The organism is Bacillus sp. V3-13 (assembly GCF_002860165.1).
Lineage (GTDB): Bacteria > Bacillota > Bacilli > Bacillales > Cytobacillaceae > Bacillus_BJ.
Genome location: NZ_PGUZ01000039.1, coordinates 1 through 57,671, shown reverse-complemented (window position 1 = coordinate 57,671; position 57,671 = coordinate 1). Strand labels below are relative to the sequence as shown.

The 57,671-nt window shown below is 40.1% G+C and carries 63 protein-coding genes, 1 pseudogene and 1 riboswitch (1 of these 65 running past the window's edge); of the genes and pseudogenes, 15 read left to right on the top strand and 49 right to left on the bottom strand.

Annotation, left to right across the window (positions count from 1 at the left end; all coding sequences use genetic code 11):
* Positions 1-203 carry the 3' portion of a formate dehydrogenase accessory sulfurtransferase FdhD gene (fdhD, locus tag CU633_RS14765; protein WP_101661361.1) on the top strand. It extends 613 nt beyond the left edge of the window, so only the last 203 of its 816 coding nucleotides appear in the window; the start codon falls outside the window, past its left edge; its stop codon occupies positions 201-203.
* A gap of 3 nt (positions 204-206) precedes the next feature.
* The gene (moaA, locus tag CU633_RS14760; RefSeq protein WP_101661360.1) at positions 207-1,232 is read left to right on the top strand and encodes a GTP 3',8-cyclase MoaA; all 1,026 of its coding nucleotides are present in this window, start codon (positions 207-209) and stop codon (positions 1,230-1,232) included.
* Between the two features lie 42 nt (positions 1,233-1,274).
* On the opposite strand, the gene CU633_RS14755 is transcribed toward moaA, so the two are convergent.
* The 6 genes from CU633_RS14755 to chrA form a co-directional block, all read right to left on the bottom strand.
* Positions 1,275-1,949: a hypothetical protein gene (locus CU633_RS14755; protein WP_101661359.1), complete on the bottom strand. Its 675-nt coding sequence runs from the start codon at positions 1,947-1,949 to the stop codon at positions 1,275-1,277.
* Between the two features lie 108 nt (positions 1,950-2,057).
* Complete coding sequence (locus CU633_RS14750; protein ID WP_101661358.1) at positions 2,058-2,330, bottom strand: hypothetical protein; 273 nt, start codon at positions 2,328-2,330, stop codon at positions 2,058-2,060.
* 148 nt (positions 2,331-2,478) lie between these two features.
* The gene (locus CU633_RS23370) at positions 2,479-2,613 is read right to left on the bottom strand and encodes a hypothetical protein (protein ID WP_257958813.1); all 135 of its coding nucleotides are present in this window, start codon (positions 2,611-2,613) and stop codon (positions 2,479-2,481) included.
* 116 nt (positions 2,614-2,729) lie between these two features.
* Positions 2,730-3,983, bottom strand: coding sequence for an ATP-binding protein (locus CU633_RS14745; RefSeq protein WP_101661357.1), 1,254 nt, complete (start codon positions 3,981-3,983; stop codon positions 2,730-2,732).
* A gap of 392 nt (positions 3,984-4,375) precedes the next feature.
* Positions 4,376-5,119, bottom strand: coding sequence for a class I SAM-dependent methyltransferase (locus CU633_RS14740; RefSeq protein WP_101661356.1), 744 nt, complete (start codon positions 5,117-5,119; stop codon positions 4,376-4,378).
* 187 nt (positions 5,120-5,306) lie between these two features.
* Positions 5,307-6,503, bottom strand: coding sequence for a chromate efflux transporter (gene chrA / locus CU633_RS14735; RefSeq protein WP_101661355.1), 1,197 nt, complete (start codon positions 6,501-6,503; stop codon positions 5,307-5,309).
* Positions 6,504-6,692: 189 nt separating this feature from the next.
* Here chrA and CU633_RS14730 point away from each other — a divergent pair, with 189 nt between their 5' ends.
* From CU633_RS14730 to cutA, 3 genes are all read left to right on the top strand, one after another.
* On the top strand, positions 6,693-7,118 hold the full coding sequence (locus CU633_RS14730; RefSeq protein WP_101661354.1) for a hypothetical protein: 426 nt from the start codon (positions 6,693-6,695) through the stop codon (positions 7,116-7,118).
* Between the two features lie 172 nt (positions 7,119-7,290).
* Positions 7,291-7,809, top strand: coding sequence for a MerR family transcriptional regulator (locus tag CU633_RS14725; RefSeq protein ID WP_101661353.1), 519 nt, complete (start codon positions 7,291-7,293; stop codon positions 7,807-7,809).
* A 184-nt stretch (positions 7,810-7,993) separates the two neighbouring features.
* A complete protein-coding gene (gene cutA / locus CU633_RS14720) occupies positions 7,994-8,311 on the top strand; it encodes a divalent cation tolerance protein CutA (protein ID WP_101661352.1) in 318 nt (105 codons plus the stop codon).
* Between the two features lie 173 nt (positions 8,312-8,484).
* Here cutA and CU633_RS14715 read toward each other — a convergent pair whose 3' ends face one another.
* Positions 8,485-8,853, bottom strand: coding sequence for a hypothetical protein (locus CU633_RS14715; protein ID WP_257958812.1), 369 nt, complete (start codon positions 8,851-8,853; stop codon positions 8,485-8,487).
* 321 nt (positions 8,854-9,174) lie between these two features.
* Here CU633_RS14715 and CU633_RS14710 point away from each other — a divergent pair, with 321 nt between their 5' ends.
* The gene (locus tag CU633_RS14710; RefSeq protein WP_101661351.1) at positions 9,175-9,507 is read left to right on the top strand and encodes a hypothetical protein; all 333 of its coding nucleotides are present in this window, start codon (positions 9,175-9,177) and stop codon (positions 9,505-9,507) included.
* Between the two features lie 443 nt (positions 9,508-9,950).
* Positions 9,951-10,754: a CgeB family protein gene (locus tag CU633_RS14705; protein WP_257958811.1), complete on the top strand. Its 804-nt coding sequence runs from the start codon at positions 9,951-9,953 to the stop codon at positions 10,752-10,754.
* A 117-nt stretch (positions 10,755-10,871) separates the two neighbouring features.
* Here CU633_RS14705 and CU633_RS14700 read toward each other — a convergent pair whose 3' ends face one another.
* The 15 genes from CU633_RS14700 to CU633_RS14630 form a co-directional block, all read right to left on the bottom strand.
* Positions 10,872-12,134: a glycosyltransferase family 2 protein gene (locus CU633_RS14700; protein WP_101661349.1), complete on the bottom strand. Its 1,263-nt coding sequence runs from the start codon at positions 12,132-12,134 to the stop codon at positions 10,872-10,874.
* 14 nt (positions 12,135-12,148) lie between these two features.
* Entirely contained in the window at positions 12,149-13,063 is a 915-nt protein-coding gene (locus CU633_RS14695) for a glycosyltransferase family 4 protein (RefSeq protein ID WP_374703376.1), read from the bottom strand.
* Positions 13,064-13,326: 263 nt separating this feature from the next.
* Positions 13,327-14,250, bottom strand: a complete 924-nt coding sequence (locus CU633_RS14690; RefSeq protein ID WP_101661347.1) for a GDP-mannose 4,6-dehydratase — start codon at positions 14,248-14,250, stop codon at positions 13,327-13,329.
* A complete protein-coding gene (gmd, locus tag CU633_RS14685) occupies positions 14,247-15,212 on the bottom strand; it encodes a GDP-mannose 4,6-dehydratase (protein WP_101661346.1) in 966 nt (321 codons plus the stop codon). Before gmd ends, CU633_RS14690 begins: the two co-directional genes overlap by 4 nt.
* A gap of 74 nt (positions 15,213-15,286) precedes the next feature.
* Positions 15,287-16,399 (bottom strand): glycosyltransferase family 4 protein, encoded by a 1,113-nt coding sequence (locus tag CU633_RS14680; protein ID WP_101661345.1) that lies wholly within the window; start codon positions 16,397-16,399, stop codon positions 15,287-15,289.
* A 79-nt stretch (positions 16,400-16,478) separates the two neighbouring features.
* Positions 16,479-17,615, bottom strand: coding sequence for a hypothetical protein (locus CU633_RS14675; protein WP_101661344.1), 1,137 nt, complete (start codon positions 17,613-17,615; stop codon positions 16,479-16,481).
* 100 nt (positions 17,616-17,715) lie between these two features.
* Positions 17,716-18,837: a glycosyltransferase family 4 protein gene (locus CU633_RS14670; RefSeq protein WP_101661343.1), complete on the bottom strand. Its 1,122-nt coding sequence runs from the start codon at positions 18,835-18,837 to the stop codon at positions 17,716-17,718.
* A 60-nt stretch (positions 18,838-18,897) separates the two neighbouring features.
* Complete coding sequence (locus tag CU633_RS14665; protein ID WP_142383419.1) at positions 18,898-20,055, bottom strand: glycosyltransferase family 4 protein; 1,158 nt, start codon at positions 20,053-20,055, stop codon at positions 18,898-18,900.
* Positions 20,056-20,853 (bottom strand): class I SAM-dependent methyltransferase, encoded by a 798-nt coding sequence (locus CU633_RS14660; protein WP_101661341.1) that lies wholly within the window; start codon positions 20,851-20,853, stop codon positions 20,056-20,058.
* Between the two features lie 327 nt (positions 20,854-21,180).
* Positions 21,181-21,780, bottom strand: coding sequence for a class I SAM-dependent methyltransferase (locus CU633_RS14655; protein WP_101661340.1), 600 nt, complete (start codon positions 21,778-21,780; stop codon positions 21,181-21,183).
* 176 nt (positions 21,781-21,956) lie between these two features.
* A complete protein-coding gene (locus CU633_RS14650) occupies positions 21,957-22,778 on the bottom strand; it encodes an FkbM family methyltransferase (protein WP_101661339.1) in 822 nt (273 codons plus the stop codon).
* A gap of 92 nt (positions 22,779-22,870) precedes the next feature.
* Positions 22,871-23,629, bottom strand: coding sequence for an FkbM family methyltransferase (locus CU633_RS14645; RefSeq protein ID WP_101661338.1), 759 nt, complete (start codon positions 23,627-23,629; stop codon positions 22,871-22,873).
* A gap of 148 nt (positions 23,630-23,777) precedes the next feature.
* On the bottom strand, positions 23,778-24,104 hold the full coding sequence (locus tag CU633_RS14640) for a hypothetical protein (RefSeq protein ID WP_101661337.1): 327 nt from the start codon (positions 24,102-24,104) through the stop codon (positions 23,778-23,780).
* Between the two features lie 11 nt (positions 24,105-24,115).
* Positions 24,116-24,664, bottom strand: coding sequence for a hypothetical protein (locus tag CU633_RS14635; RefSeq protein ID WP_101661336.1), 549 nt, complete (start codon positions 24,662-24,664; stop codon positions 24,116-24,118).
* A 68-nt stretch (positions 24,665-24,732) separates the two neighbouring features.
* Positions 24,733-25,422 (bottom strand): hypothetical protein, encoded by a 690-nt coding sequence (locus tag CU633_RS14630; RefSeq protein WP_101661335.1) that lies wholly within the window; start codon positions 25,420-25,422, stop codon positions 24,733-24,735.
* 295 nt (positions 25,423-25,717) lie between these two features.
* On the opposite strand from CU633_RS14630, the gene CU633_RS14625 reads away from it, so the two are divergent.
* On the top strand, positions 25,718-26,197 hold the full coding sequence (locus tag CU633_RS14625) for a hypothetical protein (protein ID WP_142383418.1): 480 nt from the start codon (positions 25,718-25,720) through the stop codon (positions 26,195-26,197).
* 726 nt (positions 26,198-26,923) lie between these two features.
* Here CU633_RS14625 and CU633_RS14615 read toward each other — a convergent pair.
* Positions 26,924-27,118 (bottom strand): hypothetical protein, encoded by a 195-nt coding sequence (locus tag CU633_RS14615; protein ID WP_101661332.1) that lies wholly within the window; start codon positions 27,116-27,118, stop codon positions 26,924-26,926.
* A 481-nt stretch (positions 27,119-27,599) separates the two neighbouring features.
* Here CU633_RS14615 and CU633_RS14610 point away from each other — a divergent pair, with 481 nt between their 5' ends.
* Positions 27,600-27,812, top strand: coding sequence for a hypothetical protein (locus tag CU633_RS14610; RefSeq protein WP_101661331.1), 213 nt, complete (start codon positions 27,600-27,602; stop codon positions 27,810-27,812).
* Between the two features lie 324 nt (positions 27,813-28,136).
* Here CU633_RS14610 and CU633_RS14605 read toward each other — a convergent pair whose 3' ends face one another.
* Positions 28,137-28,736: a hypothetical protein gene (locus CU633_RS14605; RefSeq protein ID WP_101661330.1), complete on the bottom strand. Its 600-nt coding sequence runs from the start codon at positions 28,734-28,736 to the stop codon at positions 28,137-28,139.
* A gap of 193 nt (positions 28,737-28,929) precedes the next feature.
* Between CU633_RS14605 and CU633_RS14600 the strand changes: the two genes are divergently transcribed.
* On the top strand, positions 28,930-29,607 hold the full coding sequence (locus CU633_RS14600) for a hypothetical protein (RefSeq protein ID WP_101661329.1): 678 nt from the start codon (positions 28,930-28,932) through the stop codon (positions 29,605-29,607).
* A gap of 447 nt (positions 29,608-30,054) precedes the next feature.
* Here CU633_RS14600 and CU633_RS22560 read toward each other — a convergent pair whose 3' ends face one another.
* Positions 30,055-30,432 carry a hypothetical protein gene (locus CU633_RS22560; RefSeq protein ID WP_142383417.1) on the bottom strand — a complete coding sequence of 126 codons (378 nt, stop codon included), beginning with the start codon at positions 30,430-30,432 and terminating at the stop codon, positions 30,055-30,057.
* Between the two features lie 534 nt (positions 30,433-30,966).
* Here CU633_RS22560 and CU633_RS14585 point away from each other — a divergent pair.
* Positions 30,967-32,346 (top strand): sugar phosphate nucleotidyltransferase, encoded by a 1,380-nt coding sequence (locus CU633_RS14585; RefSeq protein ID WP_101661326.1) that lies wholly within the window; start codon positions 30,967-30,969, stop codon positions 32,344-32,346.
* A gap of 94 nt (positions 32,347-32,440) precedes the next feature.
* Here CU633_RS14585 and CU633_RS14580 read toward each other — a convergent pair whose 3' ends face one another.
* From CU633_RS14580 to CU633_RS14495, 18 genes are all read right to left on the bottom strand, one after another.
* On the bottom strand, positions 32,441-33,430 hold the full coding sequence (locus CU633_RS14580; RefSeq protein ID WP_101661325.1) for a 2-hydroxyacid dehydrogenase: 990 nt from the start codon (positions 33,428-33,430) through the stop codon (positions 32,441-32,443).
* Positions 33,431-33,528: 98 nt separating this feature from the next.
* The gene (locus CU633_RS14575) at positions 33,529-33,723 is read right to left on the bottom strand and encodes a hypothetical protein (protein ID WP_101661324.1); all 195 of its coding nucleotides are present in this window, start codon (positions 33,721-33,723) and stop codon (positions 33,529-33,531) included.
* An 85-nt stretch (positions 33,724-33,808) separates the two neighbouring features.
* Positions 33,809-34,819 (bottom strand): ABC transporter ATP-binding protein, encoded by a 1,011-nt coding sequence (locus CU633_RS14570; RefSeq protein ID WP_101661323.1) that lies wholly within the window; start codon positions 34,817-34,819, stop codon positions 33,809-33,811.
* Positions 34,820-34,821: 2 nt separating this feature from the next.
* A complete protein-coding gene (locus CU633_RS14565; RefSeq protein WP_101661322.1) occupies positions 34,822-35,751 on the bottom strand; it encodes a C40 family peptidase in 930 nt (309 codons plus the stop codon).
* Positions 35,752-35,764: 13 nt separating this feature from the next.
* On the bottom strand, positions 35,765-36,847 hold the full coding sequence (locus CU633_RS14560; protein ID WP_101661321.1) for a mandelate racemase/muconate lactonizing enzyme family protein: 1,083 nt from the start codon (positions 36,845-36,847) through the stop codon (positions 35,765-35,767).
* A gap of 11 nt (positions 36,848-36,858) precedes the next feature.
* Entirely contained in the window at positions 36,859-37,779 is a 921-nt protein-coding gene (locus tag CU633_RS14555; RefSeq protein WP_101661320.1) for a S66 peptidase family protein, read from the bottom strand.
* A 67-nt stretch (positions 37,780-37,846) separates the two neighbouring features.
* Positions 37,847-39,481 carry a peptide ABC transporter substrate-binding protein gene (locus tag CU633_RS14550; RefSeq protein WP_101661319.1) on the bottom strand — a complete coding sequence of 545 codons (1,635 nt, stop codon included), beginning with the start codon at positions 39,479-39,481 and terminating at the stop codon, positions 37,847-37,849.
* 95 nt (positions 39,482-39,576) lie between these two features.
* Positions 39,577-40,575 carry an ABC transporter ATP-binding protein gene (locus CU633_RS14545; RefSeq protein ID WP_101661318.1) on the bottom strand — a complete coding sequence of 333 codons (999 nt, stop codon included), beginning with the start codon at positions 40,573-40,575 and terminating at the stop codon, positions 39,577-39,579.
* Positions 40,576-40,580: 5 nt separating this feature from the next.
* A complete protein-coding gene (locus tag CU633_RS14540; protein WP_101661317.1) occupies positions 40,581-41,531 on the bottom strand; it encodes an ABC transporter permease in 951 nt (316 codons plus the stop codon).
* Positions 41,532-42,464 (bottom strand): ABC transporter permease, encoded by a 933-nt coding sequence (locus CU633_RS14535; RefSeq protein WP_101661316.1) that lies wholly within the window; start codon positions 42,462-42,464, stop codon positions 41,532-41,534.
* A 13-nt stretch (positions 42,465-42,477) separates the two neighbouring features.
* Positions 42,478-43,302, bottom strand: coding sequence for a M55 family metallopeptidase (locus CU633_RS14530; protein WP_101661315.1), 825 nt, complete (start codon positions 43,300-43,302; stop codon positions 42,478-42,480).
* A 316-nt stretch (positions 43,303-43,618) separates the two neighbouring features.
* Entirely contained in the window at positions 43,619-44,968 is a 1,350-nt protein-coding gene (locus CU633_RS14525; RefSeq protein ID WP_101661314.1) for an aspartate kinase, read from the bottom strand.
* 261 nt (positions 44,969-45,229) lie between these two features.
* Entirely contained in the window at positions 45,230-45,457 is a 228-nt protein-coding gene (locus tag CU633_RS14520) for a hypothetical protein (RefSeq protein ID WP_101661313.1), read from the bottom strand.
* A gap of 129 nt (positions 45,458-45,586) precedes the next feature.
* Positions 45,587-46,315: a 7-carboxy-7-deazaguanine synthase QueE gene (gene queE / locus CU633_RS14515; RefSeq protein ID WP_101661312.1), complete on the bottom strand. Its 729-nt coding sequence runs from the start codon at positions 46,313-46,315 to the stop codon at positions 45,587-45,589.
* Entirely contained in the window at positions 46,308-46,790 is a 483-nt protein-coding gene (gene queD / locus CU633_RS14510; RefSeq protein WP_101661311.1) for a 6-carboxytetrahydropterin synthase QueD, read from the bottom strand. Before queD ends, queE begins: the two co-directional genes overlap by 8 nt.
* Before the next feature lie 3 nt (positions 46,791-46,793).
* Positions 46,794-47,453, bottom strand: coding sequence for a 7-cyano-7-deazaguanine synthase QueC (gene queC, locus CU633_RS14505; protein ID WP_101661310.1), 660 nt, complete (start codon positions 47,451-47,453; stop codon positions 46,794-46,796).
* A gap of 51 nt (positions 47,454-47,504) precedes the next feature.
* Positions 47,505-47,547: riboswitch (PreQ1 riboswitch) on the bottom strand.
* Positions 47,548-47,945: 398 nt separating this feature from the next.
* Positions 47,946-48,470 carry an NADPH-dependent FMN reductase gene (gene ssuE / locus CU633_RS14500; RefSeq protein ID WP_101661309.1) on the bottom strand — a complete coding sequence of 175 codons (525 nt, stop codon included), beginning with the start codon at positions 48,468-48,470 and terminating at the stop codon, positions 47,946-47,948.
* 358 nt (positions 48,471-48,828) lie between these two features.
* The gene (locus tag CU633_RS14495; protein WP_142383416.1) at positions 48,829-49,446 is read right to left on the bottom strand and encodes a nitroreductase family protein; all 618 of its coding nucleotides are present in this window, start codon (positions 49,444-49,446) and stop codon (positions 48,829-48,831) included.
* Positions 49,447-49,621: 175 nt separating this feature from the next.
* Here CU633_RS14495 and CU633_RS14490 point away from each other — a divergent pair, with 175 nt between their 5' ends.
* Complete coding sequence (locus CU633_RS14490) at positions 49,622-50,878, top strand: MBL fold metallo-hydrolase (protein WP_101661308.1); 1,257 nt, start codon at positions 49,622-49,624, stop codon at positions 50,876-50,878.
* 4 nt (positions 50,879-50,882) lie between these two features.
* Positions 50,883-51,143 (top strand): DUF3006 domain-containing protein, encoded by a 261-nt coding sequence (locus CU633_RS14485; protein ID WP_101661307.1) that lies wholly within the window; start codon positions 50,883-50,885, stop codon positions 51,141-51,143.
* A 91-nt stretch (positions 51,144-51,234) separates the two neighbouring features.
* Here CU633_RS14485 and CU633_RS14480 read toward each other — a convergent pair whose 3' ends face one another.
* Both CU633_RS14480 and CU633_RS14475 read right to left on the bottom strand, forming a co-directional pair.
* Positions 51,235-51,603, bottom strand: a complete 369-nt coding sequence (locus tag CU633_RS14480; RefSeq protein ID WP_101661306.1) for an ArsR/SmtB family transcription factor — start codon at positions 51,601-51,603, stop codon at positions 51,235-51,237.
* A 1-nt stretch (position 51,604) separates the two neighbouring features.
* The gene (locus CU633_RS14475; protein WP_101661422.1) at positions 51,605-52,039 is read right to left on the bottom strand and encodes an SRPBCC family protein; all 435 of its coding nucleotides are present in this window, start codon (positions 52,037-52,039) and stop codon (positions 51,605-51,607) included.
* A 203-nt stretch (positions 52,040-52,242) separates the two neighbouring features.
* On the opposite strand from CU633_RS14475, the gene CU633_RS14470 reads away from it, so the two are divergent.
* Complete coding sequence (locus CU633_RS14470; RefSeq protein WP_101661305.1) at positions 52,243-52,776, top strand: YceI family protein; 534 nt, start codon at positions 52,243-52,245, stop codon at positions 52,774-52,776.
* Between the two features lie 101 nt (positions 52,777-52,877).
* Here CU633_RS14470 and dat read toward each other — a convergent pair whose 3' ends face one another.
* Positions 52,878-53,717 carry a D-amino-acid transaminase gene (gene dat, locus CU633_RS14465; RefSeq protein ID WP_101661304.1) on the bottom strand — a complete coding sequence of 280 codons (840 nt, stop codon included), beginning with the start codon at positions 53,715-53,717 and terminating at the stop codon, positions 52,878-52,880.
* 128 nt (positions 53,718-53,845) lie between these two features.
* Here dat and CU633_RS14460 point away from each other — a divergent pair.
* Positions 53,846-54,080, top strand: a pseudogene (locus CU633_RS14460) (amidohydrolase family protein); the annotation flags it as partial.
* 620 nt (positions 54,081-54,700) lie between these two features.
* Here CU633_RS14460 and CU633_RS14455 read toward each other — a convergent pair.
* The 3 genes from CU633_RS14455 to CU633_RS14445 all read right to left on the bottom strand — a co-directional run bounded on the left by CU633_RS14455 (position 54,701) and on the right by CU633_RS14445 (position 57,587).
* Complete coding sequence (locus CU633_RS14455; protein WP_101661303.1) at positions 54,701-54,913, bottom strand: hypothetical protein; 213 nt, start codon at positions 54,911-54,913, stop codon at positions 54,701-54,703.
* 237 nt (positions 54,914-55,150) lie between these two features.
* Complete coding sequence (locus CU633_RS14450) at positions 55,151-56,335, bottom strand: Gfo/Idh/MocA family protein (protein ID WP_101661302.1); 1,185 nt, start codon at positions 56,333-56,335, stop codon at positions 55,151-55,153.
* Positions 56,336-56,417: 82 nt separating this feature from the next.
* Positions 56,418-57,587, bottom strand: coding sequence for a substrate-binding domain-containing protein (locus CU633_RS14445; RefSeq protein WP_101661301.1), 1,170 nt, complete (start codon positions 57,585-57,587; stop codon positions 56,418-56,420).
* Positions 57,588-57,671: the final 84 nt, after the last annotated feature.

Sequence of the window (57,671 nt, the reverse complement as noted above, 5' to 3'; positions counted from 1 at the left end):
TCTCATCTGAAGTACTTTTAAAGGCGGCAAAAATCGGAGTGGGAATCATTTTGTCAAAGTCTGCCCCAACTGATCTTGCCATCAAATTAGCAGACGATTTAAACATCACGGCGGTCGGCTTTATTAGAGGCAGCTCCTTTAATGTATACTCTCATTCGGAAAGAATCGTAGCGGCCAGGGCATCAAGAGAGGATGTAAATTGATTAATGGAGAAAAAACTTCTGCACGACCAGCTGAAACGTCCTTTGCGGGATCTTCGCATTTCTGTGACGGATCGCTGCAACTTCCGGTGTACCTACTGTATGCCGGCGGAAATCTTTGGACCTGACTTCCCCTTTTTGCCGAAAGACCAGCTGCTTTCTTTTGAGGAAATTACGCGGCTGGTCGAGATTTTTTCAGATGCATTCGGGATTAAGAAAATCCGGATTACCGGCGGTGAACCGTTGATGAGAAAGGACCTTCCGGCGCTGATTGAAAAGATCTTCCAGATTGACGGTATCAATGACATCGCGATGACGACAAATGGGGTTCTTTTAACGAAGTATGCAGCTCAGCTGAAGGAAGCAGGTTTAAAACGTGTTTCCGTCAGCCTTGACTCATTAAATGATGATTTGTTTGCGAAAATAAACGGCAGAGGAGTCAAAGTTGATGCTGTATTAAAAGGGATTGATGCAGCGGCAAAAGCAGGGCTGAAGGTTAAAATTAACATGGTTGTCCAAAAAGGCGTTAATGAGCATGAGGTCGTTCCAATGGCACAGTTTTTTAAAGATGAAGGCCATATTTTGCGCTTTATCGAGTTCATGGATGTTGGAAATACAAACAAATGGAACCTGGAAAAGGTGTATTCAAGACAGGAAATTCTTGAAGATATCATGAAGGTATTACCCTTTGAGCAGGTTGCACCAAATTACACCGGCGAAGTCGCAGCAAGATTTCGTTATCTTGGTACAGATAATGAATTTGGGATTATTTCATCGGTAACGGGCGCGTTTTGCTCAACCTGCAACCGCGCCCGTCTGTCAGCCGAAGGCAAACTTTACACATGCCTGTTTTCAGGAGACGGTCACGATTTGCGCACCCCTCTTCGCGCAAACAAATCGAATGACGAACTTGCGCAGATTGTCACAGGTATATGGGAAAATCGCCATGACCGTTATTCTGAAATGCGCGATAAAAATCCAGAGAGAAATGTCAGCAGAAAAAAAGTCGAAATGTCACATATTGGTGGCTAAGCACAGAAAAATCCCCAATCTTGGGGATTTTTCTGTATCGGCTTACTGCTGGTCAAAATTAAATTCACTCATTGAATCCATATGGCTCGCAATCAGCGCTATAATCGTACTAGCTTCTTCTTTGCTGAAAATAAAGTTGGATTCATCTTTAATCAGATCATCATCTTCCGTCCATATTCTGTTTACGCGGCGAAGGACGCCATCACCTGTCTCTTCAACGACCCCAAATTGATAGGTGACCTCAACTTCATCTTCATGCATAAAAGCTGTAACCTCAGGTGTTTTCCACTCTACATCAATTTGATTGAGGATATCCCCGTCCGGCTCCGCTTCTGCCATGTAATACTCCTCTTCTTCTCCGGCAAAATCTTCTTCAATTTCATAATCACCAATGATATCGTCATCCCCGTTCATGTAATCATGAAAGCTTTCATGAACGGCATCTGTAATATCTTCAATATCAGCAAGAATCGTTTTTGAATTTTGTCCTGTCTCAATATCAATGGTGTCCATATAGAACTCCTCATTGTGCGGGTCAAATGAAAGTGTGCAAAAGTAATCGCGGTCATCATCAGCTGTCTCGACGTAAAATTCAATTCGCGGATGACGCGCTCCTCTGTCAACCGACATATGGCCGAGCTGGTCGTATTTATCACACAGTGATTCAAGATGATCCTGAAGCTCCCCAGTCACTCGATCAAACCATTCCAATCCCATCATGATCCCTTCTTTCCATCGTAATCGCTAATATTATTACCTTGCCTGCGGATAATCGTCATGGGATTTTCGACCATTTGAACATTTCTGGATAAGAGCCGAAAGTGTTTAACACTGTTTGTACAGCTGTTGGATTCTCTCCAAATCCCTCAACAGTAATTTCGTTTCAAATTGTGTTAACACGACAGGAATTTGGTCGTATAACGTTACAATCTGTCCATCCTCTTCGTTTTCATGTAACTTTAAATAACGGTACAGCATAGAAATTTGTTGTTCGTTTAATACTGACAAGGTGGATAAGTTTTTCACTTTTTGAACGGAAAATTGGTTATGAACTTGATCAAATTCACCTGAGATGATCTGTCCGCTAACAGGCTGCATGGCTCGCACCTCTTTTACAGTCTTTTAGGTTAGGATTCCCCATGATTCCGTAAATATCCTTATCGTGGATTTTTCATCATGCTATCGTCTATGAAATAGTTAATCGCATTGAAAAACCCCTGAATATTCAAGGGCTTCTCAACATATATTAAAACCTGCTTTTGCCGGACCTCCCGCTAAAGGCCTGAAATTGTTCTTTAAGTTTTTGTCGGGATTTCTTATCTCTTAAAAGAAATGCTGTACCTAACGCAATCGTTGTCATCATTAACTTTTTTCCTGGCATAATATTGATCCCTCCTAACCGATTTCTATTTCAATTCCCTTCCCAGCTGATTTTAAACTTTTGAGTGGCCTCACCATGTTAAATCAGTATATTCTTACGGCCAGAAGAGATGATGACTAGGCTTGCAAAACAGTAATCTCTTCGTTTATGTGTTCTTTTGTGAGGACAGGCAATATGATTTCAATGGTGGTTCCTTGACCAACTTTACTCGTAATGTTCAATTCGCCATTATGTGTTTCGACAATTTTATAGCAGGTCATTAATCCGAGGCCTGTTCCTTTTTCCTTAGTCGTATAAAAGGGTTCTCCCAATGTTGGGATCCGCTCTTCCGGAATTCCGACTCCGTGATCAATAAAAAGAATCGACACCTTTCCGTCTTCTTTTTTTTCAACTTTTAAATCGATTGTCCCACCCATCGGCATTGCCTCTATGCCATTTTTTAAAATATTGATAAAAAGCTGCTTTAATTGATTTTCTTCACAAGAGATGTTTGGAATATCCGCCCCAAACTCAACAAAGATTTGAACATTATTTAAAATTGATTGCGTATTAATCAGCATCACCACATCTTTTATTAAATTTTTTAAATTTTTCTCCTGAAAAACAATGGCAGTTGGCTTAGCCAGAACTAAAAATTCTCCGACAATTAAATTAATTCGTTCCAATTCCGCTAATACGATTTCAAAATATTCTTCCTGGCTGTTGTTGGAACGGAACAACTGGATAAATCCTTTAATTGAAGTAAGCGGGTTGCGGATTTCATGGGCTATCCCTGCCGCCATTTGTCCAACGAGCGCCAATTTTTCAGACTTCTGTAAAAGGCGCTCTGTTTTCTCTTTCCGATCTGTTATATCCTTGCCGATCGATAAAACAGCTTCCTTGCCCTCAAACAAAATATAGAGGGACGACTCTTCGAAAAAAATCGTTTTTCCATCCAACCTTGTTACTCTATGCTCAAAATTCATTAACGGCTTTTTTTCCTTGTATACTTGTTCGATCCGCTCTTTTACCAGATCGTCCTCTTCCCTTGGAAGAAAATCAAAAATCGACCGGCCAATTAACTCCTCTTTGCTTCTGGCAGCAGCCATGATCTCAGCTGCTTTATTCACATAAAGTATGATACCGTTATGATGGATAATCACCGACTCTGGAAGTGATTCAATCAATTGCTTATAGCTTTCTTCGCTTTCTTTTCTTTCCCTTGCATAAAATTTCACTTTATCTAAATGCCAGCCGACAAACCAGGCTATCGCCGTCGCAAGGATAAAATCAACTGTCTCTTTTTCAATTGGATCATTAAAGAACAGAGATTGGATTAACGTGAATAAAATCGAGATGCTGACAAGCACGATTTGCCCTGTTTTTTTCACGAAAAATTCCTCCCGATCAATTTTTTTAGAAAACTCAAAGTTATGTAAAGTTTTTTGGCAAAGCTTGAATATTTTTAAATTATACGAATTTTCAGACTTATTAGTTATTCTAACATATTTTAATAGATAGATTATATTTTTACAATAGACGACATTTTAAAACCAGAATTCCCGGATTAATTGATAAAGCGATATCATTAAGATCCATTACAATCTTAACATAAGCCGATTATGACACATGTAAAACAAATATGTTAACTAATAATTGAAAAAACCATGGATGTAGCTTCATCCATGGTTTTTTATCGATTTTGGGTGAAAGCATACATGAACGGCATCGGTAATATCTTCAATCCGAATTTGAGTTAAAGCTTCTTCAGTAAACAAAAACATCACAATTTTTCTATAATTACTATATCCTGACCGCTTAAAAATTTTTCTCTACCACTCCAAGATCCATAAAAAACCGGTTCGATTATTCCTAAATTATATTTCTGCAGTATTGTTCGAATGAATGTTTCATCATACGCAATTGCAACCTCTTCAAGACTTTTGTTTATGGTTTGATACTTTTCATTTCCATCAATAAAAGGAAGAATGCTTAAATGTTTTTTAATATTTTCTAATGACTCTTTATTCAGCAGAAAAAAGGAAATCAATCCTTTTGCTCCTTTTTTTAATACACGATTAATTTCGGATATATAATTTTCCATATCAGCAGGGAGCATATGGGTAAGAACTGATGTAAGAAAAACAAAATCAAACTTTTCCTGTTCAAATGGAAACTTAAAATCTCCGGGCAATATTTTCCCTGCTGGATTATACATTTTGTTATATAAATCTATCCACTGAAATTGAAAATTCGGGTATTTTTTTGTAATATTATTGGTGCACCATTCAATCGCGTCCTGATTAATATCAAATCCCGCATAAGTCCCGCCATTTTTTAAATAAGTAGTGAGAGGAACCGCCATCCGCCCGCAACCACATCCAATATCCAAAACAGCATCTGTAGGTCTCAATCCTGCTAAATCAATAAAATATCTCCGAAATTCCTGTCCAATAGTTTGATAGTCTCCTCCACCTACTAGATGTATTAATTCTACAGGTGGAAGAAGTTCTTTCTCTTGATCCATTCTGTGTACCTCCTGTTTCAAATTCGGTCATACGTCTTTATAAATGTATATATATGCTGAGGCTTATTGAAAGTTAAAAAAATCCTCCATATATGATATCTGCAGCATTTAAAGAAAGCCGCTTAATTGAAAAAACCATGGATGCAGTTTCATCCATGGTTTTTTATCGATTTTGGGAGATGCCCTATTAAAGAAACTGCATCAATGATCCGCCGATTGCTCCGGTTAAGACGATGATCCATGGCGGCAGCTTCCAATAAACAAGCATGCTGAAAAGGACGGCAGCAAACGCAAAGTCAATCGGTCCAAGTATCGAACTCGTCCAGATCGGATCATAAAAAGCAGCAATCAAAATTCCGACAACCGCTGCGTTGACCCCCATTAAAGCTCCATTGATGTTCGGGTTGCGCCGAAGTATATCCCAAAAAGGAAGTGTTCCGAAGATGAGCAGGAATGCCGGCAGGAAAATGGCAATAGTAGCGAGCAGACCGCCTTGCCATCCATTCATTACGGCACCAATGTAAGCTGCAAAAGTGAACAGCGGCCCGGGAACAGCCTGTGCTGCACCATAACCGGCCAGAAAAGCTTCTTTGCCTATATAGCCGGACGGAACAAATTCCCGTTCAAGCAATGGCAGAACCACATGACCTCCTCCAAAAACAAGCGATCCTGCACGATAAAAGCTGTCAAACATGCCTACCCAATTTGAAGAGCTTACTTCCCTGGCTAAAGGCAAAATAAGCAATAGTCCAAAAAACAACAGCAAACAAATAATCGCAAAGCCGCGCGAAATGGGAACCCGGAAATTTACTTTATCTTCAGCTTCATTCTTTTTAAAAATGAGAAAACCGACAAATCCCGAGAGCAGTATTATTCCAACCTGTGTGAAAGCAGATTGCCATAAAAGCGTTGTAACAATCGCAAATAGGGCGATCATTTTCCGCGTCAGATCGGGAGTAAGTTTCTCGCCCATTCCGATAATCGCATGGGCTACAACAGCCACCGCTACAATTTTCAATCCATGGATCCAGCCAGCCGCATCTATATCCAAACCTTGAACAACCAGCGCAAAAACGATCAATGCCAGTACCGATGGAACAGTAAAGCCAAGAAAAGCTAACAGGCCTCCAAATAGCCCACCCCGGATAACACCAATTCCAATCCCAACCTGGCTGCTGGCCGGACCGGGCAGAAACTGGCACAGTGCCACTAAATCAGCATAACTTTTTTCATCGAGCCATTTTCTTCTGCGGACATATTCTTCATGAAAATACCCTAAATGAGCTACCGGCCCGCCAAAAGATGAAACCCCCAGTCTCGCTGAAACAAGCAAGATCTCGATAAAAGTTTGCAAACTCCGGTGCTGCTTCTTTTCTACATTCATGGTTTCCTCCGCTTTTAATGCCTTAATTTTATTCGTTTACAGTTATCATAACAAGAACAGCATCGAAATTGTTAAAGCGTGACTGATGTTTACACTGTTTTTACATTCGAAATGACTTCTTGTTTATCTCTTTCACCACAGGTTAATCATTGCTACAATGATGATATAAGTCTTGTTATAGGAGGAAGTATGAAAAAACTAATTTTGTTATTATTGATAGTTGGCGGCTTAGCTATCGCTGGCTTTCTTGGCTACAATGCCTTCATGGGAATGGCGTCTGATAAAGTAATGGAGCAGGTTTCCAGCTCTATTTCAGAGGAGGATGTGAATCAGCTTGTTCAAGATCCATCCATTCAACAATTAATTGGCGAGAATGCCGATCTTGCAAATATTGATACCTCCAATCTCCCATTCTCGACAAAAGAAGAAGCACTTAAAACGCTCACGGAAAAATTTTCATTCAACGAAATAACCGATATTACTTCGACGGTAAGCGATGGCATAACTGCTGAAGAGAAGGCCGAGCTCCTTGAAATGGTCCAGAGCAAGCTAACAGAAGAAGAATTGGCCGCGTTAAAAATCATCGCAGTTAAAGAAGCACTGAAAAACCAATAAAGATAAAGGTCAAGGGGCACTTGCCCCTTTTTCTTTTTGCTTATTGTTTCGACAGCAGCAGGAAAAAAACGAACGAATTCCACTTTCTTTGCCGAAGCAAAACTTGTTTTGTCAACTTGATAGGATTTAGCTGATAGACAGAGAATTTCTATCTTAAAAGGAGGGATCAAGATTGAATACTACTGCTGTCGCAAAATTATTGGGTGTCTCAACAAGTACGATTCAGCGCTGGGTCAAACAGCTGGACTTGGATATGCAGCGAAATGACCTTGGTCATTACTCGTTTACCGAAGAGGATATTAAGCTGTTGTCCGGCATTAAGGAACAGGTTCAAAACGGGGTCCTGCTCCAGGACGTAACGGTCACCGGGAAAAAGCCGCGGAGAGGAACTGTTAAAAGCCAACTGGAAAATAAGGATACAGAAAAGCTTATTTCTAAATTAAGTTATTTGGAAAGCAGGCTTGATGAAAAGGCAGATAATGTGGTCTCCTATCAGCTTCTCCAGCATCGCCGCGAGATCGAAGAGTTACAAAATCAAGTAAAGTGTTTGGCAGACCGGCTGGAGGCGCTCGAGGAAAAACAAGATCAGACTGATCAAAACCATTTGCCTGAAAAACCGTTTTTTGAACAACCTAAACTATTGAAAAGGCCTAAAAAAAGAAATTTGATCAGCATGTTATTTGGTTTTTAACATGCTGAAATGGAGCCTTTATATTACTCAAGTATAAAACGCTTGGTCCTTTGCCAAGCGTTTAACTTTGCCATTTTTAATAACGAATCAGGAATTTAATACTTGTATAGGCTTGTCAAAGCATTGTTTTTTATCCAAACTAAAGTAATATAGAATCAACTAATTGTTTTGAAGGAGAAAGATCATGAATTTTGATTATGTAAAAGTGGAAGTTTTAATCCCGGAAGAATACATAAAAAAGCTAAGAAATGAATTAAATGAAGCGGGTTTTCTTACTGTCGGTCTCTATGACCATGTCCTTTCATTTTCTCCAGTGAGAGGCTTCTGGCGCCCGCTGGAAGGAGCAAAACCGTTCGCAGGAAGTATCGGGGAGATTTCCACTGGATCTGAATGCAAGGTTGAATTTCGTTGTTTATTCAATCAACTCAAAGAAGTGAAAGCAATTATTCGAAGTATCCATCCGTACGAACATCCAATCATTAACGCAATTCCCTTACTGTAAAAAAATGATTGTTCTCATTTTCCATGATTGAAGCGAAAAATCATCTTTTTATAAATGAATCGATATGTAACTTTTAATTTTTACCTTATTAAAAACAGCCTGTTCTTTTGTAAGAACAGGCTGTAGTTTATGAATATTATTCGTTTAACGCATCTTCAAAAGGTGCATAAAATTTACCTTTTACAGCGAGAATATCGGTTTCGGATTCTCGTTTTTCCCCGTTCATAAACTCCTTCAGGAAAAAAATCAAAATATCCACTATTTTTATGGAGTTCAACAAAATGATCGTTCAATTCGTAGAATAACTCCTGATATGCCTCATGATCGATGACTTCACCAAACTCGTCCAATTCGAAATTTTCCTTGAGCGCGTCCTCTAACTCATCATGATTCGAAGCCGCAACATATAAGTCAACATCGCTGCACTCCATGCATAGCAATACCGGTTCATCTTTAATTTCCTCATAAGCAGACTTAACCATTGCCTTTAAGATCGCTTCGATTTTATCATGGTTTTTCAATTGTTTGCTTGTCTTTAACATGCCGGGACCTCCATCGTTGTTACCATTTATCTAGTTTTTACTCTATTTTATTATCTCTAAAGAATTATATCAAAATTAACCTTTTTTAGAGGAGATAACGCATTAAAGCTTCCCAGTCGCCGTGAAAACACAAGCCGAACATAAAGGAACTAAAATAAAACAATTGCATAATATACACAAGGGCAAATCGAAGCAGGTAGACGGTGGAACACTACACTATTTTCTGTCCTGTCAGGTTTAAGGCCCATACAAATTTTTTTCTGGTTAATATAATACATTAACCCTGACATACTCAGGAATTTTGATAAAAGGAGGATAACTATGGGTTACAATAAAAAAAGCTATTTCTATGATGACAGTGATTGCAGAAAAGATGACTGCTGTGACAAAAAACACGATGATGATTGTAAAGACGATCACCACAAATGCAAAATTAAAAATTGCATCTGTAAAGAGTTTCGTCGTATAACGCCGGGAAGAACTGTATTTCTAACAATAGATGGTGTCGTTTCAGGACCTTATGTTTTCGCCAAATTCTGTAAGGATGATCATTGTGTCACTCTGATATCAGGAGCAGGCGTTACCCCATCAGGAGCTGTATTTATTGTCGACTGTGTTAGAATCGACGCTTTTGCATTCCCTCCAACCGTATAAAAAAATATATATATATTTTTTTTAACCCATCAGGCTCGATGCAGCCTGATTTTTTAATGCGTAATGACTTATATAAATAATTTCTTGGAAAATGAATTTTGGAGATCAGAGAGAAAGTTTTAGTATTTTACTGGTACCGCTAAATAACCTTGTTGTCCAAGGGATTATGGTTAAGCCTAATGACTTTTTAGAACACAAACGATTTTTCAACCATACAATGGTATTATGCCACGCAAATCATGAAATCGGAGGTCAAAATAAAAGAAGTTATGAAGGTACTATATATCCCCTCAGGCTTTCCCGGTATATACTATTTGTTTGACAATTGCATTGTTAATGAATTACGTAATGAAGGTCATGTATCTAAAAGTTTTAATCATTTTAAAGGTATGGAATCCTTAAAGTCGAACGTTTTAGAATTTGCTCCTGATCTTGTGTTAACTATGACAGGTTTTATCCTGCCAAAAGAAATGACTGAATGGTTAAAAGGCCAAAATTATAAAACGGCTGTATGGATGACGGAAGATCCATACTACATGGACAGAACGATAGAAATAATAAACGACTATGATTATGTTTTTACGATTGACAGGGCCGCCCTGGATTGTTATCGAGAGGAAGGACACCCAAATATATTCCATCTTCCTCTTGGAACTGATCCCAATACCTTCATTCCTTCAAAAAATCCGGAGGAACAAAAAAAAGACGATATTTGTCTAGTGGGATATCCTTATCCTCAACGAATTGAATTAATAAAATTTCTTTTGCATAATACGCAATATACAATACATGTAGTTGGCGGTAAATGGAGCGATGAGCTCACGCACGTGAAACAGGATCACAGACTGAAAATAACGGATTGGAAGCCGCCGCAAGAAGTAGCTCATTATTATAACAGCGCTAAAATTATCTTAAACACACATCGCCCCCATGACTTGGCAGAGAATAATAATTCAATGGGCATCATCAATAAAAGTATAAATAACCGGACATTTGATATCGCAGCATGTGGTGCATTTCAGCTTATTACAGAAGAGCTCGATTTGCGCTCCTACTTTTCCGAAGAAGAAATCATATCTTTTGAAGGCGATGAAGATCTGCTGGAGAAAATCGATTTCTATATAAATAATGATAAAGAACGAAAAAGAATCTCCTTAAATGCCAGAGAGAAGGTCCTTAAATATCACACCTTTGCACACCGCATCAGAGAATTAACTGCAATCGCACAAGAAATCAATAACATTTAATCTAAACATAGTGCATCTAAAATCTGTTTCACCATGATGAATTTAAGTATCTATTATAAATAATTGAAATAAGGCAGTCATTCAAGAATTGGTTCTTGAACGGCTGCCTTATCGATGCTATTTAAATGGAAGCTCCCATGTAAATTCCGGACCCTGTTTAAACAATGAAAACTCCTCTGCACTCATTGGTACAGCACGCTTCAAAGGCAGTTTTAATTTCCCCAATGCAATATCTGTTTGCAAGAAACAAAGCCGGTTATCAAAGCAAATATAAAATTTCCCGTCAAACGAAAATAAATGGCCATCCGGCAAAATCGTATTCGTTTTTATTTGTTCAGATAACTCCGGACCGTCAGACCACTGGTTTAAGTCAGACTCATCCAATGCGACAATTTTTTGTTTGTCAAAACGATATTTCTTCCATGCGGCGTCATTAACGAGCCGCCTTTGACCTTTTTGGATGTAATAAACAGAATGATTGGTATTAGACTGGACAAGAAGCTGGTTTGGAAGTTTTTCATCGCTTACAGGTAATCCTTTATCATAACTAAACAACACAGGATCAGGGATCTCCACGACCGTGTCGAACTTTAAGCGGTCGAAAAATTCTTTAGAAATAAGCCGGCGTTTTTGTTCATCAATTACATACAATACTTCCTTTAATCCCTTTACCACTGTACCGTCCGGGATGACTTCTGGAAGCAAAGCACTAAGATTTTGATAGCTTTGCGGTGTTTTTTTTGTTATATCCAACACTTCCTGGATCGGGTAAAAAGGTGCAAATTCATTCAAACGTGTCCAAAAAACAGCATCCGCGTTAAACCAATATTTTGGATCGACATCCCAGTAACTCCCATATCGCGAGAATACTTTTTCAGCAATTTTTCTTGAATGCATCACTGAACAATGATCCACAACATTTGCTGCACGGGTTAAAACCTTCGTTGCCGTTAATTCCAACTCAAAATTCACTTGATCATTTTTATTTAAGTGCTCCATTTTTTGACTGGAATAGACGATTTCTACTGTTGGATTTTTGATAAAATAGTCAAGCATCACCTGTAAACGGTTCGGCATGTAGACGGTATCATCAGTTAGATAGGTAATATATTTTCCGGTGGTTCGCGGGATAGCATGGTTAATAAGTACCGCATACCTTGTCGTTTGAAGTCGCTTGTCATCATCAATGCCGCTGTTCATGTAGAAAATTCGAGGATCTCTCAGGTATGAATAAAGGACCCGGGACGTATCTTCATTCGAATTATCATCCATAATGAATAATTCCCAGTCTTCTTCCGTTTGCTCAAGCACGCTCTCAATCGATTCAGCAACATAAAGGGGCTTATTATAGCTTGTTAGAATGATAGAAACCTTTGGCATAATTCACTCTCCCGTTATTCAAACAATTGTTGATAACCTTTGAGAACACGTTTGGCGACATTCGTCCACTGGAATTGTTTAACTCGTTTAAAGCCCCTTTTCACAAGTGTATTCCGGGTCTCAGTATTTGTTAAAAGATGTTCCATACCCTGGGCTATTTCGTTTATATTTTTTGGATTAACCAAGTACGCTGCCTCTCCAGCTATTTCTTTTAAGGCGGAAGTATTTGAGGTTAAGACAGGAACACCACAGGCCATTGCTTCTAAAACAGGAAGCCCGAAACCTTCATATAGGGATGGAAAAGCGAATAATTCCGCCCCCTTATAAAGCTGCACCAATTCTTCATTTGAAACAAATCCAGTGAATAATACATCTTCAGTCACGTTAGCTTTTTTTATATTTAATTTGATAAAGAATCTTTGATCCTCGGGGATATTCCCTGCAATAATGAGCTGGTATTTATTCTTTAATCGATGGTTTACCTTAGCGAATGCCTCAATTAAACGATCCAGGTTTTTACGGTAATCACAGCCGCCAACATATAATATGTATGGCTTTTTTGTTCCATTCCATTTGGTCTCCATTAATTGATTTTCTCGAGAAAAATGGTCGCAAAGCCCCCCGTAGATCACTTTTATTTTTTCAGGGTTAATGTTAAGCTGTTCAACAGCATCCTGTTTGGTTGTGTCTGAAATAGCAAAAATTATGTCGCAGGATTTAACAAACTCCAAGTTTTGCATGTAATGCTCTTTCATTTCGGGCAATGGCAAGTACTGATTTTCAAATAACAAAGGAATAATATCGTAAAGTGTAACCGCTAATTTTGCATCTCCAAACCAATTTCTGTGTAAAGAAAAATAGTTATAATAATCAAATGTACTGTGTATATGGTAAATATCAATTTTATTCTCCGAAATAAAAGCTTTCATTTGTTCCATCAATTCTTCTTTTGTGTTTGGAGAGTCGGGCTGAAAATAATAATAGCAATGCTCTTGACCCAATAGCTGTATTGATTTTATTAGTTGTCTTGTATAGACACCTACTCCTCTATCATTCGCCGGTGTTTGCGCAAAAGCCATATCAAAACCGATCTTCAAAATATGTTCCTCCTTTTGTTTGATTGATATATGATATGAATTTTCCAGATAGTGTCACACAAATAAAAAGAAGGTCCTTTTATTGCTGGACCCTGTTACAGATTATATAACCACTGTTCATAAATATTTTTTAATGTCTGCTCAAGTTCCCTTTTTGGCTTCCAATCAGTATCTTTTACTAATTTATCCGGATCCCCCACTAATTTTTGAATCTCAGAAATCCTTATTTTTTCAGGATCAACTACTACTTCAATATTTACTTTAGAAAAAGATAAAAGGATATTTAATATATCTCGAATGGAAGTCCCTTCTCCCGTACAAACATTATAGATTTCCCCTGCTTTTCCATACCGCCCCAGTTGATAATAGGCCTCTGCAATATCTTCTACATCTGCAAAATCCCTGATCGTCTCAAGATTTCCTACATTCATTATGTTATCTTTCGCTTTTCCTTTATTAATCATTGCGATTTGGTGCGCAAAATCTGTTGTAACAAAACCCAACCGTTGCCCCGAACCTATGTGGTTAAAAGACCTGGCATGAATAACATTCAAACCGTAAAATTTAAAGTACATCTTAGCAAGCATGCTTACCATACTTTTGCTTACCCCATATGGGTTGACAGGAGACAGTGGTATCTCTTCATGAACTTTCTCGATATCATCAGGTACAATACCATACTCCTCTGAAGATCCGACTGTAATAATGCGTATTTTGCCATCCACTTTTCTAACCGCTTCAAGTAAATGAATGGTTGCTATTACGTTGCCTTGAATCACAGCCTGTTTATTTTCCCATGAGTCTTTGACACTGCTAAATCCAGCCAAATGAAAGATATGTGTAGGTTTAATTTTTTCTATAAGCCTAATCATTTCCCACTCTGATAAAAAACTGATCTTAAAGATGTTTTTTTCAGGATGCTCTATTCTGGAAGTGCCAAATACGTCAGCCTTATCCTCTAAATACTGCTCCAAATGCTTTCCGACAAAGCCCTTAATCCCTGTAATTAATGCCTTCATTTCATTTCTCTGTATTTTTTTAAATCATGATCAACCATCATTTTTATCAAATCCTCAAAAGAAACTTTTGGTGTCCAGCCTAATTTTTCTCCTGCCTTTCTTGAATCACCAAGCAGCAAATCCACTTCAGCGGGACGCAGGAAATCAGGATCTTGCCGCACATAATCTTCCCAATTCAAGCCGACATAATCAAAAGCAATTTCAACCAGCCTGCGAACTGTATTAGTTTCACCTGTTGCAATGACGAAGTCATCCGGATGTTCATTTTGCAGCATGAGCCACATCGCTTTTACGTAATCACCTGCAAATCCCCAGTCTCTTTTGGCGTCCAGGTTCCCGAGTCGAAGCTCTTTTTGCATACCGCATTTTATTTTGGCTACACCATCTGTTACTTTACGTGTCACAAATTGTATTCCTCTGCGGGGCGATTCATGATTAAACAAAATCCCTGAACAAGCGTACATGTTAAAGCTTTCCCGATAATTGACCGTTATCCAGTGGCCGAATGCTTTTGCTGCACCGTACGGACTTCGTGGATAAAATGGGGTGGTTTCTTTTTGCGGAGTTTCTACCACTTTACCAAACATTTCAGAACTGGAAGCCTGATAAAATCGTGTATCAGGTTTCACTTGACGTATAGCTTCGAGCATGTTCACAACGCCCAAACCTGTAATTTCACCAGTGTAGATTGGCTGTAACCATGAATCTGCAACAAAAGACTGGGCTCCCAGATTATAGACTTCATCAGGCTTTGCTAACTTGACAGCCTGAATTAATGAAGACAGATCAGACAAATCACCTGATACAAACTCAATTTCATTTAAAATATGTTTAATGTTTTCATCATTTTGCGTTGCGGTTCTCCTTTTCAAACCGTAGACCTTATACCCTTTTGTGAGAAGAAGTTCAGCTAAATAAGAGCCATCCTGTCCAGTAATCCCGGTTATTAAAGCTCTCTTCATGACACCACCTCCCTTAAAAATGCTTACTGTATTATTTATGCGGTTATCATGAAATGATATTACAAATTAATAAGTTAAAGGAGATTCAGCTCATTCAGACGGCTCTTCATTAATTGCCCGGACTTTTTCGGTGAAAAATGTTTTTCTATCGTTTCCTTTCCTCGTGCAGCCATTTCCCTGCACCATACCGGCTCCCCAACCACTTTTTTCATGTAATAAGCTGCATGTTCAATATCGGGATCAGCCCAGAATTGCTCTGCTTTATAAGGTCCCCAGTCTTGCCCGACCCTCTCCAGGTGATAGCGCACCAGACAGGAATTCCTTTCGTTCATAAATTCCAAATTCCCCGACCACCCGGTTGCAATTACGGGTTTTCCGCAAGCCATTGCTTCGGCTAAAGGCAACCCGAATCCTTCTGAGCGATGGAGGGAAACCAGACAATTCGTTACATTCATCAATGCATTGATTTCATTACGATTCATTACTTTATCAATGATATAAATATTTTTATAACCGGCTATTTCGTTCTTTAATTGCTCCAGCTCTGCAGATCGATCGATTTGATTGTTGTTGATCTTGATGATAAGTCCTGCAGAGGAATCATTTTTTTTAAAGGCTAATTTAAAGGCGGAAATCACCCCAAGGGGATTCTTTCTGGTTTGCGAGCTGTTTGGATCATACATCATAAGAAAAAGAAATTGATTATCGGGCAGCATAAAATATTTGCGGCCAATGGTTTGAGAAGCATGGACACTTAATCCATGAGGGATTTTTACAACGGGAACCGGGGATTTTTTCGAAATGGAGTCAAAGATAAACGTAGATGGTGCCCATACTTCATCTATCATGTTAAAACTTGCAGCAAACTCATCCGGAAATTCTGGAAGTTCCCAATGCCATACTGCAATGTTATAGCGGTTTTCTAAAAATCGTCGCTTTATAATATCGTAGCGAAAGGCGATTTCCAGCTGGTCGGCATTAATATGAAATATATTGGTATTGAAAAGGGGTTCTTTTATTTCTTTGTGGACCCACGTCAAATCTTCTTGTCTAGCTGCACATATCGGGTAGTTCATGATGCCAAATGGAATATCGGCGTTTTCCATTGAGTTTGCTGCTAAACGACAAGATTCTCCTACACCCAATTCTGCTCTAATATATCCGAATAAGTTCACACCGCCGGACATTCGGCTCCCCCCATTTTCAAATTAACCAAGGAGTACATCACATTTTTTTATGCACTTCCACAGGAAGCTGAATAAAATTTCATTTTTCAATTCGATTCAAACATAAAATCGGTACTCTGATTTTTGAAAAATTAGTAGAATCAGATAAAAGCCGTATTTGAACATTTTCTAAATCCTTTTCAATCATAATTTGTTTTTTATAATCACTTGTAGTTTGAAATTCGTATTTTAATAATGTATTACCTTCAGCATTATTTATCATATCCAGTATGAAATTGCCCCCGGGTTCTACTTCCAGCTTTGCCCTTAGCTCATATTTACCTGCCGGTAAAGTTATATAAGGTCCAAAGAATAACCAAGTTGGATTTTTGGTATGAAACCACCCATTGGTGTCATAAACACTTCCAAAAAAGAAATTGCTGAAATATAGATTATTGATTAACCCATCAGGTTGATAAATCAATTCTTCTTTCATTCCGTTTTCAATTGGATAATCCGCTGCTGAATTTCGGTATATTTCGATAAAGGCAATTCCATTCGCAAAAGGAAAGGGTTGATTAAAGCGCGTATCGGAAAGCTCTTCCTTGGAACACTGTTCCCAGATTTGTCTTGGATTATTTAGTGTTAGTTCCATATCAACCTTTTTGAAAAATGATAACTTCACCTCATTTTCAGGCAGTAGATATTTTGTAAACAACAATTGCAGGTACTGATCTCCAAACTGTATAAGCCATCCAAGATCGGATAAGCATCCAAACGGTACTGAAATGAATGCCTTTCCATTCACTTTTAATAAATTGTAAATTTTTACGATCGCTTTTAAAGGTGCTTCATGGTCTTTCAGTTGACTGGATTCCCCGTAAGCTCCGGTTGGATCTGTTGATTGTCCAATATGCTCTACAGTTGAAAGTGAAATAATGGCATCGTATTTATCCTCCGGCTGATAATCCATTAAATCTAAGTTTAGAACGTTTGCAGCCACTTCAAATTTATCAAGAATATCTCTTTGTACTATGTTTGCGGCAGTTTCATAACTGGATAGGACATGCCCGACCTCTAATATTCGCCCCGTTTTATTTTTTTCAAGAAAGTCCAAGCCAATTGGTACTTCTATTGCCCTCTCGGAAATATTATTAATGGGAATTTTGTTATAACGAAACTTTTTATCGTTAAAAAAAAAAGAATCACTAAAATTTGCTGTAGAGAAGAGACTCATAACACTAACCCTCCGTGATAAATTCTAATTCGCTTCCATTTCCACAAAATTATATGCTTAAGCTTCGTATTGGTGAATAGATCTTTAAGAAATGAAGCAACTATAATGTTAGATTCTGTTTCATTATTTTCGCCATTTCAGTTATTGAGTATTTCTGATCAATCATTTCTTTCGCATTTTGGGCAATTTTTAGCCTTTTTTCTTTATTGTAATAAGCATCTCTCATTGCTTTTCTGACATTTTCCATCGGCACTTTTGCCCATTTGTGATCAAAGTATAATTGCGGGCGACTTAGCATAAGGTTTATATCCACTGGCTCCAATTCGTCCAATGGTTGAATAAGAAAAGTATTTTCCTCATTCATAAATTCGGTAGAACCACTCCAGTTGATTGATATCACTGGTTTCCCCATAGCCATCATTTCCATCTGCGGCATTCCCCATCCACAAGCTCTGTCTGTTGAAATATAACAAGAGCAACTGGAATATAAAGATAGTAATTCATTTTCTGACATTTTTTCATTTATTATAAATATGCTTGGAATGTTATTTTTAATTGGAATATAGGAACGGATGATTGCTTCGGCATCAAAATCACTTCCATGTACATATGTTTTAATAATAAGAGACACTTCGTCTTCATCCGTAAATTCTTCACAAAAGCTTTTAATCAATAAATCAAAACCTTTTCTAAAATCGAATTGGCATGCATATAAAAACGTAAATTGCTTAGGAGTTGTTGAAAAAGCAAAGGGCTTAAAATTCTTATTGTATTTCTCCACGTCGATTCCATATGGCATAACGATAACCTTTTTTTCATCGACTCCTGACTTAGTAAACGTACGATAATTAAAGGCAGACGGTACCCATATTTCGTCCATTTGGTTACATAAACCAACCCAGTAATCCGGAATTTTATCGGTTTCAAAAATAGTGATACCTATTTTTTTGTTGAATCCTGTTCCATTAAAACGCGCAAAATCATCCGGAGTACTGTGGATGACCATAACCGGATCTGTCCCTAACTCAGAAATCGGGCGATGGATATTTCCAATTAGGTCCCGATCATCTTCCCCTACTTCCTTATGAATTTCGCCGAGATTATGGATATGCACTGGAATATTTAAAGCCTTCAACATTTTTAGATAGTTCCTGGATACAGTACCATAGCCACCTCTATCAAATACGTATCCTGCCCAAAAAACTCCAGTTGGAAGTGGCAAATCCTACTCCTCCCTGTTTTGTGATTTCATGTATTCTTCAGTTGAAACTTACTGTTTTACTTACTTGCTGTTATATACATTTAACACCTCTAAGGCAACATTTTCCCAATTAAATTTTGCAGCAAGTTTAGGTCCTGCATGTTTATATTTGTTCAGTAATTCCGGATTTGTCAGCATATTAAAAATACCCTCCGAAATTTCTTCAATACTTTCGGGATTTACTTTATAGCACGCGTCATTAGCTATCTCATTAAGCGCCGATGTGTTTGACGTGAGAACCGGGGCACCACAAGCCATCGCCTCTATAATCGGTAAACCCAATCCCTCATAAAGTGATGGAAATACGAACAGACTCGATTGGCTGTACAGGTTAATAAGATCGTCTTTTGGCACATACCCGGTAAATATTAATTGACTTTCAAATCCCTGTGCCAATGCAATCTGCTGAATTTTCTGTTTTTCAATTTCTGAAAAGAAACCGGTCATGACAAATTGATGTTGAGTTTCCAGTTTGTGATTTATTTTCGCAAAAGCATGAAGGATACGTTCCAGATTTTTTCTAAATTCCATGCCTCCGATAAAAAGAATATATGGCTGGGTTATCTGGTATTTAAGGTTCACGGCCGAATCGTTATTTTTTTGAAAAAATTGTCGGTCAATGCCACCGTATATCACAAAGATTTTGCCAGAATCCATATCAAAATATTTAACCCCGTCTCTTTTGGTCGTCTCAGATATAGCAAATATGATATCGGAGTTTTTGATAAAATCCATAATATGCAAAAACCTGTTTTTGAAAATCGGGTCACTTAAATAAATTTCAGGATAGATCCAGGGAATGATATCGTAAAATGTAACAGCCAATTTTATATCTCCAAACCATTCGCGGTTAAGCAGCTCATTATGATTGAATAAATATTCAACCGGACTCGTTACATGATAAAGATCGATGGAATTATTAGTTAGAAATGATTGTAGTTTGTTTATTTGAACAGAGGTATCTTGGTAAGGATCAGGTGAAAAGAAAAACATTGAATGGGTCTTATTAAGCCGCATAATATTTTCGATCATATTTCTGGTATAGTTTCCAATTCCCCTAAAATTTGAAGCGGATGAAGTGTAAAAAGTATCAAAAGCTATATTCAATTTAACACCTCTCAAAAAACCATTTATGTGGGTATGATGATACATTTTCTTCTCTTCGAATTGCTGTTTCAATCATAGACTCTGTGAATTATTCTTTTGAATAATCAGACCGATAGAGGTTGATACATATTGTTCGAGCAGCAACCTTAAATGAATTTCACTCGTATAAGGTGGAACATCAACAAAACTTTCAATGTTTCCTGTACCGGCGGTATAATCAACTTCGATTGAATGGCCATCTTCCCTTAACTCATTTACTAACGATTCAATGTCTTTCTTTCTAAGAATAACTGTAGCTCCGGATTCAATCGTATGTTCATTTGAAGATAAATTAAACTCGGTGGTGTGAACAGCTACACCTCCAGGTTTGAGGCAGTGCATCTGGTTCATAATGAATCGTTTGCTTCGTTCAATTGTTCCTAAATGTTCAAATGAGCAGGAAGACCATGTAAAATCATATTTATTGCTATGTTTTTGATCAATTTCATTCATATCCATAAACTCAAAAGTGACAAGCCTGCGAAATTGCTCCGGGTCACATAATTTTCGTTCATTCAAGTCTTCAAGATTATTAGAATGTTGATTGGAATCAACCCATCCTAAAAGTTTGGCAATCTGATAATCTATGTCTGTGGCGACTACTTCACAACCATGTGATGCAAAAAAAGAAACCAATGGTTCTTTCCCTACTCCAAATCCAAGCCCTTTTTTACCTTCCTTAAGCATACCCCTTTCAGATAATGCTTGTGTTATAAAACACCATTCCCATAGCTTTCTGTGATAATGAACAGGTATTTGAAGTTCTTCACAGCAGTTTAAGAACCATTCTTCATTAAAATGCTTTTCTTTACATAGCTGGGATATTAACAATACAATCACCTCATCGTATTTTCCAAAATCATTCTTTGTTTCTGTATTTATCTATGCGTAAAATGTTGTGAATGGAACTTAAAATCCATTTATTTAGAGTGGAACCTTTTCTAATATCAATAGAGTAAATTTCACAATGTAATAAGCCAGACCGAAAAACGAATGAAATTGTCTAAATAAACAGGAGTATGCCGTAGGAAACGAATAATAATATTTTAATTTTAAATAACTGTTCGTTTTTCAATTAAAGAATTGCTTTATGAAATTCATTCCAATATATTGTAAATATTTAAGCTGTGGATCGAATAGTGTCTGGGGCTGCTTTGTCTAATTAGGCTTCACACCTACTATAAAAGTGTCGCCTACATCTGCGTCCAAACCGCCATCGAGTATATCAAAGCCAATTTGTGCAAAAGCATTTCCGAGCCACATTAATGGATATGGTCTCACATGCGAAGAGCTAAGCCAGAAAACGTTCTCGTGGACATGTTGTGCAGCAAAATTCGGCGTAATGATCGTAACGATTCCACCCTTTTTTAGGGATTCATAAAATAGAACTAATAATTCAATTGCCCTCCTGCTGTCGAAGTGCTCAATTAAGTGTGCATTAAATATTCCTTCAAATGCTTCCTTATTCGTCGGCTGATCTAGAAATTCAAATACATTTCCCTTCCTGGCATTGAAGCCTTTTTCCGTACATGAGTTTACTAAATCCTCTTCCATATCAAGCCCAAGAATGTCGATTCCCAGTTCACTTGCAGCCCGCAGAAAAGATCCTTGACCGCAAGCAACATCGAGAACTGGTTTTTTTCCCAGATAATAGCGAACATATTTTTTCTGATAATCATATGCAACCGATTCACTGCCGACGAAACTATTATCAATCCTGCTGAACAATTTTTCAAAGCTGTCTTTATCCATTCTCATAGAACCAACTCCCCTTGATGGAGTTTTATCCGACTTAACGGTTTATATTTTTTTCAGGTTACTCTATCTCTGTTATATGCATTAAATCTTGTACTGGCGCTGTCAATTTCTTTGTAAAAATGTCGTTTCGGAAATAACCCCCAAAAAATTTGGTTTAATATCTGAGTGCATATAAATTATTTTTTCGTTTTTTTCCTTAGAACAATATCATAAAACCATTTCCATTCTTTGCTATATAGATCATAATCGCTTAATATTTGATCTATGTTGGTGTTTGAGTCATGTGCAGGATTTTTAAGAGGGTTTATATAGGAGATTTCAGAAAAGTTTCTAAGGATATTTTCTATTTCTGTTTTGGAAGTGCCTTTTTGCAATAAATGATATGGCGAGTATTCGATGATAACAATTGATTCATGACTAATCATCGGTAAACATGCCTTTAAAATGTCAAAATCGGCACCTTGAGTGTCGATTTTGATTAAATCAAAATAGGATGGCTTCTCATCACGATAACATTGTTCAAAAAAGTCAATAGGAGTTACCATTGGAACCCGATATGGCAAACGTTCAAAACTTCCTAATGCATGATCAGGGGATATTGGTGTTGCACTTCGGTGATCTCCAAAATTTATATCACTTCGATAAAAGTCAATAAATCGCGACTGACTTCCTAAAGCATAATTAAAAGTGTGGATATTTTGTGCATTGTTCAGTGCAATATTGATATTTAACAAGGAAAAATTAAGTGGATCAGGTTCAAAACAATAAATGATTGATCCAGGCTGGACCTTTGCCAAATATATTGCAGTAGTGCCAATATTGGCTCCGGCATCAAGAACACGACTCCCTGGTTTAATAGCTCCAGACAATTGATGTAAAATATCACTCCAGAATACACCTGATCTTAAACCTGAACCATCGTACATATCAGCTAAGTGGGTTAAAAACGTCGTATTGATTCCGTTTAACAAAACATTAGTTTTAACAAAAGGTAACATATCCAATGACCTCTTTATTCAAAATTGGTTAAAGTCGAACATTCCAATGCCTATAACGTTTGCTGCCTATTTAATAATAGCCCAACTCCATTTTAGTTTCTTGTCAGTTTTAAATCGATATGAAGGGGACCTTCAAATGCAACTACTTCTTCAACAGTTGTTGGCTCAAGAACTCCTGTATGAGCAACCTTATAAAAATTGAATCCGCGGTCAGCGAACTTTTGTAAACTAATTTTTGGATCATGGCCAACCCAAAGAGTAGGTGCGTACTCTAAAAAGATTTGAATGTTATCACTTTTATCAACGATTTTTATGACATCATCCATGATAAGAGGCTCGGATCCATCAATATCAATCTTCATCACGTCAACTTGTTGCGGAGGGAAATATTCTGAAAAAACTACGGTTTTCATTTTAACCTCTTTTTGGTACTCAGATCCCGGATTGATAATGGTGGCTCCCCCGCCGTCGGGAACGTATAGAATCACTTCTTCGTTTTTGTTCGATAACCCTACTTGATGGATGTTAGCATGATTGTAACCGTTTATTAACAAACTTCTCCTTAAATTAGTAAAATGGGCCGGGTTCGGTTCGAATGCATGCACTTCTCCTGTAGGACCGGTCAATAAACTTGCTAGAAGAGTATAGTAACCGCAATGTGCTCCAATATCCAAAACTTTCATCCCGGGTTTAACAGTTTGAAAAAAGTTAGCCGTAAGCCCATGCTCCCAAAAACCATGTAACATAATATGAGCCTGGACAATATCTCGTGGATCTAAATAAATTACAGGAGTATAGATTAATTTTGTTAAAATGGTATTATCACCTATATAAATGATCGGTCTTTCCATATGATTGCTGCCTCCCTAATTCCTATTAGCTGGTTTTTGCATCTGAAGATTTGCTGGATGCATAAGACATCAGCCATTTCTATTTCCCACAGATCAATGCTTTATAACAGTGTCATATCCTAAACACCCACTGATCCACTCTTATTGCTTATGATTGCTGCTCATTGACATTTAATATCTCCTCATAAAAACCTTTATTCGCCTGACGCAACCGGTTAACATCATGAATCAGTCTTTGCAGCTGTTTAACAATCGGTCCCTCATGCTCTGCGGATTGTTTAGAAGCATTTTCAGTAGACATGCTGTGATTTAACAGTAAATACAATAATGCGGATGTCGCTAAACCACCATTGTCTATATTAATAACCATCTGTCCAGTGGGAATGCTTTTAGTTTCTTTGTTCGCATTTTCAATTTGTTGCTTAAGCATCGTTTCGATGAGATTCTTTATTTCTTCATTATCAGAAGAAAACAAAATATCCCTCCTTAGAAACTTATATTGATCGAATTCAAAGACGGTATTCCTTCGTCTACATCCCTGCAGTGAACATATCCTTCAACATTTATGTAGCCTGTAGCTTCATTCTGAAATCGGATCTGAAAGTTGGGAAAAGACAAAGTCTGTTCCGGATCAATTTTTTCTGCAGCAATGGGTGCAAACCAATATTCCATTGCCTCATTTTCGTTTTTATTCTCAACAAGTTTCCATTGAAAATTTTCGACCTTTATGTGCTGATTTGGCATCATGTATTTTCCCGAAAAGTCAAAGGCATGATCCGATTTTATTTTAAGTACGAATTTAGGATGATATAGGGGGTATGGGGAGTGATTTGTAAAATTAAAATTCCCGAAAATGGTATGCTTCCCGTTTAATTTGTTATCTAAAATAATGGAATAACTAAAATATGGTAAAGGGCGCTTTCCTGATGAACTTTTTTCGATTAATAATTCTCTGATCCTCTCCTTGAATGTTTCGCTTTCGTGCTCCAAAAGCTTTAACTTACTTTCCAATTCATTAACCAGCTCGATTATCATTCACACCACCTTCTCAAAAAAATAAAGAGAGGAAATAATTCCTCTCTTTACATTATGCTGTATCTTGATTACTCATTACTGTATTCATATTCATATTCACATTCATCACCAGGGAAGACGATATTGCACTGTTTCGGAATCTTTGGTGTTGGACACTGCTCAGTTAAGATATCTCTTGGCAGGCAGAACGCTGCAAACAACTCTACCGTGACATCCGCAACCGTTTGAATGCTCTGGCACACATTTAAAGTAAGGTCTACACCTAATAATTCGTCCTTTTCATGGTCGCAATCCAACCTTACTGTACATTCACTATCAGCCAGTTTGACCACTAGCCGTGTCCCCTTTGGTGCACACAGGAAGAGAGACTCGGACATTTCTATCATAATTGGCTTGGATATTTCTACAAATGGAGTCTTGCCAATGATTCCGCTAAACTCAATAACAGCGCACAGCTTCTTAGTGAAAGTAACTCGCTGTAACTCAACCAGGTCTTTACCAATGACAAAAGGACGGTCGTCTCTTTCACCAATTTCCTCTACTTTGATTTCTGAATTGCAGGCTAGAGGATAACCGGTCTTGGGATCTACCAAAATACAACGCGTTTTTAAGTTTCTTGCTTTGCATACATCGGTATCTAAATGGAGCGCATCTGCGGGAACGCATTTTGATATGGCAGACTGTAAAATCACCCAATCATAAACTTTTTCGGTATTTATGCACAAAAGTTCATCGTCATGCTCAGCAGGATTTTGCATATGATCTACTCCTTATTTTATTTTCGATATAGTACAAAATATGGCTGGCTTTCCCGTTGAGTGACATGTTTCTAATCAAAATCAGGAAAATGGGCTGATATACCATGTTAAACTAATAACTACTGTCACAGGCCCAAAAAAAAAATCATACAATACTTTATAAAATGATTTAACGGGGGAAAGGTGTATGTCCAAACATTATGTTCAAGATGATATCGATAAATTGCTTTATCAAATTAAAACGTACAAAAAAATAATTAAAAGCTATCAGGAAAATGATACAACCCAGGAGTATTTGGATATGAGAAAAAAATTGGAAAATATAATAAAGGAGAGAGAGCTTGAACAGCAAAGATACAAAGAGTTAATGAAAAAGTTTCAATCCAACTCAGAAAAACTTGAGGCGAAAGAAAAAAAATACGATGAGTTAAAAGAAAAATTCGAAAACAAGATCGAGGCAAAAGAAAAAAAATATGATGAGTTAAAATCAGCCTATGAAAAGCAGAAGCAAGAATATGAACAACTAAAGGCAACCTATGAACAGCAGAAAAAAGGTCTCCACCGTCAAGAGCGTGTGAATAGTGAAGAAAACAATACGTCTCCATCAGAAACACAGGGACAGAGTATGGATCAGGAAGCATTGCCAAAAAAACATATGCGAACTCCGCTGGATGTAGTCAGGATGGCAAAACCAAATCCAATCCAAACCATTGCTCCAAAACAGGTGACCTTCAGAGACATTCAACGCAATCTGCAACAAATAAAATGTAAATAATATAATGAAGTGGAAAAATAACCAAGTTACCATTCAGAACTTAAGAATCCCCTTCTCGAATAAGTGGATGGCAGGATAACGAAGAGAAGATTGTACTATACAAATTCCTCCATCCATTTACATATTTCTAATCCAAAGAAAAAGCTACCCCAAGACTAAGGTAGCTTTTGAAAAAGGAGTATAAAACTGAGCATGAGCAAAAACCCGGCAATTTATGGCTGGTTGTATAGATCCCAGCGTGAAATTGCCATTAGCAAAAGGAGCGTCCCGCCACACCAGCAATTATTCCAAGAATGAACAGTTAACCGGTGTAATGCAATGTCTCAGATGATCCATTACCAGGAATTTCTATTGATGCTATCAATCAATAACTATCGTAATGGTCATCTTTAACAAATTTGCAAATCAGCTTCTTTTTTCGTTTAGGAAATTTCTTCTTCGGTTTACATGGATAGTCATCATCATGGTCAATATATAGTTCTACATCGAAATGCTTCACTTTGAAATGTTTCTTATCGTCATGTTTTTTATCATAATCATCATACTTTTTATCGTCATCGTAATCGTCATACTCATCATATTCATAACACATATTACTTCACTTCCCCTTTTTTGCATAATTTAAGATATCCCTTGAAAATTTTCACACCGACAAAAACACTCATTCCTGAATGAAATTATGACCTGATCGTTTGACCTGACTTTCGATGGGTACCACCACTAAATTCAATAACCATCTTTAACAAATTTGCAAATCAGCTTCTTTTTTCGCTTTGGAAATTTCTTCTTCGGTTTACATGGATAGTCATCATCATGGTCAATATATAGTTCTACATCGAAATGCTTCACTTTGAAATGTTTCTTGTCGTAATCGTAGTGTTTCTTGTCGTAATCGTCATACTTATCATCTTCATACCACATATCATTTCACCTCCCTGTTTTATTTACTTTAAAATACGCAGGAGGTGTACAAGCCGAAACGGCTGTTATCACTAAGAAAATGGCTCATTTTTTTTTACTTGGGACAAATAAAGAAAAAGCTTCTATATTGTTTAAACTCGAACATCCCGTATTCAATTAATTAGAAATCTCCCATTTTTGTTGTATTGTCCGGAATCAGGTGGTATAACGTGCGTAAATAATGCAAAGAAATAAATCAGCTCTCCTTCTTTCCCGCTGACTAATCACTTCTTTTGATTTCTTTAAGCTTCAGAAATCTATAACGATCAGATTATTTTAATCAATTTATGCTGGACCTTATTTTAAATAGTGGTCCTGCAAATGCCCAAGGTATAGCCAATGTTCGTTAAATAAAATGTGCATTTACATACATGATGAACGCCGTTTCTGCTTGTACAGCAGTTGCGTAAGGTAAAGTATACAAAACAGGAGGTGAAAGATTATGTGGTTTGACAAATATGAAGTATCCAGAAAGAAGAAATTCAGCTGTCCATGTTCAAAAAAATATTATGAAGACTGGTACGATGATTACGAATACGATGAAGACTATGATGAGGATTATTATGAACCAAAAAAGAAATTTTCAAAGTGCAAACCAAAAAAGAAGAAATTGATTTGCAAATTTGTTAAAGATGATGATTATGATAGTTATTGAATTTATTAATGGCATCAATGGAAAGCCCTACTCAAATTGATCATGTAACAATTTGCGAACGGGTTGTGTTTTGCTCATGCTCAGTTTATACTCCTTTTTGAAGCTGCCTTTGTCTGAAAGGTAGCTTTATTTAGTTGTTTGTCAAAACAAAATGGTTATTAAGTCCTTTTTATGAATGATCTATCTCCAGGGTCTTTGTTTATAACTGAATAGGCAAGAAACATAAAAATGTAAAAATGGATGGAAGAATCGGAGTTTACCATCGCTTCGATTCTCCATCCATTCTTTAGTGCAAAAGGATCAATATCCAGTGAAGATTATTTTTCAATTTTCAAGGCTACTTTGAATTTCTCTGAAAGTCACCTGTCTTGGTGTTTGCATCCCATTCGGCCGTGCCATCCTTGTTAAATCCAGCGGAGTTCTCATATGTTTTTTGGGCCATTTTTCCTGGTCAGGATACTGTGCCTCTCTTTCGGATGGAGATGTATTGTCTTCTTCCGTATCTATATGCTCCGATTGCGTCAAACCTCTATTCTGTTCTTCATAAGTTGCCTTTAACTGTTCATATTCTTGCTTTTGCTTTTCATAGGCTCCCGTTAATTGTTCATATTCTTGCTTCTGCTTTTCATAGGCTGCTTTGATCTCGTCATATTCTTGTTTTTGCTGTTCGTATGAGTGTGATAACTCTTCATACTTTTTCTCGTTCGCTTCGAGTTTTTCTGAGTTGGTTTGGTATTTTTTCATTAATTTTTCAAATCTCAGTTGTTCGCGCTGTCTCTCCTTCATTACACTTTCCAATTTCAGTCTCATATCCAAATAATCCTGGGTAGTATCATTTTCCTGATAGCTTTTAATTATTTTTTTGTATGCATTTATTTGATGCAACATTTTATCGATATCATCTTGAACATAGTGTTTGGACATACATCTTTCCCCCGTTTAATCATTTTATAAAGTATTGTATGTTTTTCGTTTAGTACCGTGAACAAAAGTTATTAGTTAATCATAGTATATCAGCCCATTTTCCTGTTTTTGATTAGAAACATGTCACTCATAAGATGAGGTTGCCATATTTTGTACTATATCGAAATTCAAATAGAAGTAAGGAGTCGATCATATGCAAACCTCTGCTGAGTATGACGATGAACTTTTGTGCATAAATACCGAAAAAGTTTATGATTGGGTGGTTCTACAGTCAGCCGTATCGAAATGTATTCCCGCACATGCTCTCCATTTAGATACCGATGTATGCAAGGCAAGAAATTTAAAAACGCGTTGTATTTTGGTAGATCCCAAGACCGGTTATCCGCTAGCCTATAATTCTGAAATCAAAGTAGTGGAAACTGGTGAGAGAGACGACCGTCCATTCGTCATTGATAAAGACCTGGTTGAGTTACAGAGAGTCACATTTACTAAGAAGCTGTGCCTTGTTATTGAGTTTAGCGGAATTATTGACAAAGTTCCTTTTGTAGAAGTATCGAAGCCAATCACGATAGAAATGTCCGAGTCTCTCTTCCTATGTGCACCAAGGGGAACAAGATTAGTGGTGAAACTGGCCGATAGTGATTGTACAGTAAGGTTAAATTGTGACGATGAAAAGGATGAATTATTAAGTGTAGATCTTACCCTGAATGTTTGCCAGAGCATTCAATCTCTTGCGGATGTAACGATAGAGTTATTTGCAGCATTCTGCCTGCCGAGAGACATCTTAACCGAACAGTGTCCAGCTCCAAAGATTCCGAAACAGTGCAATACCGTTTTCCCTAGTGATTTAATTGAATACCGTACTGAATAATAAAGAATAAAGCAAAAAAGAGAGGAATATTTCCTCTCTTTTTTATGTTTTATCAAGACAAAGGAATATTTATGGAGTAAACGCGACAAAATTTATTTTTCTGCAATCAGCGATCGTAACAGTACCTGTACTGCTGACAAACGTTGAGCAGTGATTACTTTTACAAAAATTCGCATTGATAACAGGCAAAGATACACCATTAAATCCTAATGTTACACCTCTTCCGGGTGCTGCCTTACGCAGAACATCGCAGGCGCACCCGTTTGATTTATTATAACAGCCCATTTTCATTCACCTCCCGGTAACTTGTCCGATCTTCTCTTAGCTAATAGCAGAAGATATATTTTATTATATGAATAGGTTCTTTGATATGATTGGGTAACATTGCATAAAAAAATCAGGCTGCTGCCAGCCTGATGGATTAAAAAAAATATATATATATTTTTTTTATACGGTTGGAGGGAATGCAAAAGCGTCGATTCGAACACAGTCGACAATAAATACAGCTCCTGATGGGGTAACGCCTGCTCCTGACAATAAAGTTACACAGTGATCATCTTTACAGAATTTAGCAAAAACATAAGGTCCTGAAACTACGCCATCTATTGTCAGAAATACAGTTGTTCCCGGCGTTATACGACGAAACTCTTTACAGATGCAACTTTTAATTTTGCATTTGTCATGATCGTCTTTGCAGTCACAGTCATGATCTTTTTTATGACCGCAATCTTTTTTGCAATCACAGTCATGGTCTTTTTTATGGCCGCAATCTTTTTTGTAACCCCAGTCATCATCATAGAAATAGCTTTTTTTTCCGTAACCCATAGTTATCCTCCTTTTATCGAAATTCCTGAGTATGTCAGGGTTAAGATATTATATTATTAACGAAAAAATTTTGTATGGGCTAACAACCTAATAGTGAAGAAAATGGTTTAGTGTTCCAAGCCCATGTGTGCTTCGCTCCACCCTTGAACACCCCTAAACATGATATGCAATTAGTTTATTTTAGTTCATAGGCAACAGGTGATTATCAAATTCCGAACCTGGATAAGATGCATCAGATGCCAATAAAATCAAAAAAAGCTTAACGATTGCGGGATTTAATTTTTGGCCAAACACCCCCAATTTCTTTTTGCATATAATAGAATACTGCTGGAAATGCCAATTAAAGATTAGAATCAAATGAACAAAATATGAATAGCCGATTTGCTCAGGTCATTAAATGTTTAAATTGTAAGTTTGATATTTTCAGGATTTGCGATACTTATAAACGGGAAAATAAAAAACAATTTATCTTAAAAAATCCTGGCCAAAATCTCGGTATTTCCCACTGAAAATTTTCCGGAAAGTGGATGAAATATGAAAATTATTTTATTATCTGGAGGTTCTGGAAAAAGGCTTTGGCCTTTATCAAATGGTTCCAGGGCTAAACAGTTTTTAAAGATGATGTGTAATGAAAATGGAGTAGAAGAATCAATGATCCAGCGGATATGGCGGCAATTAGCACGTGCTGGTTTAGCGGAATCATCTTACATTGCCACCGGTAAATCACAAACAAACTTTATTCAAAGCCAGATTGAGAATATTCCTCCTCTTATCATTGAGCCTGAGCGTAGAGATACGTTTCCCGCCATAGCCTTAGCTGCAGCTTACCTTCTTTCCGTCGAAAAAATAAGTTTAGAAGAGATAGTCTGTGTAATACCTGTTGATGCTTATGTGGAGGATTCTTTTTTTGAAGCTATTAAAATATTTGGCCATGCACTCACAGATTCGGATGCTTCTCTTGCACTGCTTGGAGTAAAACCAACCTATCCTTCCGATCAATACGGTTACATTGTTCCTGTTCCAAATGATGAATTGCCCCATAACACCCGAACTTATGACGAGGTCGACTTTTTTATTGAAAAGCCTGACCGGGATGCTGCCACAAAATTAATTAAGCAGGGGGCATATTGGAACTGCGGGGTGTTTGCCTTCAAGTTGGGATATTTGTTGCAATATCTAACTAATAACGGAATTCCCTTCAATTATGAGGAACTAATCAGTCAATATTGTGACATTCCAAAAAATAGTTTCGATTACGAAGTTGTTGAAAAAACGAATCACATTGTCGTCGTTCCTTACAAGGGAATGTGGAGAGACCTGGGAACGTGGAATACGATTTCAGGCATTATGAATGCGAATATCGTTGGAAAAGGAATGATTGATAATAATTCCATAAATACTCATTTAATAAATGAACTTGAACTTCCCGTCGTCGTCGCGGGTATATCCAATAGTGTAGTAGTAGCAAGTTCAGATGGTATACTGGTAGCCGATAAAATGGCATCCGGACATTTAAAAGAGATGATTAAAGATATTGACCAGCGCCCGATGTATGAAGAGAAGCATTGGGGTCATTATCGAGTTTTGGACTATCATAAACTTGGTAATGGAACTGAAGTTTTAACAAAAAAAATAAACATGATCCAAGGAAAAAACCTAAGCTATCAGCAACATTTGAAGCGCCAGGAAGTCTGGACGATTACTGGCGGTGAAGGTGAATTAATTATTGATGGACAGTTAAAACATGTGAAACCCGGGAGTGTCATTACAATTCCTGCAGGAACAAAACACGCGGTTAAAGCGGTCACTGACCTGCAATTCATTGAGGTACAAATGGGCAGTCAATTAAGCGAAGAAGATATCATACGTTTTCAAATCGAATGGTCAGAAATTGAAATACAAAATAATGGTTAATTTGGCCAAATCAATATATGTATTGTTGATTGAGTGAACAAAGGGGGTTGACCCAATATCAAACATAAACTGACCTTGGGTTAACCCCCTTTCTTCATTTCCTGTAAGCGGCAAGCCCTGATCCATTAACGAGGCAGGAAGGAGTCTTTCCTTGTAAAGCCTCCAGTAAATTATCAGCAGCAAGATCAGCCATTTTCATTCTTGTTTTAATGCTGGCACTCCCAATATGGGGCAGTGCGACCACATTCGGAAGTGAGAGGAGCGGATGGTCCAGGTCGACCGGCTCTTCTTTAAAAACATCAAGGCCGGCCCCCCATATCACTCCATCTTTTAGTGCTTCGTACAGGGCCGTTTCATTAACAATTCCACCCCGTGCTGTATTGATAAGAATCGCGTTTTTTTTCATCAATAATAATTGCTCCTTGCCGATTAAATCGGCCGTTTCAGGCGTATATGGAGTCATGATGCAAACAAAATCGGAAGCTTTGAGCAGTTCATTTAGCCCCGTATATGTGATTCCAAGCTCTTTCTCGGCTTGCGGCTTTCTGCTTCGATTATAATACAGGATATTCATATCAAAGCCCTTTGCCCGTTTTGCAACAGCTTCACCTATTCGCCCCAGTCCAATAATTCCTATGGTTGCCCCGTAAATATCCTGCCCTGTCAGCTGCATCGGCGACCATGTCTCCCATTTCCCCTCCCGAAGATAACTGGACGATTCGACCAGTCTTCTTGCGGTAGCCATTAAAAGCGCGAAGGTCAAATCGGCTGTTGTTTCCGTTAAGACGCCAGGGGTATTGGTAACGCTAATCCCGCGTTTTGAAGCAGCTTCCACATCAATATTGTTGTAGCCAACCGCCATGTTGCTGATGACCCTCAAGCGTTCTGCATTCTGTAACAGCTCTTCATCAATCGATTCTGTTATTAAGCACAAAATCCCGTCTGCGATCGAAATTTCTTTTTTCAAAACGTCACGCGGAACCGGAACGTTCTCTTCATCCCACATCCGAACCTCGAATGAAGTTCTCAATTTGGATATAATTTGATCTGGCAGCTTTCTTGTTACGTATATTTGCGCCGTCATCTGGACAACACCCGCCTTTTTTAAACTTTAATTTAAAACTGCTCACCTGCTTCATGTTGTTCACGCAGGAGAACCACGTACGGACGCGTCACACTTGCTCAGGTAAACCACTTAATATAAACAGCGAGACCAATTAGTGATAGAAAGATAACTACTGCATAAATGACCGTCAGATTTACTGTATTTCTTTTTGAAGAAGTTGAATAGTCTTCATCACTTTTTCCGGTCAACAGCAATGTGCAGACAATCGCTATCATGATAATAATCAAAACTAATAATATTGGAAAAGTCATGTCTTCCTCCTGTGAATCATTCTTTACAGATTCTCCGAACGAGAAAGCCCGCGCAGGGCGTAGCCCGTCTTTAGACGTGGGAGTCTCAACTCGTTGCGGCAACCTGCCTCCGGTCGGGCTTCCCGGTTATCTGCTTGTTGTATAAATGGCAGGCTACAAAGTGATTAGTTTCAATTTCTTGCCATTCAGGTTTCAAATCTGCACATGCCTGCATTGCATAAGGGCATCTTGTCCGGAATACACAGCCGCTCGGCGGATTGATTGGACTGGGCAGTTCTCCTTGCAAAATAATGCGCTCCCGCTGATCTTCGACATCCGGATCGGGTATTGGAATGGCCGATAACAATGCTTGTGTATAGGGATGGAGAGGTTTTTCGTATAATTGGCTGCTTGCTGTCAGCTCGACAAGATTTCCTAAATACATGACGGCGATCCGGTCACTGATTTGCTTGACCATCGAAAGGTCATGGGCAATAAATAAAAACGTCAACCCCTTTTCCTTTTGCAGCCGCTTCAGCAGGTTTACAACCTGGGCCTGGACGGAGACATCAAGAGCAGAAATCGGTTCGTCAGCAATAATGAATTCCGGTTCAAGGGCGAGCGCCCGGGCAATGCCAATCCGCTGGCGCTGGCCGCCGCTGAATTCATGCGGATAACGGTTTGCGTGGTCCCGGTTCAAGCCGACGTCTTCTAACAATTGGTACACCTTGATCAGCTTTTCTCGTTTATCCCGGTATAAGCCATGGACCTCCATCGGCTCGGAAATAATCTCCCTGACCGTTGAACGCGGATTTAATGATGCGTACGGATCCTGGAAAATCATTTGCATTTTGCGGTGAAAGGCAAACTTCTCCTTCTCATTTAAAGAATGGACGTTTTTTCCATCGTATTTGACCTCTCCTCCGGTAACATCATAAAGGCCGATAACCGTTCTTCCAGCCGTCGATTTTCCGCATCCCGATTCCCCGACAATTCCGAACGTTTCTCCTTGATATATTTGGAAGGAAACATCATCTACCGCTTTTAAAATTTCACCTCGGTTGAGGAAAAAATATTTCTTTAATCGATTTACTTCCAGCAACACTTTTCCATTCATGCTTATTCCTCCGTCTCCTGCCAGTAGCGCCGTGCTGCACAAAGCTCTTTTTCATAGCTGGTACCGGCAATCGGGATAATCTCTATTTCTTTTCCAGTTTTCGGTGAGTGCAGCAGCTGTCCATTGCCATAATAAATGCCAACATGGTGGATATGCCCTTTGCCTTCCTGGTAGGCAAAAAACAATAAATCTCCCGGCTCAATTGCTGACAGGCCTATCTCTTTTCCCTGTTTCGCCTGGTCTGATGCATCGCGCGGAATGATTGCACCGATCGCTTTGCACATCGAATAGCTGAACCCGGAACAATCATAGCCATAACAGCTCATCCCTCCCCACAAATATGGCAAGCCGAGAAACTGTTCACCTGCCCTGACAAGGTCTGTCCCGGATCCTTTCGGAACATGATGATATGATTCATAAATGGCTGTATCTTCAAGTTTCAGCAATCCGCTGCCAACGGGCGTCTTTACTTTGACAGCATCACGGGAATGTTGTTCAACAGGCAGGATTGTTTGATAGCTTAATGGCATCTCATATTCAGAGTTTTCTTGCCGGAGAACAGCTTGTTTACTTGTAATGACAGCAACCTCACTGCCAGCTATATTCCAATCTCCTAATTCAGTTAGTTGTGTGAATGGTACCCAGCCTGGATATCCGCGCTTATCTTTCGAGGTAGGCTGTCCGGGAACAACGACTTCGGCCCAGTGCCCATGTGAACCTGTAACGAGTACCTCTTCCCCAAATAAAACCTGTGACTGCAAAAGATTCGAACTGCACAATTCCAGCCGGGTGTCATACGTAAGCCAGTTGAGCCATGCTTCCAGATTAACCGGGTTCGATGTAACCGCTTCGTCGATTGGCCTTGCTGAATCGTACGAGGTCCAGACATTTGCTACAGGTACATTCACGATCCATTTCGTTTGTTCCGCCATGATAACTCCCTCCTTAATCTATCAGGACATTGCGAATGCCAAGGCCCGGTTCCTGTGAAAAAGCAATTTTGCTTCGGTTGTATACAATGCCTCCTTCAACGATATCTTTAGCAAGCAGCAGCGGTGCATCCAAATCAAAGCGGGTAATATTCGCTTTGCTGGCTGCAAAATGAGCGGCCGCGCTTATGCCAATCCGTGTTTCAATCATGCTTCCTACCATGCATTCAATCCCGCAAACCTCTGCCAGTTGATTGATGATCTGCGCCTTATAAATTCCGCCCGCTTTCATCAGCTTAATATTGAGCAAATCGGCACTTCTTGTTTTGATGACTTCGAACGCCTGCCTTGGAGAAAAAACACTTTCGTCGGCCATAATCGGCGTATCAACGGCATCTGCTACTTGTTTTAGTCCGGCTATATCAGCTGCTTTTACAGGCTGTTCGATTAGCTCAATATCCAGTCCCGAATCCTCCATTTTGCGGATAATCGAGATCGCATCCTTCGTATTCCAGCCTTGATTTGCATCAAGGCGGATTTTAATATCCTTGCCGACCCGCTTTCTCACCTCCTGAACCCTTTCGAGATCCTGCGCCGGTTCATCCTTGCCCACTTTTATTTTCAATGTCGTAAAACCTTGCTGAACATAGGCAACGGCGTCCTCACCCATCTCCTTGGGACCGTTGACGCTGACTGTAAAATCGGTGTCGATTTCTGACTTATGTCCACCGAGAAACTGGTAAAGCGGCAGCTTGCAATTCCGGGCAATGCAATCGTACAGGGCCATATCGACCGCCGCTTTTGCACTGGAGTTCCCAACAAGTATCGTATCAAGGCCCTGAAAAATGGTTTCATAGCTTAACAGGTTTTTGTTTAGTAGAAATGGCCGGATGATTTGCTGGATTGCCGCTTCGATCCCAATCAGGCTTTCTCCCGTAATCACGTGGGTAGGCGGTGCTTCTCCCCAGCCGGTCACACCGTTATCACACGTAACTTTAACAACGATGGCTTCAGCCGTTTCCACAGTGCGCAACGCTGTTTTAAACGGCTTCACAAGCGGTACTGCTGCCCGGTAAGTTTGCAACTCTTCTATTTTCATCACGAACCCCCTTAATGGATTCCACTTTCGATCAACAGTTTTTTCTCATCGGCATCCAAATGGGCCATGCCCCCAAGTGGAAGTGATAGATTTGGAGAACAATGTCCGATCTTAAATCCTGACAATGCCGGCTTGCCTGCTCCAGCGATGTAATCATTAACAACTTCTTCTAGAGTAAGAGAATCTTCTCTCTCGGGAAGGCAATTTTTAAAATCACCGATAATAAAGCCTGCTGCATCATCCAATTTGCCAGCCATCTTCAGCTGGTTAAGCATTCTGTCTATCGAACGCGGTTCTTCATTAATATCCTCTATCAGTAAAAGCTTACCCTTTGTATCAACTTCAAAAGGAGTTCCTATTGAGCTGGCAAGCAGGGATAAGTTTCCGCCAACAAGAGGGCCGTCCGCATGTCCGGCAACGAGCGTTTGCAGACGGGAATGCTGTTCCGAATAGTTCAATTGTTCAGGTTCGAACAACTGCCGAAAGAGGTCCCTCGATACAGGATGCGAATCATCTTTGCCAATATCAGACGCAAGCATTGGACCATGGAAGGTTACGAGCCCTGTACGCTGGTGTATCGCGGTATGTAAAAAAGTAATATCACTATACCCCCAAAAAATTTTCGGATTATCTGAAATGATTTGATAATTGATTTCGGCTGCAATTCGGGCTGTTCCGTAGCCGCCGCATGCACAAAAGATTGCTTTTACTTGCTGATCTGCAAACATGGCATGCAAATCTTCCAATCTGTGATGATCCGAACCGGCAAGATAGCCGTTTTTTTCAAATAAGTGTTTACCGGGCTTAACGGTCAATCCAAGCTCTTCGAGGAAGGCAAGGCCCCGCTGTAAATTTTCTATGTTCGGAGGGCTGGCCGGAGCAATGACACCAACGGTATCTCCTTTTTCCAGTCTCTTTGCTTTAACGATCATATTCGCCTCCAGCTATTTTTTTATAAAAGGGGTGTTCCTGTGAACACCCCTTTTATGAGATTTGTGCTTATTTCTTATCAGCCCATTTTAACTCGAGGTAACCAACCGGATGGCGGACGATTCCTGTAACAGCTTCGTTTTGCAGATATGGCTGGTTATAGAAGTGGACCGTGAAGATTGGCGCTTCATCCATCAGAATCTTCTCAGCTTCGTACATGAGCTCAAAGCGCTTTTCTTCATCTGATTCTTTTTTGGCGTCCTGAATCAGTTTGTCATACTTTTCATTGCTCCATCCCGTCCGGTTCATCGAATGTCCGGTTTGGAAGTTTTCAAGGAAATTGATTGGATCCGCATAGTCGGCAAGGAACGAACTTCTGGACAACTGGAATTTTAGTGCTGACTGCTGCTCTGCAAACACGCTTGACTCCATGTTCGAAAGCTTGACGTCCACTCCGAGATTTTCTTTGTACATTTGCTGGAGAGCTTCGGCAATCTTTTGGTGTATATCATTGGTATTAAACGTTAGAGTAACTTCGGGAAGGGTGTCATAGCCCTCTTCTTCCATTCCTTTTGCGAGAAGCTTTTTTGCTTCTTCAATATTGGTCTTCATCAGGTCGCCATTCACTTCGCGGAAGTCTGCCCCGGACGGATCTTTAAATCCTGGCGATACGAAACCATAGGCCGGTTTCTCTTTATTCTTCGTTACAAAATCAACGATTTTCTTTTGATCAACGGCGAGCGCAAAGGCTTTGCGGATATTTTTATTTTGAAAAGGTTCCAGTCCAACATTGAAGCGGTAGAAATAACCGCCTGCCTGGTCTTCCACCTTCACTTTATTTTCTGCATACAGCTTATCACTTAAATCAGGCGGAACATCAGAAGTATCCAATTCACCTGTTTGGAACATTTGATATTCGGTATTTGTATCGTTGACCATCGCCCAGTGAACTTTGTCTAATTTAACATTGTCAGCATCCCAATATTGGTCATTTTTCTTCATGAGGAAATAGTTATCATGCTCCCACTCGGCCAGTGTAAAAGGGCCATTTCCTACGAAAGATTCCGCTTCTGAAAACCATTCGGGATTTTCGGTGGCAACCTTCTCATTTATTGGGAAAAACGCCGGGTTCGTAATCACGCTTAAAAAATAGGCTTGGGGACTTGTTAAAGTAACCTCCAGGGTTTTCTCACCGACTGCTTTGACCATCACATCATCAGCAGTAGCTTCCCCGTTATTGAAAGCTTCCCCGCCTTCAATAAAATAGCCTAAAAATGCGGCCTGTGAAGCCGTTGCCGGGTCTAAAAGCCGCTTCCAGGCGAACACAAAATCACCTGCCGTAACATCATCGCCATTTGACCATTTTGCATTTTCACGGATATGGAACGTATACGTTTTTCCGTCGTCAGAGACGTCCCAGCTTTCAGCTGTCGCTGCCTCTGGCTCGTGATCAGGGCTTAACCGGGTCAACCCTTCCATTAAATTATTCAAGGAGTTCCATGAAACGGCGTTAAAGCCGATTGGCGGATCAAAGGATGTCGGCTCCTCCGCATTGTTCATGTATAATATTTTTTCACTCGCTTCCTTTCCACTATCTCCGTCTTTCTTTTCGCCTGGATCCTTGCCGGCATTTTCATTGGCGGTACATGCTGCCAAAACAAGCAGCAGCAATCCCGTCAAAAACAGCTTTAAAAATGATTTCATCAAGTCTGCCCCCTCAATTTTTTATATTAACTGCTTGAGAAATCCCTTTATAAATCGAGATTCCGCACAGAAAATACCGCCTTCTCGTGATTCTGCTATCTGGCAGATGTGAGCAGCTTCTTCGCGCGCTCATCCTGGAGCCAGCAGTCAACTTGATGCTCCCTGCTTAACCGGGTTTGAAAAGGATATAATTTGTCGCACACTTCCATTGCATAATCACAGCGCGCCGCAAATGGACAGCCCACAGGCGGTGAAAATAAATCCGGTGGTGAACCGGGAATCGGAATTAAAGCGGCTCCTGCCTGATCAAGACGCGGGACCGAATTTAATAATCCTTTCGTATACGGATGCTGGGGGTTATAAAAAATTTCTCTCCTGGTGCCCGCTTCTACGATTTTTCCCGCATACATGACGGCAATCCTGTCGGCAACCTGGGCAACGACTCCAAGGTCATGGGTGATTAAAATAATCGATACTCCCGTTTTTTGTTGAATATCTTTAAACAACTCAAGAATTTGCGCCTGTATCGTTACATCCAGAGCGGTTGTCGGTTCGTCAGCAATGAGTACCCCGGGCTGGCAGACAAGCGCCATTGCAATCATAATCCGCTGCCTCATTCCGCCGCTGAACTCGTGCGGATATTGCTTAAGCCGCACCTCGGGGCTTGGAATGCCAACGAGGTCCATCATCTCCAGGGCCGTTTTTTTCGCCGCAGCGTTTGAGATTTTGCTATGGCGGATAATCCCCTCCACGATTTGGTCGCCAATTGTCAGAGTCGGGTTAAGGGCTGTCATCGGGTCCTGAAAGATCATCGAAATATCCGCGCCGCGAATATTTCTCATTTGCGGTTCCTTTATTTTTGTTAAATCCTGATTTTTGAACAGGATCGACCCACCGGTAATTTTTCCGGGCGGCATCGGGATCAAGCGCATAATACTTTGCGCCGTAACACTTTTTCCACAACCCGATTCGCCGACGATTGCAAGAGTTTCGCCTTTATGGAGATCAAAACTAACGCCTCTGACTGCTTTCACTTCACCGCCATATGTGGTGAATGTTACATGAAGGTCTTTTACCTCAAGTACATTTTCCATGCTGCCTACCTCCTTAACCTTGGATCAAGGGCGTCCTGCAATCCATCACCCAACACATTAAACGCAAACATCGTTAGCGATATAAAAAAAGCAGGGAAAAATAACCGCCACCAATGGCCTGAAAGAATCGTCGATAAACCGGCGTCCGCCATTACTCCCCAGCTGGCATGTGGTGCCTGGACTCCCAATCCGAGAAAGCTTAAGAAAGCTTCCGCAAAAATAGCCGATGGAACGGTTAGCGTCATTTGTACGATAATCGGGCCCATTGTATTCGGGAGAAGATTCTTGCGGATAATCCTTGATGTCTTTGTTCCAAACGTTTTAGAAGCTAAAATAAATTCATAATTTTTGATTTGCAGCACCTGTCCCCTGACAATTCTCGCCATGCCGATCCAGCCTGTAACAGTTAACGCGACAATGATCGTCGACAAACCGGGGCCCATTACGACCATTAAAAGGATAACAACCAATAAGTATGGGAGACCGTATAAAACTTCAATAATCCGCATCATGACCTGGTCTGTTCTGCCGCCCTTATAGCCGGCAACCCCTCCATAAATGACACCTATGACAAAATCAATCAACGCGGCAACAACCCCGACAAATAAAGAGATTCTCGCTCCATACCATGTTCTTGTAAAAACATCGCGGCCAAGTTCATCAGTGCCAAACCAATAAGTAGAGGAGGGAGGAAGGTTTTGGTTGCTAAGATCATTGTCGATGCTATGCGGTGAAATCACCGGGCCGAAAATTGCCATAAAGGTTAATAACACTAAAAAGAACAGCCCGCCCATCGCCAGCTTATTTTTGCGGAGCCGGCGCCATGCGTCCTGCCAATACGATTGGCTCGGCCTTATAACCGCTTCTGCCTCTTTTTCATTCTTCGTTTTTGGAACAAACCATTCGTCAGGAACATGTGGCGAAATATTCGGTTCATGCTGTTTTCGAAGCTCCACCTATCTCCCCTCCTTTTTATACAGCTTAATGCGCGGATCCAAGACGCCATAAGCAAGGTCAACGAGAAAAAGCATGAAGATTAAAATAGCACTGTAAAATACGGTTGTACCCATGATGACCGGATAATCCCGATTTCCGATGCTTTCAATGAAATATTTGCCCATGCCCGGTATTGCGAATATTTTTTCAATGACAAAGGTGCCGGTCAGAATGCTTGCTGCAAGAGAACCAAGCACTGTCACTACGGGGAGGAGTGCATTTCTCAATGCATGCTTGATGACAATTTTGACAGGAGACAGGCCTTTTGCCCGGGCTGTGCGGATATAATCCTGGGTCAACACTTCGAGCATGCTTGAGCGTGTTAACCTTGCAATGAGTGCCATCGGCCCTGTTGCCAGCGCCAGTGTCGGCAAAATCATATGCCGAATGCTTGCCCAGGTTGCAACCGGCAGGATCCCCCAATTTACGGCCACTTGCTGGATTAACAGAGTAGCCATCACAAAGTTTGGAACGGAAATTCCGAGTACTGCAATCGTCATCGCGATATAATCGATGATGCCGTTATGGCGAAGTGCTGCTACAATTCCAAGGACAATACCGGAGGCAATTGCAACAATCAATGTCACCACGCCCAGTTCAAAGGAAACTGGAAAGCCTCTGCCGAGCAGTTCATTCACTGTTTGTGACGAATGACTAATAGAAGGTCCAAAGTCAAAGGTGATCAGAGCTTTTAAATACATTAAATACTGAACAGGCAGCGGTTGATCAAGGTGATAATGCGCAGCAAGATTTCGCTGGACCGCTTCATTTGTCGTCCGCTCATCGGTAAAAGGAGAGCCAGGGATTGCATGCATCAGGAAGAAGGTTAATGTAATAATGACCCATAAGGTCACAAGCATGGAAAGCAGCCTTTTGACAAGATATGTACGCATCGTTTCACACTTCCTAACAGAATGTGGTTCTCATTGCTAATTCAGTCATGACTAGCATCGCTTGATAGGCTTCGAGAATGTTCTTTGCTTGAAAACGGACAATCGTTGTACCTTCCTCCAGTTTGGTTCCAGGCATCAGGTTTGCCCATTCTGCCTGTCCGTAATTGGCAAATTCAATTCGCAACAGAGGATTTTCCGGGGGAGTGAGCGGCTTCACTTTATCTTTGTTTTCCAATGCCAAAATCGTTTTTTCCTGCAGCAGCTCACCTGCTTTTTCCGGTGTTAATGTCAGCGCTGCAGATCGTGAAATCGTCTTTTTCACCGCCGCAGTTGTTACATTTGGAATCAGTTCTTCTGCTTCAAGTGCAGCCCGGTCATCCCCGGCAACAAGCAGCACTGGTACGCCAAAGTAGCCGGCCACAAATGCATTAAACCCCAGTTCTCCGATTGTGATGTCGTTTATGTACATATGGCGAACCCCAAAGATCATCGAGTGGGACATTACTCCTTTCAACGAAGCTCTTGCATGGTACCCGACAAACATCGCTCCCGTGTAGGTGTCGTCCAATCCCTGCACCATTGAAAACGGCTTTACATCTCCGGAAATTAACTGCGTGTCCCTGTGCAGCTTTTCTACCAGCAGATTATTCATTTTTGAATGGCTGTCGTTCACAATGACTTCCGAGCAACCGTTGTTAAACGCGGTGGTGATTACATGATTCGCTTCAGCGGTCATAATTTCACGCCCGCGCTCATAATTGTGTTTCGAAGAATCGACATGTGTATGGTCAACTAGACCAGAAATGCCCTCCATATCAACGGATACATATAATTTCATTCCTGCCTCCTCCTCTTGCTGAATATATAATTATCTTAATATTATAAATTATAGAACTACTTTAAGCAATTCTTTCGACAATAAAAACACGATTGGTGATTGATAGTTTTGGAGGATATTTGATGCTTTTTGGCTGTCCATATCCCATCCACTTATGAATTGGCTGGCCTCTTCTAACTGGTGGGGTTTTCTATGCTTAAAAAAACGCGGAGGGTTTCCCGCGTTCAAAATTAGCCATATTCCTTTTCGATTTTATCTAAGCAAACATAATTTGTTCATTGAGACAGGATTTAGTATACCTGGGCACTCCTGAGCATTAGTTGAAAAATTCCCGGTAAATTGCTTGAACTGCCCGCGCTTCTTCTGCTTCTTTTACGCCGAACATCATGCTCACCTCCGACGAGCCCTGGTTAATCATCTCGATGTTGATTCCCGCCCTGGCCAACGCCGTCGAGGCCCTCGCCATCGTTCCGACATTGTGGCGCATTCCTTCCCCGACAATCATCACAAGTGCGAGATTCCGCTCAATCTTTACTTCATCAGCATGGAGCTCCTCGTAGATTCGGCCGATGATTTTCTGTTCGATTTCTTCATTGACCTGCGATTGCCTGAGGATAATCGATATGTCGTCAATTCCCGAAGGCGTGTGTTCATACGATAAGCCCAATTCCACTAAAATTTGCAGAAGCGTTCGGCCAAAGCCGACTTCCCGGTTCATTAAGTATTTGCTTACATAAACGCTGCAAAAACCTTTATCACTCGCAATGCCAATTACCGGTCCATTGGCGGCTTTCCGTTCATTCATCACCTTTGTTCCCGGTGCATCTGGATTGTTTGTATTTTTAATATGAACTGGAATCCCCGCCTTGAAAGCAGGGATCAGCGCTTCGTCATGAAAAACGGAAAATCCCGCATAAGAAAGCTCCCTCATTTCCCTGTAGGTGAGCTCCTTGATTTCTTTTGGATTGTCAACAACATTGGGATTAACTGAATAGACGGCATCGACGTCAGTAAAATTTTCATATAAGGAAGCCTTTATCCCGTTTGCAAGAATGGAGCCGGTAATATCCGAGCCGCTCCGTGAAAAAGTCACAACCTTTCCATTCTCTGTGTAGCCAAAAAAGCCGGGGATGATTAAAGTTCCCGGCCGGCTCCGCAAGGAATAAAGTCGATCGTATGACTCAGGCAAAATCCGGGCGTTTCCCGGCTCATCTGTTACAATCATTCCGGCTTCTCCGGGATTCACATAATGTGCTTCGACTCCCTGAGCTTGAAAATAGGCAGCGATGAGCTTGGCGAGATTATCTTCGCCACTTGCCTTTACCGCATCCAGGTAATGGTCGGGACTGCTTTTATCACCATTGATGACATTAAGCAAATCGTCATGAATTTTCGAAATGATTCCCTCAGGCAGATTTAACTGTTTGGCAATCAAAATATATCGATCTAAAACACTATGAAACAAATCGCCTGCATCACCGAGCCGAAGCGCTCTGTCGGCACAGTCAATCAATAAATCAGTCACTTTCAAATCGTCAGGACTTCGTTTCCCGGGTGCGGAAACGACGACCACCTTGCGCTCCGGATCGGAAACAATGATGCGGAAAATCTTTTCAATCTGCTCTCCCGAAGCAACTGAGCTTCCTCCAAACTTCACAACCTTCATTCACGACATCTCCTGCTCTATTAGAAAATTCACTCTTTATTATTGCTCTAAAGCAGCAAAGAAGCAAGTGTTTTTCTTTTTCAGGAGTACAAATGTATTTTCCTCAAGGACTTTTTAAGCCATACAAAATAGAACCTTATCAGATCGAAACCGGTACATCGGAATAATAACTGCCTTTTATTGAAAAAACAATATCGTGGGTTTCGCCTCGAGTTGCTCATGCTTCAAAATTGCAAAAAAAAGACCCTTAATAAGGGCAGATTAATGAAACGGGACATTTTCCGATTGGCTTCGTCTTTGATTGAAATACCAAATTTTAATTTGAGTCAGGATTGCAAAGACGAAGAAAATATTCATGGCCCAAACACTCATAAATGGGCCCGGTCCACCATAATCAATCGTGTGGTAATTTTTCAGCTCCATGACAATCATGGTTTCAACCATAAATAAAACAAATCCCAAGATGCTGGCAATGGCTAAGCGGAACATCCAATTCCTCCCCGTATTTTTGAAAATTTTTTGACAATTTCATTTTAATTCAATTTTCTCTTACTATGCAACCATATTGGCTTATTTTTCTACAAAAAAAAGCCAGCTTATCTCAGCTGACCGTAATTTTTAGACACCCCGTTTATTTCCCCAAATATAGGTATGCAATTGCGGAAGCACCTTAACGTTCTTTAAATCATCGTCGTTCATGACCTTATCAATTAAAAGCTGATATTTCTCCAGCAGATTCAGAATTAGCTTTCCATCATCTTTCGTTGTGGTATCCTCATTCCCCACTTGTAAAAAGAACGGAACTTCAGGGTAGCGGAAATGTAAGCTTCGGGCATAATCGTAATCTTCATCTGAAAAAATCACTATTTTCAAGCTCATATGTTTGCCTGATGGTCTCTGTTGAAGATTCGTGATGATCATATCAAGGATATTAAAGTCAGTTGCCATTCCGGAACTTGGCGGTTTTGGGGACAGCGTCAATTCCTCAATTTCATAAAACCAGTCCTGCCATCTGCTCCCTTGCGTTTCAAGGCAAACTTTTATTTGATTTTGTTGTAATAGCTCTATCAAGCTGCCCAAGTTTTTCAGCAAAGCCGGATTGCCGCCGGAAATCGTCACATACGAGAAGCCGTCTCCCCCGAGCCTTCTTAACTCCGCGAAAATTTCTTCAGCGCTCATTTGCTTAATCAGGTGTTTGCCTGTTCCATCCCATGTAAATGATGAGTCACACCAGGAGCAGGAATAATCGCATCCGGCAGTCCGGACAAACATTGTCTTTTGGCCGATCACCATTCCCTCTCCTTGAATGGTCGGACCGAACAGCTCCATAACAGGAATTTTACTCAACTTCCATCCACTCCCTTCGCGCTTCGGCATAGCTTGTCGGAGTTTCATAGAGCCGGACAAATTCAACGCGCGCCCCTTCATATTTTTGCTGTCTGTCCTGGCGCTTAAGGGCTTCAGCCATTTGTTCATAAATCCAGACAACGATATTTTCAGCCGTCGTATTCATAGGCGGGAGTGTTTCGTTTAAATATCTATGGTCGAGATGAATTTCAATCTCGTTTTTCCAAATTTCTTTCATATCGGCAAAATCGATCAATAAACCCCTGTTATCAACGAATCCGCTCAGCCCGAAAATGACCTTGTATGTGTGGCCGTGCAAATTTTTGCATTTCCCTTCATAGCAATGCAAATGATGGGCAGCGTCAAAGGTAAATTCCTTGCTGACAAGGACCCGTTTTGAATGGTATTTCAACTTATCTCTATTAATATCTTCATCGATTTTTTGGAGTTTATCGACAATCCGAAATCCGTACATTGTTTAAAACTCCTTTCGGTGTTTCATGTATTCATCAAGGCCTTTTTGTCTCAGTTTGCAAGCAGGACATTCACCGCATCCAGAGGCAATCACACCGTTATAGCAAGTTAATGTTTTGTCGCGGACGAACTCAAACGCATTGAGCTCATCAGCGAGCTTCCATGTTGCTGCTTTATCGAGCCACATTAATGGAGTGTGAATCACAAACTCGGCATTCATCGCCAGGTTCAGCGTTACATTAAGCGATTGAATGAACACATTCCGGCAGTCAGGGTAACCGCTAAAGTCTGTTTCGCACACACCGGTAACAATATGCTTTGCGCCGATTTGTCTTGCTAAAACTCCGGCAAAAGAAAGAAACAACAGGTTTCTGCCCGGAACGAACGTTGACGGCAGTGCTCCTTCTGCCCCTTCTTCCACTTTAATTTCGCTTCTCGTTAACGCATTTGGCGCTAATTGATTCAACAATGACATATCAAGAATATGGTGTTTGATCCCGAGTTCTTTCGTAATCTCTTTCGCACATTCAATTTCATTTTTATGCCTTTGATTGTAATCGAATGTAACAGCCTCCACTTCATCAAACTGTTCCAGTGCCCAGAACAAGCAAGTCGTGCTGTCCTGGCCACCGCTAAAAACAATCACCGCTTTATCTTTTTTCACTTATTCATTCTCCTTAAATAGAAAAACAGCACCACTAAGAAAGCAGTCCTGTTTCTCTTAGTTTTTTTAAGAGGGTAGCTAGAACCTCTACCGTATCATAACGGATTTTTATTTAGCTATTGCTATTCTAGCATAGTTTGATTGTGAACTACCCGCCACCTGCACTTCGCTTAGGGGTGGAGGCTTCTCAGTTCCACGACAAAAGCAACTTTTCATCTCCCTGAGCGTGACTTCCCGCAGTCCCTGCGGTAGATGTCCAACGAATGGATGGTTCTTTCGATCCTTGATTATTTTACGAGTGGAAGGATTTCGCTTGGTTTTCGCATTTTAGTTTGTCCACTCAACCCTATATAATCACTTATCAAAGAACCTATCATAGGGATATTTTATCACAAGGAACTTTTGTGACAAGCCTTAGGTAGTCTCTCAACTCAACAATTTAACGAGATCCATGAGCCTGGTATTGTAAAACCAAAAACGAGAACCCGTTTTTTATTTTTCATGCGTTAAATAGCTCAGTGCCTGCTGCAATCTTTGTTCAGCTTCTGTGCCAAGCTTGAATTGCTGATTCTCAAGCCGTTCCACCTGCGTGTCCAAAATATAAACTCCAGCCAGCAAGGTAGTTGCCCCTAATGCTGCCAATACCGGCTTTAAAGCATAGTCAATCATTAATAAATGGCCAAATGTTCCGCCTAAAACGAGCGGAAGCACTGTCTTGCCGACAAGCCCTTTTTGCGGGAGCAGATCAAGATATGTTTTTAAGACCCCCGTGAAGGATGCTTTATAAACAGGAGTCAAAATAATAACGATTTCTGCCTCTTCTACCTTCGCATTGGCATTGCTGATATCAGGACTGTCGTACTTGCCATAGATTAAATCAGCGGGCGGTAAATCGCGGACGTTTATGATATCGAAGGAAATCCCTTCAGTATTTAAATAGTTCACTACAAAATCGGAAATACCATTAAGCCGGGAATTTTCTGATGTTCCTCCCGAAATGATCACTGCCTTTGCCATACTTTCCACACTCCTGCTGGTTATTTTTATCCAAGACTTTTTATGGTCCGTTCTCAGAACCGTTCATAAAAAATACCGCAATATATGCATACATTAGCGGATTTTTGATTTGTTTTACTGCTGCTCATTTTCGTTTCCTCTATTTTGACTGTTTTTATTCCTTAATTGCAAGCATTTAAAATCATGAGTCATTCAATCGATCCTTTTTTATTGTACAAAATAAGAAACTGTCGTAGGTTTACATAATAAAGTTATTGAATACTCTATATAGATCACTTCCGCGTTGCAAGACTAAAGCAGAATCTTGAGCTGTACGTAAAAAAAGCATACAGCTTTTCCTGTATGCCAGAGTGATCACTTATTTATAAATCTTTACGCGTTCATCCAACGGCTGAAAATCCTTATCGCCGGCAGGCGCTGTTATTGCACCAAACGGCATTTGCGCAATGAGCTTCCAGTTATCCGGAATCTTCCACTCTCCCCGTACTTCCTCGTCGATCAAAGGATTATAATGCTGCAGGGAAGCTCCCAATCCTTCCGCTTCCAATGCTGTCCAGATTACATATTGAAGCATTCCGTTCGACTGTTGGGCCCAGACAGGAAAATTGTCCTTATAAAGAGCGAAATCCCTCTGCATTGACTCAATAACCGCTTGATCCTCAAAAAATAAGACCGTTCCGTATCCGCTCTTAAATGAATCCATTTTTTCTTCTGTTGGAGAAAAATTTTCAGGCGGAACAATTTTTCTCAATACTTCTTTTGTGATGTCCCATAATTTGTCATGATGTTCCCCCAGCAATACGACGACTCTTGCACTTTGAGAATTGAAGGCTGAAGGCGTGTACTTCACTGCATGGTTAATGATTTCTTCAATTCTTTCGGTTGAAATATCGACATTCTTGCTGATTCCATATATGGAACGCCGTTCTTTTACTGCTGAATAAAAGTCTTTAGCCAAGATTGTATCCCTCCACATAGTACTTTTCCCTCTTTTATTCTGTACATGTTTTCTCTGTTTATCCGTTATTTTCCCTAGTCCTTCAGTGAACTTTATCAGTCCGAAAAACCGCCATTCGCGCTATCATTTTTTCAAAAAGCTTTTATAAAACGAAACCGCTTTGATAAAATAATGAAGTCATAGGGAGGCTTTCATGTATAAGAAGTATGTTTTAGGATTATTAATTGCATTAATGTTTCTTTTCATTGGCGGATGTTCCGGAGAAGTTCCCAATACTGGCCATCTGGAAAACGCCGAGGATGCAGTTTCCAGTGAAAGTAACGCAGCAGGGCGCAAAGCGGAGCAGGACATTTTTAGGTCGGAAGCGGTTAACACCGAAAGCGATAAAAATAATGAAAAATCCAAGGGGGATGGGCACTCTGGCAAATTGCCCGAGCTGAAAGTCCATTACATAGATGTTGGACAGGCGGATTCAACGTTGTTGCAATACTCTGACAGTGGCAACGATTATACGATTTTGATAGATGCCGGGAATTTTAACCGCACTGATGTGATTGATTACCTGAATTCGCTTGGTGTAAACCGAATCGACATCGCGATCGGAACGCATCCGGATGCCGATCATATTGGACAGCTTGATGAAATTGTAACCAGCTTTGACGTTGGTGAAGTTTGGCTGTCCGGAAATACGAGCACTTCAGAAACGTATCAGCGATTGTTGGCTGCGATCGATTCATCCGCTGCGGATTATTACGAACCGAGAATGGGCGATCAATTCGAAATCGGGGCATTGCGCATCGAGGTTTTATATCCCAAAAACATTACCGGCAAGACGAATGAGGAATCGATCTCTTTAAGGCTGACTTATGGTGAAGTGCGCTTCGTGTTTACAGGAGATGCAGCCGCTTACAATGAACAGGAAATGCTCGACAGCGGGATGGAATTGGCAGCGGATATCCTTCATCTCGGGCACCATGGCTCGTCCACTTCTACGAGCCCGGCGTTTTTAAAAGCGGTCAATCCAAAACTGGCGATTTACAGCGCCGGTGATGACAATCCGTACGGGCATCCGCACGAAGAAGTTGTCAGTTTAGTCAAAAATGCCGGCATTCAATTATATGGGACCGATATTGATGGAACGATAGTTGTTTCGACAACTGGCACTGATTTTAAAATCCAAACAATGAAAGATGGGATGCTTTCAGAATCAACCCATTCTGCTTTTAAGCGTGCACAAGAGACAGCAGCAAGCAACAGCAGCTGCATCGACATCAATTCGGCAGCTGTTGATAGGCTGCAGGAAATTATTCACATTGGGCCTGCCCGCGCGCTTGAATTGCAAAGCTTGCGTCCGTTCAAGTCTGTTGATGATTTAACGAAAATTAACGGAATCGGACCTGCAAAAATGGCGGATATCAAGAAGCAAGGATTGGCCTGTACAGGAGGATAAATTAATGAAAGGCTACTTGGACAGAATTGAAGAGGATCAATATGCGGTCATTTTAGTAGAAGCCGTTAACAAGGAATTTATTATTCACAAAGAAAAGCTGCCTGCCGGAAGCACCGTTCATTCATGGTTTGACGTAACCCTGGAAGACGGACAAATTGCGGGCTTAACCTTAAACGAGGAAGCCACCGCGTCCTCGCATCAGAAAGTGGACAATATGATGGAAAAGCTTCGCAGCAAAAGCGGAAGCAAGTTTAAGAAAAATTAGCAGTCAGCCAATCTCATTTCTTTTTACCAGTGAAAAAACAGCCAGTTCATATAGCTGGCTGTTTTCATGTTTAATAATTGGATAAAACATTTTAATCTGTTTGTTGTTCGTCTTTTTTATGAACGAGTTCAATATTTCTTTGACCATCATTTTCTACAAAATGCTTAAGCATTGATAACTTGTTGTCCCAGAACTGTTCATAAAAGGAGAGCCAATCTTTTAACTCGATTAGCGGTTCGGCATGAAGACTATACCTTTTCTCTCTGCCCATTTTCCGTCCGCGTACAAGATCTGCTTCCGCAAGAATTGACAAATGCTTCGCAACCGCAGTGCGGGTAATCGGAAAATGGCTGCTAATTTCTGAAATAGGTAATTCTTTTTCAGCCAGCAATTTTAACAGTTTTCTTCTGGTTGGATCAGCAATCGCCTGAAAAACATCATGTTTGGCTGCTGATGTCATATTAGGCCTCGACTACTTTACGGAGTTTTTCATTGACAAGCGGCTCCCAACCATTGTTCATTCTATTGCGAATAACAGCAAAAGTTTCCTTTGCTCCTGGTACCAAGTCATCCGGCTTGCCCCATCCTGCATGAACAAGAGTGAATTCTGTTTTATCTCCCATATCTTTCAGTTCAAATTTCACAACCCAGCCGAACACATCCCAGGAAAACACGAGTCGTTTTGGTGGATCCAACTCTAATACTTTGCAGGGTGATGGTCCAAACGGTGATTGTAAATGAAATTCATACCCCATTTTCGGCTCAAAATTATTAGGCATGAACCATGCCGCAATTCCTTGTGATGTGGCAACTGCATCCCATACTCTTTGTATAGGTGCATCAAAAATAACCGTCTTTTGGATATCTGGCAATGTTGCTTCATGATTGTTTTGCATCATCGTAATCCTCCATATGGAAAAATATAAAACCAATTGGTTTCACAACTGATTATATAAAACCATTTGGTTTCATGTCAACATTCAAAAACTGATGAAAATTTTTTGTTGACACAGATTGCTTTTTCATTTTATAATTTATCTCGAAGTTAATTATCTCGAATTCAAAGTAATTTTGAATTAAAATTTTGGAGGAATGTAAAATGGCAAAAACAAAATGGACAATTGACCCAACCCACAGCAGTATCGATTTTTCTGTAAAGCATATGATGATCGCAAGAGTAAAGGGTACTTTCCATCAATTTGAAGCTTCTATTGATGCAGATCCAGCTGATCTAACAACAGCTGATATCGAATTCAGCGTTGATGTTGCAAGCATTGATACACGGAATGCTGACCGTGACAACCACCTTCGGACTGCAGACTTTTTCGATGTCGAAAAGAATCCGAAGATTACGTTTAAATCCACAAACATCGTGAAAACGGACGAAGACCAGTACGATGTGACTGGTGATCTGACGATTGCGGGAACTACTCGCACTGAGACATTCGCCGTCACTTTTGAAGGCCAGGGTAAAGACCCTTGGGGCAATGAAAAGGTTGGATTCAGTGGCGAAGGCAAAATTAACCGCAGCGACTACGGCCTTACTTATAATGCAGCATTAGAAACAGGCGGCGTCCTGATTGGCGACCAAATCAAAATCTCACTTGTTATTGAAGCCGCTAAACAAGCATAATCCGCTTAATTTGTTTAAGTAATAAGAAAAACAGCCGCATTCTGACGATACCGGTCGGGACCTGCGGCTGTTTTTTTTTTTAAATGACAGCTTCAAACCTATTATTGATTTAAAATCTTCGCCTGAAATTGTTCATAAATCCAGTTCGTAACTTCACCGGGCTTCCCTGTGCCAATTACCTGTCCATCTATCTTTACAATCGGGAGGACTTCTGAAGTCGTGCTCGTAATGAATACTTCATCTGCCCGGGTTAAGTTATCCGGTGCAAAATGTTCTTCAATAAATGGTATGTTAAGAGCTTCCGAAATTTCTTTTACAGCGATCCGCGTGATCCCTGGCAGAATGTGCCGGGTGAGCGGCGCTGTGTAAATATTTTGATCCTTTACGTAAAAAACGTTCGAGCTTGTTCCTTCTGTTACAACTCCATCTCTTACTAAAATTGCTTCGAAACAGCCTGCTTCAGAAGCCGTTTGCTTAGCTAATATATTCGGCAGTAAATTTAATGATTTTATGTAACAATTAGCCCATCTTTCGTCCTCGAGGATAATCGCCGCAGCACCTTTTTCCCTCAATTCAACCGGCAGTGGTTTAGCCGGCCTTATCGTCATTGAAATAGAAACCGGAACATCCGGAAACAGGTGGAGCCTGGCGGCAATCCCTCTTGTCACCTGCAGATAAACGCTGCAATCCTCAAGCCCCGACTTTGTAATTCCTTCGTTTATCAGTTTACGAAAATCTTCAATCCCGTCTGTCAAAGGTAATTTAATCGCCTCAGCACTTTTAATCAGCCTCTGCAAATGCTCATCCATCATGAACGGCTTCCCATTATAGACGCGGATAACTTCATAAACACCATCGCCGAATTGATGTCCTCTTTCATCAATTGGAATCACTGCGTCTTCCAATGAAATAAATTTTCCATTAAAATATCCGATTTCCATTATTGCAACCCCTTTATCTAATTTGAACTTTTGAAGACTTTTTTCAAATGATTTTCCTAAATTGCAGAAGCCCTTGACTCATTATTCAATGATACAATATAAAGAACTATTTTGGGTGAAATTTCAGTTTAGTCGGAATCGAATATTTAATAACAAGTGCAATTTTAGCCGTCAATATGGATTATCCGAAGAACTCGCATTAAAAGCGAACACTCTCAATGCGGCCAGACATCTTGGGGTCGAAGATCGTGTCGGTTCTGCAGAAGCCAGAAAAGATGCAGATTTTTCCTATAGAGCGGCGATCTATTTGATTTACAGATTCTCCGAACGAGAAAGCCCACGCAGGGCGTAGCCCGTTTTTAGACGTGGGATGAAAGTGAGGTCAGACAAGAGGTAGTTTTTGCTACCTAAATTGTCTGAAAAGATGCTATACTCACCTTATAGACAAGTAAAAGTCTCTAAAACATTCTCGTTCGTTGATAAGTAGATATTGTATAAGGTTCGACAGTCTAATTCATACTGTCGGTAAAACAATATGTGTCGTCATGCAAAAGACGCTAAAACACTTATACGAACTGTGGTTGGCGGTAACAGTCAACCAGCTTAAGATGCTATACGCACTGTCTTAGGAGGGGCAATGAGATGCCCTTATCTTGAAGGCTGTTCAAAACAGAAATGGACTGCGAACGTTTAGTCATTCAAGAATCCCATCCGTTACACCGTAAGGTGCAGGACTTGCGCCTTTAGGCGTGGGAGTCTCAAGAAGCAAAGTGGTTTCAACATATATTAATGGAGTACAAGTTTAATAAATCAAGATGACTCTTCCCGTCCGCAAATAATTTGCGGACGGGTTTGTGTTGTTTGACGCTGATCTCGTATTTAGGATCCGAAACAAAAAAGACCTTCATTTTTGTGAAGATCATCCGGAATATTTGGATATTTAAATTCGGGCTCTTTATTTTAAACAGAAAACTGATTGCTATCTATAATTTCCGCTCGATATCCTGCATCATTTCATCGATTGTTTCTGAAACTTCATTTGTTTGTCTCGCAATGGAAATACTGAATTCCAGCAATTCCCGATAATATTCAATTGGGATCGTTGAATTCGATTTCTCATATTCATTCAACTGCAATCCAATATCCTGCAGCAGCATTAAAGCTTCCTCTAAAGATCCTTTTTCAATCCCGTACATGATATTCTCCCCCCTTTTTCTATATGGTCTATATTATGGGGCAAACAGAAGCATTTTTAAATGGTAAAATTTATTTATGTACGCCTTAATTTTACATATGTATTTAGTAATATTATTATGACAAATCGGTATTGACCTTTTTAAAAAATTTTCAGAGTAATAGTTGTTCAAAAAAAAAGGATGAGATTTATACATTCTCTCATCCTTTAAATATGGTATTATTGTTACCGTTTAGTCCTAATTTACTTTTGCAACAGTTTTTTCAAGATTCACCCAAACGCCTTTTTCAGCCGATTCAAGAATGGCCTCTGCAACAAGTTCAACACGATAACCATCATTGAAGTTTGGTGACACATCCGTATCTTCAATTATTGATTTAAAGAAATCATATGTTTCAATTATTTTTGTTTCCCCATATCCAATCCCTAGCGCAGGAATTGGCCATAGTCCTTCTCCATAGGGGTGAGCCGGGCCAGTATAAACTGTCCTGAATCCTTTTGCATCACCGGGATCATCAGCGAAACATACTTGAAGCTCATCCCGTCGCTCATAGTTAAAATACAGGGAACCTTTTTCTCCGTGTACTTCGAATGTCAGAAAATTATTGCGGCCCCATGCATTTCGAGTTGCTTCAATGCTGCCAATTGCTCCATTTTCGAACTTCAATAGGGAGACAAATTCATCATCTACATCAACTGCAGCTTTTGGTACATCTCCAGTACTTTTAACGGTACCTAATTTGTCAACACCTCCTGTCTGGACTGGTCTTTCCGGAATCCATGTTTTTGTAATGGCATTTACATCTGTTATTTCACCGACGAGATAGCGGGCAATGTCCACTACATGTGTTCCTATATCACCCAGTGCTCCCGAACCGGCAATCTTTTTTTGGAAGCGCCAGGATAGCGGTGAATTTGGATCTGCAGACCAATCTTGGAGATAAGTTCCCCTAAAATTAAGTACTTTCCCTAACTTTCCTTCCTCCATATACCTTTTCGCGAGGGCAACGGCTGGTGTTCTTCTGTAGTTGAAAGCAACCATATGCTTGACGCCAGCTGCTCTTACTGCATCCAGCATTGTCTTTGCTTCTTCTGCCCCCAGTGCCAATGGTTTTTCAGAGATTACATGTTTGCCGGCTTTTGCTGCCGCAATCGCAATCTCAGCATGAGTATTATTGGGAGTCACAATATCTATAATGTCAATATCAGGATTGTTCACTACCTCTCTCCAATCTGGAGAATAATGTTCAAACCCATATTTGGCAGCTGCTTCTTTCGCCAAATCTTCTGTTACATCTACCACTGTATGACGGTGTGGAATGGCCGGTGCAGGCCAAAAGAACATTGGCATACCTGCATATGCAAGGGCATGTGCCTTTCCCATAAAGCCTCCGCCAATCATGCCTATGTTTAATTTCTTCATAATAAGTTTCATTCCTTTCGCTGTGCTCAAGGCACAAAAATTTAATGAAAGTACTCTCTAACCCCGCTAATGGTTGATATAATTATTTAGCTGCGTTTTGAATCGTTTCTGGCGCATCTTTATGATAAACAAGCTTCCATGAATCTAACACATTTTCCTTGGTTACTTTTAAAGAAGGAACAGCAACATACGCGGGAGCCTCTTTCTCAAGCAAGCCATATCCAGCTAAGATAGCTTCTGAAATACCCTGATCGTACGGAAGTTGAGCACCAATCCCCTTAATGCTCCCGCCAGATGCAATATCTAAAGCAACGGTTGTACCTAAATCAATCGTTGTAATCACAAGATCATTCTTGCCTGCATTACGTGCAGCTGCCAATGCACCTTCAGCAGGAACATCCCAAACGACAAACATACCATCAAGATTAGAATTCTTTGTCAACATGCCCGAGGCAACTTTCTCTCCATCATTAGGTCCTGTGATGCCGCCTCGCTCGACGATTTTGATATCAGGATATTTTTCCTTGATGGTTGCTTCAAATGCTTCTGTACGCTGTTTTGTTACGAAGTAATCTGCATCATGGAAGATTACGCCGATTTCTCCATTTTCGCCTAGCTCTTCAGCCATAATATCTGCCGCTGCTATACCATTTCCATAATTGTCGGCTGAGACAACGCTTACATAATCTTCACCAGCTTTTAGCCCCTCTGGCTTATTGTCCATAAATACTATTTTTACCCCTGCTTCTGCCGCTTTTTTGAATGCTCCTGCTGTGGAAACCGGGTCAACAGGAATTCCGACGATAATGTCTGGTGACTTGGCAAGGACTGTTTCTATATCCGACACTTGTTTTTCTGCCTTAAATTGTGCATCTGTTACCGCTACCACTTCTATGCCCATTCTTTTAAAGGTGGCTTCCAAACCGGCTATTTGAGCGGTAGCCCAGTCATTACCCGCATAGTGCATGACGATTGCTGCCGTATAGTCTCCTGCTTTAATCTCTTCAACCTCTTCTTCAGTAAGCTGCAAGGTTTTAGCTGATATTGCCGATTCTCCATCAGGACCTTTACTCAAGATTTCCTGATCGGGAATGTCCTGATTGATTGTGATTGGACCCGAACTGTCTGCTGCTTCCTCTGGTGTTAAATCCTCTGAACCACCGGCAGTCTCTGTGTTGCCCTGGCTGCAGCCGACAAGTGCAATACTGCTGATCAGCAATATCATTAAAAGAAATAAAAAAATTTTTTTCATACATTTTCCCCCTTTTGTCCGTCCGTATTGTCAAAAATTAAATATATAAATCAAGCAAATACATTGATATCAGAGGGTTTATAA

Excerpts from the sequence above, each read along its gene's own strand:
- moaA (WP_101661360.1), top strand. The coding sequence starts at position 207 with ATGGAGAAAAAACTTCTGCACGACCAGCTGAAACGTCCTTTGCGGGAT.
- CU633_RS14755 (WP_101661359.1), bottom strand. The coding sequence starts at position 1,949 with ATGGGATTGGAATGGTTTGATCGAGTGACTGGGGAGCTTCAGGATCAT.
- CU633_RS14750 (WP_101661358.1), bottom strand. The coding sequence starts at position 2,330 with ATGCAGCCTGTTAGCGGACAGATCATCTCAGGTGAATTTGATCAAGTT.
- CU633_RS23370 (WP_257958813.1), bottom strand. The coding sequence starts at position 2,613 with ATGCCAGGAAAAAAGTTAATGATGACAACGATTGCGTTAGGTACAGCA.
- CU633_RS14740 (WP_101661356.1), bottom strand. The coding sequence starts at position 5,119 with ATGGATCAAGAGAAAGAACTTCTTCCACCTGTAGAATTAATACATCTA.
- chrA (WP_101661355.1), bottom strand. The coding sequence starts at position 6,503 with ATGAATGTAGAAAAGAAGCAGCACCGGAGTTTGCAAACTTTTATCGAG.
- CU633_RS14730 (WP_101661354.1), top strand. The coding sequence starts at position 6,693 with ATGAAAAAACTAATTTTGTTATTATTGATAGTTGGCGGCTTAGCTATC.
- cutA (WP_101661352.1), top strand. The coding sequence starts at position 7,994 with ATGAATTTTGATTATGTAAAAGTGGAAGTTTTAATCCCGGAAGAATAC.
- CU633_RS14715 (WP_257958812.1), bottom strand. The coding sequence starts at position 8,853 with ATGTTAAAGACAAGCAAACAATTGAAAAACCATGATAAAATCGAAGCG.
- CU633_RS14710 (WP_101661351.1), top strand. The coding sequence starts at position 9,175 with ATGGGTTACAATAAAAAAAGCTATTTCTATGATGACAGTGATTGCAGA.
- CU633_RS14705 (WP_257958811.1), top strand. The coding sequence starts at position 9,951 with ATGACAGGTTTTATCCTGCCAAAAGAAATGACTGAATGGTTAAAAGGC.
- CU633_RS14700 (WP_101661349.1), bottom strand. The coding sequence starts at position 12,134 with ATGCCAAAGGTTTCTATCATTCTAACAAGCTATAATAAGCCCCTTTAT.
- CU633_RS14695 (WP_374703376.1), bottom strand. The coding sequence starts at position 13,063 with ATGAAAGCTTTTATTTCGGAGAATAAAATTGATATTTACCATATACAC.
- CU633_RS14690 (WP_101661347.1), bottom strand. The coding sequence starts at position 14,250 with ATGAAGGCATTAATTACAGGGATTAAGGGCTTTGTCGGAAAGCATTTG.
- gmd (WP_101661346.1), bottom strand. The coding sequence starts at position 15,212 with ATGAAGAGAGCTTTAATAACCGGGATTACTGGACAGGATGGCTCTTAT.
- CU633_RS14680 (WP_101661345.1), bottom strand. The coding sequence starts at position 16,399 with ATGTCCGGCGGTGTGAACTTATTCGGATATATTAGAGCAGAATTGGGT.
- CU633_RS14675 (WP_101661344.1), bottom strand. The coding sequence starts at position 17,615 with ATGAGTCTCTTCTCTACAGCAAATTTTAGTGATTCTTTTTTTTTTAAC.
- CU633_RS14655 (WP_101661340.1), bottom strand. The coding sequence starts at position 21,780 with ATGAGAATGGATAAAGACAGCTTTGAAAAATTGTTCAGCAGGATTGAT.
- CU633_RS14650 (WP_101661339.1), bottom strand. The coding sequence starts at position 22,778 with ATGTTACCTTTTGTTAAAACTAATGTTTTGTTAAACGGAATCAATACG.
- CU633_RS14645 (WP_101661338.1), bottom strand. The coding sequence starts at position 23,629 with ATGGAAAGACCGATCATTTATATAGGTGATAATACCATTTTAACAAAA.
- CU633_RS14635 (WP_101661336.1), bottom strand. The coding sequence starts at position 24,664 with ATGATAATCGAGCTGGTTAATGAATTGGAAAGTAAGTTAAAGCTTTTG.
- CU633_RS14630 (WP_101661335.1), bottom strand. The coding sequence starts at position 25,422 with ATGCAAAATCCTGCTGAGCATGACGATGAACTTTTGTGCATAAATACC.
- CU633_RS14615 (WP_101661332.1), bottom strand. The coding sequence starts at position 27,118 with ATGTGGTATGAAGATGATAAGTATGACGATTACGACAAGAAACACTAC.
- CU633_RS14610 (WP_101661331.1), top strand. The coding sequence starts at position 27,600 with ATGTGGTTTGACAAATATGAAGTATCCAGAAAGAAGAAATTCAGCTGT.
- CU633_RS14605 (WP_101661330.1), bottom strand. The coding sequence starts at position 28,736 with ATGTCCAAACACTATGTTCAAGATGATATCGATAAAATGTTGCATCAA.
- CU633_RS14600 (WP_101661329.1), top strand. The coding sequence starts at position 28,930 with ATGCAAACCTCTGCTGAGTATGACGATGAACTTTTGTGCATAAATACC.
- CU633_RS22560 (WP_142383417.1), bottom strand. The coding sequence starts at position 30,432 with ATGGGTTACGGAAAAAAAAGCTATTTCTATGATGATGACTGGGGTTAC.
- CU633_RS14585 (WP_101661326.1), top strand. The coding sequence starts at position 30,967 with ATGAAAATTATTTTATTATCTGGAGGTTCTGGAAAAAGGCTTTGGCCT.
- CU633_RS14580 (WP_101661325.1), bottom strand. The coding sequence starts at position 33,430 with ATGACGGCGCAAATATACGTAACAAGAAAGCTGCCAGATCAAATTATA.
- CU633_RS14575 (WP_101661324.1), bottom strand. The coding sequence starts at position 33,723 with ATGACTTTTCCAATATTATTAGTTTTGATTATTATCATGATAGCGATT.
- CU633_RS14570 (WP_101661323.1), bottom strand. The coding sequence starts at position 34,819 with ATGAATGGAAAAGTGTTGCTGGAAGTAAATCGATTAAAGAAATATTTT.
- CU633_RS14565 (WP_101661322.1), bottom strand. The coding sequence starts at position 35,751 with ATGGCGGAACAAACGAAATGGATCGTGAATGTACCTGTAGCAAATGTC.
- CU633_RS14560 (WP_101661321.1), bottom strand. The coding sequence starts at position 36,847 with ATGAAAATAGAAGAGTTGCAAACTTACCGGGCAGCAGTACCGCTTGTG.
- CU633_RS14555 (WP_101661320.1), bottom strand. The coding sequence starts at position 37,779 with ATGATCGTTAAAGCAAAGAGACTGGAAAAAGGAGATACCGTTGGTGTC.
- CU633_RS14550 (WP_101661319.1), bottom strand. The coding sequence starts at position 39,481 with ATGAAATCATTTTTAAAGCTGTTTTTGACGGGATTGCTGCTGCTTGTT.
- CU633_RS14545 (WP_101661318.1), bottom strand. The coding sequence starts at position 40,575 with ATGGAAAATGTACTTGAGGTAAAAGACCTTCATGTAACATTCACCACA.
- CU633_RS14535 (WP_101661316.1), bottom strand. The coding sequence starts at position 42,464 with ATGCGTACATATCTTGTCAAAAGGCTGCTTTCCATGCTTGTGACCTTA.
- CU633_RS14530 (WP_101661315.1), bottom strand. The coding sequence starts at position 43,302 with ATGAAATTATATGTATCCGTTGATATGGAGGGCATTTCTGGTCTAGTT.
- CU633_RS14525 (WP_101661314.1), bottom strand. The coding sequence starts at position 44,968 with ATGAAGGTTGTGAAGTTTGGAGGAAGCTCAGTTGCTTCGGGAGAGCAG.
- CU633_RS14520 (WP_101661313.1), bottom strand. The coding sequence starts at position 45,457 with ATGTTCCGCTTAGCCATTGCCAGCATCTTGGGATTTGTTTTATTTATG.
- queD (WP_101661311.1), bottom strand. The coding sequence starts at position 46,790 with ATGTACGGATTTCGGATTGTCGATAAACTCCAAAAAATCGATGAAGAT.
- ssuE (WP_101661309.1), bottom strand. The coding sequence starts at position 48,470 with ATGGCAAAGGCAGTGATCATTTCGGGAGGAACATCAGAAAATTCCCGG.
- CU633_RS14495 (WP_142383416.1), bottom strand. The coding sequence starts at position 49,446 with ATGTGGAGGGATACAATCTTGGCTAAAGACTTTTATTCAGCAGTAAAA.
- CU633_RS14490 (WP_101661308.1), top strand. The coding sequence starts at position 49,622 with ATGTATAAGAAGTATGTTTTAGGATTATTAATTGCATTAATGTTTCTT.
- CU633_RS14485 (WP_101661307.1), top strand. The coding sequence starts at position 50,883 with ATGAAAGGCTACTTGGACAGAATTGAAGAGGATCAATATGCGGTCATT.
- CU633_RS14480 (WP_101661306.1), bottom strand. The coding sequence starts at position 51,603 with ATGACATCAGCAGCCAAACATGATGTTTTTCAGGCGATTGCTGATCCA.
- CU633_RS14475 (WP_101661422.1), bottom strand. The coding sequence starts at position 52,039 with ATGCAAAACAATCATGAAGCAACATTGCCAGATATCCAAAAGACGGTT.
- CU633_RS14470 (WP_101661305.1), top strand. The coding sequence starts at position 52,243 with ATGGCAAAAACAAAATGGACAATTGACCCAACCCACAGCAGTATCGAT.
- dat (WP_101661304.1), bottom strand. The coding sequence starts at position 53,717 with ATGGAAATCGGATATTTTAATGGAAAATTTATTTCATTGGAAGACGCA.
- CU633_RS14455 (WP_101661303.1), bottom strand. The coding sequence starts at position 54,913 with ATGTACGGGATTGAAAAAGGATCTTTAGAGGAAGCTTTAATGCTGCTG.
- CU633_RS14450 (WP_101661302.1), bottom strand. The coding sequence starts at position 56,335 with ATGAAGAAATTAAACATAGGCATGATTGGCGGAGGCTTTATGGGAAAG.
- CU633_RS14445 (WP_101661301.1), bottom strand. The coding sequence starts at position 57,587 with ATGAAAAAAATTTTTTTATTTCTTTTAATGATATTGCTGATCAGCAGT.